Origin of the sequence: Streptomyces sp. NPDC001544 (assembly GCF_042894285.1) — a bacterium.
Lineage (GTDB): Bacteria > Actinomycetota > Actinomycetes > Streptomycetales > Streptomycetaceae > Streptomyces.
Genome location: NZ_JBIAVN010000031.1, coordinates 1 through 41,052, shown reverse-complemented (window position 1 = coordinate 41,052; position 41,052 = coordinate 1). Strand labels below are relative to the sequence as shown.

Here is a 41,052-nt window from a genome sequence, read left to right as displayed (position 1 = left end):
GCCGGTGGGGGCCCCTCCCGCTCGAGCGAAGTCGAGAGTGGGGGAGTGCGTGCCAGACCCCGCGACCCCGGCGTGATCCACAAGACACCCCCTAGTTCATCGGCGCGCCGATGGCGGTCGATCCCGTGGTGAGGAAGGTCGTCGCGGGCAGTGAGCCGTCCTGCTTCCGGGCGCCGTACGCCGTGGTCGCGTCGGTCGACTTGAAGGCGGGGGTGCTGACGCCGCTGTCCCAGTTGTTGGCGGCGGAGACCGTGGCAGGCCCCAGCTTGTCCGGGCCGCCCTTGTTGCTCACGGCGAGGTTGCGGGCGAGATGGGCCTTGCCGGTGGCGAAGTAGAAGCCGGCCTCGGTGTTGGCGTACGCGGTGTTGCGGTTCAGCACGATCGCACCGGTGTTGGAGTTCTCGGTGAAGCCGTTGAGGGTGTTGTCCCAGGCCGCGTTGTCGTTGACGACGTGTGCGACCGCGACTCCCCCGCCGCCCAGCTTGAAGCCGTTGCCGTTGCCCTCGAAGGCGGAGTCGTTCCAGCGGTTCTTGCCGTTGCCGAAGGCCCAGGAGTGGTCGACGGTGACCGGTGAGGAGAACTGCCAGAGGTCGAGGCCGTCGTCCGCATTGTTGTACAGGCGGGCGCCGGTGACCTTGTTGCCCGTGCCGGAGCCGAACTTGATGGCGATGCCGTCGGCGTTCTGGCCGTGCCCGGCGGCGTCGTAGTTCCCGTAGCTGTCCAGGTTCTGCACGAGGTTGTTCACGGTGTTGTCGCCGCGCAGGGTGAAGCCCGAGTCGCCGTTGTCCGCGGTGACCAGGTTCTTGAAGACACCGCCGGTGGAGGAGGTGACGACGAAGCCCTGCGCCGGGGAGTTCCGGAAGGTGAGGTTCTGGACGGTCCAGTAGCTGCCGTAGATTCCGGCCAGCCAGGAGCCGGCGGGCAGCTTGGAGCCGTCGATCTTCACCTTCTCGCTGCCGTAGGCCTGGAGGGTGATCCGGTTGGAACCGGTGCCGCTCGCCGTGGACTTCAGGGTGGCCGTCGGGTAGTACGTGCCCCCGCGCACCTGGATGACGGTACCGGCCGCCGCGTTCTTCACGGCCGACTCCAGCTGCGCGGTGCTGGACACGGTGACCGTGGTGGTGGCGGCCTGGGCGCCGCCGTTCGACAGACCGAGGCAGACGCCGCCGGCCCCCGCGGCGACGGCCACCGTCGCCGCGATCGAGAGGGTGCGCGTCCTGCGGTGGCGTCCGGTGCTCTGGCGCACTGGGATGTTCCTTTCCTAGGGGGAAGCTACGGACACCAGTCGCCGCGGGGGCCGGAGGAGGTTGCCGGGGGCGAGCGAAAGCGAGCGAAAGTTTCGGCGGTTCTCATCTCCCTCTCATAGATTGACGCGCCGATCCCCACTGGCAACACTCCGAGGGCGCAACAACCAACAGAAACCCCCACGCTCAGACAGGATTGCCCATGCGTCTCAGAGCCGCACTCCTCACCTGTCTCGCCCTCCTCCTCACCCTGTTCGCCGCCCCACCCGGCACCGCGCACTCAGGAGCCCCGCCCGTGAAACACCCCAAGTACGCCGGCTATCTCTTCGCCTACTTCACCGGCGAGGGCACCGCCGACGGCGAGCAGATCCGCTACGCCCTCAGCCGGGGCAACGACCCGCTGCACTGGCGGGAGCTGAACGCGGGCAAGCCGGTCCTGACCTCCACCATCGGCGAGAAGGGCCTGCGCGACCCGTTCGTCATCCGCTCCCCGAAGGGCGACAAGTTCTACCTGATCGCGACCGACCTCAGGATGTACAACAACAGCAGTGGCAGCTGGGACTACGTCCAGCGGCACGGCAGCAAGTCGATCATGATCTGGGAGTCCACCGACCTGGTGCACTGGACCGACCAGCGCCTGGTGAAGGTCGCGCCCGACACCGCGGGCAACACCTGGGCGCCGGAGGCCTACTGGGACGACTCGCTCGGTGAGTACGTCGTCTTCTGGGCGTCGAAGCTGTACGCCGACGACGACCCCGACCACACCGGATCGACGTACAACAAGATGATGTACGCGACCACGAAGGACTTCCGGACCTTCAGCGCGCCGAAGGTCTGGGACGACCCCGGCTACTCCGTCATCGACTCCACTGTGGTCAAGTACAAGGACTCCTACTACCGCTACACCAAGGACGAGCGGGACCCCTCCTCCAGCTCGCCCTGCTCGAAGTTCATCACCGGGGAGAAGTCGACCAGTCTGACGAGCACCAAGTACGACTTCGTCTCCGACTGCATCGGCAGCGGGTCCATCGAGCGCGGTGAGGGCCCCACGGTGTTCAAGTCGAACACCGAGAAGAAGTGGTACCTGTTCATCGACGAGTACGGACTGCGCGGCTACGTGCCCTTCGAGACCACCGACCTCGACTCGGGCAAGTGGACGATGTCCAAGGACTACCAGCTCCCGGCGAGTCCCCGGCACGGCACGGTGATGCCGGTGACGCAGGCGGAGTACGACCGGCTGCTGGCCGCCTACCCGAGCACGTCCACCTCCGTGGTGGACGCCACGGCGAAGGACCAGAAGGGGTACGCGATCGTCACCGAGGCGGCGTCGAAGGTCGTGCTCCCGATGGAGCCGGACGCCGATCTGTCCCGGCTGGCACCTGAGTTGTGGGTGGGTGAGGGCGCCACCATCAGCCCGAAGTCCGGCAAGCACCGCGACTTTCGCACACCGCAGAAGTACACGGTGACGGCGGCGGACGGCACGACCCGCACCTGGACGGTGGAGGCGGTCCGCACCCGCAGCCCGATCCTGCCCGGCCTGAACGCCGACCCGGACGTCCACTACCTCGACGGCCAGTACTGGATCTACCCGACGACCGACGGCTTCCAGGGCTGGAGCGGCACCAGCTTCACGGCGTACTCCTCGAAGGACCTGGTCCACTGGACGGACCACGGCGTGATCCTGGACCTCGGCCCCGACGTCTCCTGGGCCGACAAGAACGCCTGGGCGCCCGCGATCGCCGAGCGGAACGGCAAGTACTACTTCTACTTCTGCGCGGAGCAGCAGATAGGCGTGGCGGTCGCCGACTCCCCCGCCGGCCCGTTCAAGGACGCGCTCGGCAAACCGCTGGTGGCCAAGGGGAAGCTGGCGGGCCAGATGATCGACCCGGCGGTCTTCACGGACGACGACGGGCAGTCGTACCTCTACTGGGGCAACGGGCACGGGTATGTGGTGCCGCTGAACGACGACATGACGTCGTACGACCCCGCGAAGGTGAAGGACATCACCACGGACAACTTCCGTGAGGGATCCTTCGTGATCAAGCGGAACGGCACCTACTACTTCATGTGGTCCGAGGACGACACCCGCAGCGAGAACTACCACGTGGCCTACGCGACGGGACCGTCCCCGCTCGGCCCGTGGACCAAGCGGGGGACGATCCTGTCGAAGCGTCCCGAGTACGGCATCCTCGCCACCGGCCACCACTCCGTGGTGAACGTGCCCGGCACCGACGACTGGTACATCGTCTACCACCGGTTCGCACTGAACGGCCCCGGCAAGGCGGGCGGTGACGGTATGCACCGTGAGACGACGGTCGACCGTATGCGGTTCGCCGCCGACGGCACGATCGAACCGGTCGTCCCGACCCTGGAGTCGATCAGACCGGTCAAGACCGGTGCGGACCGCTAGCTGACGAAGTACGTCGGGTTCGGGATCTTGTACGTGCGGTCGGCGTGGCCTCCGTCGAGGTCCGAGTACTGGTCGCCGAAGTTGGCGATGATCTCGTACCCGAGGTCGTCCTCGATGTGCTTGCGTGTACCGGACTTGTACTGGACCGTGGTGCAGTTCCAGGTGCCCGGGGTCGCGCAGGCGCTCAGGTAGGCCGGCGGGTTCGCCTTGTCCTTGAGGAACATGTGGTCGGCGTCGAGGTTCACATCGGCGCCGACCTTCTTCAGGTTCTCCACGGCGGCGGAGCGCTGCGCCTCGCTCAGACCCGAGTTGTAGAAGACCTCGACGCCCTGGGACTCGGCGTACCGGACCAGCTCGGGGCTGCCGAAGACGGCCGGGCGGTCGGCCTTGTTCACGTAGTCGGCCCATGTGGTGCCGTTGTACGTGTAGTTGTAGCGCTTCTCGTAGTCGAGGCTGAGCAGCAGCGTGTCGTCGATGTCGAAGACGACCGCGGGCTTCTCGTGCCGGTGGTGCGCCTTGCGCGCCGCCTTGTCGATGTACTTCCTCGCCGCCGCGTCGAGGTGCGCCAGGTCCTTGGCGTACGGGCTGTCCGGCGACGCCTGGTACACGCCGCCCGCATCCGCCGTGGTGCCGTAGTAGGTGTCGATGTCCTTCACCAGGAGCCCGATGTTGTAGGGCTCGTGGGTGGAGTTCGCCGTGGACTGACCGGCGGTGGCCACGCCGGCGCCGTAGAGGGCACCACCGGCGAGGGCGCAGGCGGCGGTGACCGCCGCGATCCGCAGTGATTTATGCATGACAGGTTTCTACGCGCGTCACCCCTCCGGGCGCGACACCCGTTGCCCGATCGATACCTTCTCGGTCGGTTCAACGGGTCCGCGCACTCTCACAGGTGGAAGCCGGGGCCGCGATCCGGCACGGGGCTCAGGGACGCCAGTCGCCGAGGTAGGTCCCCCGGGTCGCCGACCGGGCCTGCTCGGCGGTGAGTTGGGGGCGGTTGTCCGGGAGGATGATCTCCGCGCCCGGGCCGGTGTCGCGGTACTCGGCGAAGCGCTGGCTCTGCCAGGGATGCGCGGCCGACATGTCGGTGTACGGTGCCACCGCGTCGATGCCGGGACCGAGCCAGGTCTCGCGCACGGTCAGCATCGGGCGGGCGGTGGGGTCGGAACCCGGGACCCAGGGACGGGCCAGCTTGTAGCAGGCGTCCGGGGCCTCGCTGCTGACGCGGCTGCGGGTGACCAGGTAGCCGCGGGGGTTGGCCACCGCCGTGGAGGGCGCGAAGACGAAACCGTAGGGGGCGGCGGTGAGGTCGGCGCGGTTCAGGGTGCGGAAGTGGCAGCGGTCGAAGACGGCGGTCGCCCGGCCGAAGACGAAGTCGACGTCGCCCTCGATGTAGCAGTGGGCGTAGTACTGCCGGGCGCAGGCGGTGAGCGCCATGGAGTCGGCGTACAGGGTGTCCTGATGGCCGAGGAACCGGCAGTGGGTGAACGCGCTGCGGTCGCCCTGCACCTTGATGGCGACCGCCTGGGTGCCGGTGATGTCGGGGTGGTCGGCGCGCAGCCAGTCGTTGGCGAAGGTGATCCAGCGGGCGGTGAAGCCGTCGGCCTGGACGGTGGTGGTGGCCGAGCCGGTGGTGCCGTACGTGCCGGAGCCGTCCGGCTTCGGCGTCCCGTTGGCGTGGTCGTAGACGATCACGACGTCGCGGGGGTCCTCCGAGGCGCCGATCCAGGTCGCCTCGGTGCGGGTGGTGTCGAGGGCGACGGTCTCCCGGTAGGTGCCCGGGGCGAGGACCAGGGACCGGCCGGTGCCGGTCGCGGCGGTCACGGCGGCCTGGACGCCTGTGAAGTCGCCGCGGCCGTACGGGTCGACGTACAGGGTGTTCGGCGTCAGACGGCGGGCCGGTGACCCGTACCGGCCGAAGGGGCGCCTGCCGCCGGTGGCGTGAGCGTGTGCGGGGGCGGCGGTCGCGAGGCCGAGCGCGGCGGCGGTACCAGCGCTCGCGGTGAGGAAGCCCCTTCTGGACAGGGGCGGTCGGTGATGGGGCGAGGGCATGCGGATGCTCCTTCGCGGTGCGGCTCAGGGGGACGGGCCGGGGCGAGGGCCCCGGCCCGTGGTGTGCGGGTGCGTCAGCGCAGTCGGCCGGCGCCGGCGCAGTGGTCGACGATGCCGGGCACCCGGTTCGCCGGGTCGACCTTCGTCCGCAGGGTCGGTGTCCAGCCCGCGCCGGGCTGCAGGACCTCGCCCGGGACCTCGGCGTTGTGCACGGCGATCAGGTCGGTCAGGGTGCCGTTGACATAGTTGTCGTCGGCGGTGACCGGTGCCTCCTTCCACTTCTTCAGCACGTGTCCCGCGTCGGCCCCGGCGGGCAGCGTGAACGCGTTGTGCTCGGCGACCAGTTGGGACTCCATGCCGATGCCGTAGCTGTATCCGTAGCCGTCACCGGCGACGAAGTGGTTGTCGTACGAGTCCACCTGGCCGAAGCGGACGCGGGGTGCGCGCTCCACCAGGTTCGAGAACAGGTTGTGGTGGAAGGTGACCTTGAGGTGGCCGCGGTCGACGGCGGCCGTAGCGGCGCCGTCGCTGTTGCCGATCAGGATCGTCTTGTCGTGGTCGGCGAAGACGTTCCAGGAGGCGGTGACGTAGTCGGCGCCCTTGACGATGTCGAGTTCACCGTCGTGCTGCTCGTAGATCCGACCGTAGTAGTGCGGCAGGGTGCTGTCCGGGTGGTCGCCGTCGGTGAAGGTGTCGTGGTCCATCCACACATGGGTGGACCCGTAGATCACGGCGCTGTCGTACTCCGAGTTCCAGTTGCCGTCGGCCGTGTCGGTCGGGTCCCACTGCGGGAAGCAGTCGAGGGGGCTCTCGAAGAGCAGGTTGCGGACGATGACGTTGTCCACGCCCTTCATCTGCAGGCTCGCGCCCTTGAAGCCGGCGTTCCCGCCGACGCCGATGATGGTGGTGTTGGCCGGGATCTCCGCCTTGACGTAGGCGTCCTGGCGGGCGGCGGAGGCGCGGCGCAGGCCCTCGGGGCTGTCGTCGGGCTCGGCGTCCAGGTTCCTGTCGCGGCCCCACACGGCCGGGTCGTACGTCTTCAGGTAGGCGTCGAAGTCGTATCCCGGCACCGCGAACGACGCACAGCTCGGGCCGTCGGCGTCGATCCTGCCCTGCACCTTGATGATCTTGGGTGCGGTGCCGCCGTCGGCGAGGGCGGCCTTGAAGGCGTCCCAGGTGGTGACGGTGTAGACGTGCGCGCGGTCGGCGGCGGCGCCGCCCGTGGTGCCGGTGCCGGAGGCGGCCCAGCCGTCGTTCGGCGCGAGGGTCTGGTGGGCGGGGTCCAGGTGCCGGGGCTGGGCGGCGGCGGAGGCGGTGCCGGCGCCGGTGACGGCGAGCGCGAGGGCCGTGCAGCCGACAAGGGTCGTTATGACAGGTCCATGACATTTCGGTGTGCGCACTGTGCGGGTCTCCTCAGCTTGCGGGTGGCCAGGTGATCCAGGATGTCGGGATGTCCTCGTGCAGCCGGACGACGTCGCGCGGGGCCAGCACCCGGGTGCGCAGCAGTTCCTGCGCCACGAGCCGGGCCACGGCGATGGCCCCCGGCGGGTTGAAGTGCGTGTTGTCCTGCTCGGTGTCCGTCCAGTTGAAGTACGTCTTGGTCGCCTCGACTCCGAGCGACTGCCACAGCGCGAGCGACAGCGCCTCGATGTCGAGCAGCGCCACGCGCTCCTCCTGGGCGAGCGCGCGCATCGCCGCCGGATAGTCGCCGTGGGTCGGCACCGCGTTGCCGTCGGCGTCGAACTTCCTCCGCTCGACGGGGGTGGCGAGGACGGGCCGGGCGCCCTTGGCTCGCGCCCCGTCGACGTAGCGCCGCAGACAGTCCTGGTACGTGCTCCAGGGCTCGGTGTAGCGGGTGGGATCGGCGGACTTCTCGTCGTTGTGCGCGAACTGGATGATCAGCAGATCGCGCGGCCGGATCTCGGCGAGGATCGCGTCGAGCCGGCCCTCTTCCACGAAGCTCTTCGAACTCCGCCCGTTCACGGCGTGGTTGGCGACCCGTATCTCCTTCCGGAGGAAGAAGGGGATCGCCGTCCCCCACCCCGTCTCGGGGGCGGCGTCGGCGTACTTCTGGGCGGCGGTGGAGTCACCGGCGATGTAGAGGGTGCGATGCCCCTTCGGGGGGCGAACCGCAAGGGGTATCGCTGCGATGGCAGCGGAAGTGACCTGTCTGCGCGTGAGTGACACGAGGCTGTGCCTTTCCACACCGGGTTGGACAGATAGGGGCGCGGGGCCGTATCGATATACGGCTCCGCCGCGTGGGCGCGACCGGCCAAGACGAACCGGCAGTCCCCCACAACCGAAACCACCCCGACTCAGTGGTGGCTCTTCCAGTCGGCCTGCGCCTTGTTCAGCTGGTCGGCCAACGTGTCCAGGAACTCCTTCGCGCTCATCTTCCCGAGCAGCAACTTCTGGAAGTTCGGCTCGTTGTCCGCCTTGGAGATCGTGTTCCAGTCGGGCAGGTAGTAAGGCAACTGCACGATCTTCGTGTCGCCCCCGTTCAGCGCCTCGGCCGCCAGCTTCGTCGGCTCGGCCTGCTGGATCCACGCGTCCTTGGCCGCGTCGGTGTTCGCCGGGACCTGTCCGGCCGACTCGTTGAACTTGGAGTTCTCCGCGGCGGAGACGGCGAACTCGATGAACTTCCAGGCGGCCGCCTTGTTCTTGCTCGACTTGAACAGGCTCAGCCCGTCCACCGGGTTGGACACCTGCACCCGGGTGCCGTCGTCCAGCGTGGGGTTGGGAATGCCGCGGAACTTGTCCTTGCCCAGTGCCTTGAGATGGTCCTGGTAGGAGCCCAGGTTGTGGCTCAGCATGCCGATCGTGCCGCTGTCCCACTGGGCGACCATCTTCGTGAAGTCGTTGTTCACGTCGGCGGACGGGGTGTCCTTCTTGTAGAGCGCGACGTACTTCTCGAGGGCGGCCACGTTCTTGGGGTCGTTGACGGTGGTCTTGTCACCGTTCCAGAACGACGTGATCCCGGTCTGGCCGTAGACCGCGTCGAGGGCCGGTGCGATGGCGCCCTCACCGCCGCGAATGGTGAAGCCGAACTGGTTCTTGCCCTTGTTCGTGAGCTTGTCGGCGGCCGCGTAGAACTTCGACCAGGTGGTCGGCGCGTCCAGGCCGGCCTTCTTGAACATGTCGGTCCGGTACCACAGCGTGCCGTTGTTGGCGGAGGTCGGCACCTGGTACAGCGTGTCCCCGCCGCCCGCCGATTTACTGACGTCGATCAGGTTCTGGCTGAGCTTTCCGTTCAGCGAGCTCTTCTGCAACCTGCTGTCCAGCGGCTCCAACGCACCCTGCGCGCCGACCTCGGCGAGCATCGCGGTGCCCACGCCGCCGACGTCCGGCAGGCCGCCGCCCTGGATGGCGGTGTCGTACTTGGACTGGGCGCCGGCCGCCGGGATGCCGACGTACTTGACCTTGATGTCCGGGTACTTCTGCTCGAAGTCGGCGATGACCTGCTTCCAGATGTCGGTACGGACACCGCCGTTGTTGTCCCAGAAGGTGATCGTGCCCTTGCCGGAACCCTCGTCGCCCTTGCCGCCCGTGCCGCCGCTGCCGTCGCCGCAGGCGGTGGCGGTCAGCGCGAGCACGGAGCCCAGGGCGACGGCCGTGGCGGCGCGCCTGCTTCTGTGGATGCTGCTCTTCATCGGTCGGCTCTTCTCTGCTTCCGGATTCGACGGTGAGGTGAGATCACGAACGGTTGGCAAGCGCTTGCTACGGAGGTGCGTCATTGCGGCTCCCGACAGGCGTACGGATGGGTTACAAGGGGTCGACCCGGAACCGGGTGAAGGCCGCCGCCCCCGCGTGCCCCGGCCCCTCGGGTGCGACGGCGAACAGGCCGAGCAGAGCACCGACCCAGCGCCAGGGCGTGGCGGTGAAGACGGGACCGGAGGGGCGGAAGCCGTCCCCGGTGTCGGCGGCGAAGCGGCAGCGTGCGCCCGGACCGATCTCCACTCGCAGCCGGGCCTGTCCCTCGGGCGCGGACCGCGGGTGCTCGGCGTCCCGCTCCGACACCGCCGCGGCCTCGGCGAACCGGTGCACGAGCCGGACCGTCCCGTCCGCCGCCCGCTCCAGCCCGATCCACGCGAAGGCATCGCCGAGCACCGCCAGTCCGGCCCGTGCCCCCGGCACGGAGCCGTCCAACCGCAGCCCGACCTCGACCGCGCACGGTGTGCCGGGCAGCCGCTGGGTGAGTACGTTCGGCAGTTCGCGCAGGTCGCGGTGGCCGGCCGAGCGTACGCAGGTCAGCCGGAGCCCGTCGGCGGAGTGCTGGGTGGCCCAGCCGCCCTGGGGGTTGGCGGTCCACTGCCACTGGCGGCCGTACCGTCCGCCGGGGAAGTCGTCGCCGGTGGCGGGCGCGGCGGGCGGCTGCGGCGGCAGGTCGGGCCTGCGGTGTACGGCGACGGGTGCGCCCTCGTCCCCGATCACCGGCCAGCCGGCCTCGGTCCAGCGCATCGGCTGCAGATGGACGACCCTGCCGCACGCGCCCCGCTGCTGGAAGTGCAGGAACCAGTCCTCGCCGGCCGGAGTGCGCACCCAGCCGCCCTGGTGCGGCCCGTTGACGTCGGTGTCCTTCTGCTCCAGGACGATCCGCTCCTCGTACGGTCCGAAGAAGCCGCGCGAGCGGAAGGCGCCCTGCCAGCCGGTCTCCACCCCGCCGGCCGGCGCGAGGATCCAGAACCAGCCGTCGTGCCGGTAGAGCTTGGGGCCCTCCAGGGTGAACCAGCCGGGGATGCGGTCACCGTCGACGATCACCTTGCCCTCGTCGAGCAGGGTGGTGCCGTCGGGGTGCATACGGTGGCCGGTGAGGCGGTTGTTGACGCCGGCGCGGGACCTGGCCCAGGCGTGCACGAGGTAGGCCTCGCCGCTCTCGTCGTCCCACAGGGGGCACGGGTCGATCAGCCCCTTGCCCTCCTTCACGAGGTGCGGGGCCGTCCAGGGGCCCCGGATCTCAGGCGCGTTGACCTGGAAGACGCCCTGGTCGGGGTCGCCCCAGAAGATCCAGAAACGGCCGTCGTGATGTCTGATCGACGGTGCCCAGACCCCGCGGTCGTGCCGCGGCGCCGCGAACTCGTCCTCCGGCTCCAGGCGTTCGAGGGCGTGGCCGACGAGGGTCCAGTGGACCAGGTCGCGCGAGTGCAGCAGTGGCAGACCGGGGGCGCGGCCGAAGCTGGAGGCGGTGAGGTAGAAGTCGTCGCCGACGCGGACGACGTCCGGGTCCGACCAGTCGGCGTTCAGGACCGGGTTGCGGTACGTCCCGTGGGTCACTGGCTCACCGCCCTGCGCACCAGCGCCGCCGCGTCCTGCCGGTCGAGGCGGCCGTCGGCGACGACCGTGACGATCCGCCGTACGACGGTCTCGCCGGGCGGGAGGGGCAGCCGCTCCTCCGACGCCAGCGAGGAGCCCACCCCCGGGTACTCGGTGCTGCGGACGAACCAGGGGTCGCGCCGGGTGTCCTCGGTGGCCCCGGCGAAGACCAGCGTCCAGCCTCCCCCACTCTCGACTTCGCTCGAGCGGGGGGACCCCCATCCCGCGAGGGCGAGCCAGCCGGCGCGGCCGCCGTGCACCGCCGACTCGCCCTCCCGGTCGGCGGTGAAGACCTCCGGGGCGGCGGCCTCCTTGCGGGCCCGCCAGAAGAAACCGCCGTAGGCGGCGCCGGGGCGCCCGTTGGTGGCCGGGCTGCCGATGGACAGCGGGCCGGAGGTGACGTTGGTGAGGGAGAAGGTGAAGTCGAGCGCCCAGGCGGAGTCGGTGAGTTCGGTGGCCGCGACGATACGGCGTTCACGCAATAACTCGGTTCCCGCGGCGATCCAGCGCAGTTCCTCGACGAAGCCGTCGGGGTCGCGGAGCTGGAAGGACACGTGGCGCTGGCTGCCGTGGTCGTCCAGCTCCGTCGGGCCCCGGCCGCGGACGAAGGTGCGCCCGCCCCAGAAGTTGTGCCCCTCGACGTCGGGAACGGCGACACCGACGCCGAGGTGGTGGGTGTGGTCGGCGGGGCGGAATTCGGTGACCGCCGTGCCGGCCAGCGTGGTGACGGGGTGCAGACAGGGGCGCGGGGAGAGCCGGGCCGGCAGCTCGGGACGGGTGAGGTAGCGGCCGACCGGGCGGCCCGCGACCCGCAGGACCGGGTTGTCGTTGGTCGTCATCAGGTGCTCACCTCTTTCGGTGGGGCCCAGGGGGCACCCAGCTCGGAGTAGAGGGCGAGGGTGTCGGCGGCGGCCGCGACCAGGGAGTCGATGCCGGGTACGATCCGGCGGTTCTCGTCCGGGAGCAGCCGCCAGGCGCCGGCGGGCAGGGCGGCCGGGTCGTCGGCCAGCCGGATCGCCTCGACGACCTTCATGAAGGCGCCGGTCGACTCGGGCTCGACCAGCAGGTCCGCGCCGGTGGTGAGGTGGTCGACGAGGTTCTCCAGCAGGTCGGTGCGCTCGTACTCGGTCTCCTCGGGCCCGTGGCCCGCGCGCTGGAGCAGCACGCGGTCCTGCTTGTACCAGTAGGTGATCCGGCCGGCGGAGCCGTGCACGAGGACGTACGGGTCCCCCGGCCGCTCGGCGCACAGGGTCGCGGCGACGGTGACCGGGCCGAGCGCGGTGGTCACCCGGACGCAGGAGGTGTCGTCGGACTCGATGTCGTTGGCGCGCAGCAGTTCGGTCTCGATGCCGGTGACGTCCTCGGCGCGGGTCGTGCCGAGGACGGCGAGGCTGGTGGCGACGGCGTGGGCGAGCGGGTTGGTGAGGACCCCGTCGATCACGTCGTGGCCGTTCAGCCGGCGCTTGCCGGCCCAGGGCGCCCGCCGGTAGTAGGCCTCGTCGCGTGCCCAGGCCCCGGCGCCGCCGACCCCCCTGACCTCGCCGATCGCGCCCTCGGCGATCATCCGGCGGATCGCGGGCACGGCGTGCGAGCCCAGCGACTGGAACCCGATCTGACAGCCGACCGAGGCCTTCGCGACCCCGTCGGCCATGCGCCGGAACTCGGCGTAGGACGGCGCGGGCGGCTTCTCCAGCAGGACGTGCACACCCCGGTCGGCGGCGGTCAGCGCCAGGTCGGTGTGGGTCGGGATAGGGGTGCATATCACGGCGATCCGGGCTCCGGTGGCGTCGAGGAGCGCCCCGAGGTCGGCGGACTGCTCCGGTGTGCCGAGGCCCTCCGGGATCTCCTCGTCCGCCAGCGGGGTCAGTTCGCAGATCCCCGCCAGCCGGACGGCTCCCATCGCCTGGAGCCGGTGGATGTTGCCGAGGTGCCAGCGGCCGTGGCCGCGCGCGCCGGCCAGAACGATCGGTACGGTTGTGCTCATGGACGCATCCTCCCTGTGTCCGTACCGAGAGTGACCTGCCGGGGGCTCATCCCTTCACCGCTCCCGCGCTGAAGCCGGTGATCAGCCACTTCTGGATGAAGGCGAACACGATCACCACCGGTACGGCCGCGACGATGCCGCCCGCCGCCAGTGCGCCCAGGTCGACGCTGTCCGCGCTCATCAGGGTGTTGAGCCCGACCGGGATGGTCTGCTTGCTCTGGTCGGACAGGAACATCAGGGCGAACAGGAAGTGGTTCCAGGCGTGCACGAACGCGAAGGAGCCGACGGCGATCAGCCCTGGACGCAGCAGCGGCAGGACGACGATGCGGAACGCGGTGAAGCGGTTGCAGCCGTCCACCCAGGCGGCCTCCTCCAGGGAGTACGGCACGTTCCGGATGAAGCCGCTGATGAGGATCATCGACAGGGGCAGCTGGAAGACGGTCTCGGCGAGGATGACACTGCCGAGCGAGTTGATCATCTGGAGCTTGGCGAAGATCTGGAACAGCGGCACCAGCAGCAGCGCCCCGGGGACGAACTGGGAGCACAGCAGCGCCAGCATGAACGCGCGTTTGATCCTGAAGTCGAAGCGGGCGAGGGCGTAGCCGCCGGCCAGCGCGACGACCGTGGTCAGGAACAGGGTGGCGACGCCGACCAGCACGCTGTTCTGGAAGTAGGTGCCGAAGCTCCGCTCCGTCCACACCTTCTGGAAGTGGTCGAAGGTGACCGGCCAGGGCACCAGCGAGGTCGAGCCGGCCGGGCGCAGGGCGAAGAGCAGGATCCAGTAGAAGGGGATCAGGGTGAAGAGCAGGTAGACCGACAGCGGGACGTAGATCTGCCAGCGGGGGACCTCGTCCCATGCGCGGCGCTTCCCGCTCGACCGGGCCGGCCGGGGTGCCGCACGCTCGGGTGCGGGCGCGATCTCGGTGATCACTTCTGGTCACCTCCGAACTTGCTCAGCCGCAGATAGACGATCGAGCAGAAGAGCAGGATCACGAACGCGACCGTGGTCAGGGCGGACGCGTAGCCGAAGTTGTGGGCGTCGACGCTGGTGTTGGCGATGTAGAGCGGGAGTGTCGTGGTCTCGCCCGCGGGGCCGCCACCGGTCAGGGTGTAGAGCAGGTCGACGTTGTTGAACTCCCACACCGCGCGCAGCAGTGTGGACAGGACGATGGCGTCCTTCAGATGGGGCAGCGTGATGTGCCGGAACTGCTGCGGGCGGCTCGCGCCGTCGACCTCGGCGGCCTCGTACAGGTCCTTGGAGACGGACTGGAGGTCGGCGAGGATGAGGATGGCGAAGAACGGGACGCCGCGCCACAGGTCGGCGACGACCGCCGCCGGGAAGACGGTCGAGGTGTCCGACAGCCAGCTGGTGCCGTAGGAGCCGATCCCCACGTCGGCGAGGTAACGGGTGATGCCGGTCTGGGAGTTGTAGAGCAGTACCCAGATCGCGGAGGTCAGCACGCCGGAGACGGCCCACGGGGAGAAGACCAGGGCGCGGCCCAGCGCCCGTCCGGCGAAGGTCTGGTTGACGATCAGGGCGAGGGCGAGACCGCAGAGCAGCTGGAGTCCGACCTCGACGACGACCCACTTCGCACTGAAGGTGAGCGTGTCCCAGAACTGGGGGTCGTGCGCGAAGGCCTGGGTGAAGTTGTCGAAGCCCGCGAATCCGTTCCGCCACGGCTTGGTGGGGTTGTAGTTCTGCAGGCTGTAGTAGAAGACGCTGATGACCGGGTAGGCGATGAAGCCCAGCATGAGCAGGGCCGCCGGGGCGATCAGCAGGTACGGGAGCCTGCGCGGCGTCGCGGAGGCACGGCGCCGCCGGGGTGGCGCGGGCGGTTTCGCCACGGCTGCGGCTTGGGCCATGACTGTTCTCCGTTCTGGTGCGTCGTGCGGTCTCGTGCGGGCCTCTTGCGGGGGAAGCGCTTTCTCAGTGGGCAGGGGCCGGGGCGTCGGCCTCGACGGGTGGGTCAGCCCGCGTACGGGTCCGCGACCTTGCCCGGGCGGGCGAGGAACTCGAAGTCGCAGCCGGTGTCGGCCTGGGTGATCTGGTCGTTGTAGAGCGCGCCGTAACCGCGCTCGTAGCGGGTGGGCGGCGGCGTCCACCGCGCCCTGCGGCGCCGGAGTTCCTCGTCGTCCACGTCGAGCCGCAGGGTGCGCGCCTCGACGTCCAGGGTGATCAGGTCCCCGGTGCGGACCAGCGCGAGCGGTCCGCCGATGTAGGACTCGGGCGCCACGTGCAGCACGCAGGCGCCGTAACTCGTCCCGCTCATCCGGGCGTCGGAGATCCGCACCATGTCGCGCACGCCCTGCTTGAGCAGGTGGTCGGGGATGGGCAGCATCCCGTACTCGGGCATGCCCGGGCCGCCCTTGGGGCCGGCGTTGCGCAGCACGAGCACGCTGTCGGCGGTGATGCCGAGTGCGGGGTCGTTGATGGTGCGCTGCATGGTCCGGTAGTCGTCGAAGACGACCGCGGGACCGGTGTGCTTGAGCAGGTGCGGCTCGGCGGCGATGTGCTTGATGACCGCACCGTCCGGGCAGAGGTTGCCGCGCAGCACCGCGACACCGCCCTCGTCGGCGACCGGGTTGTCCCGGGGGCGGATGACGTCGTCGTCGTGCACCCGGGCGCCGGCGAGCTGCTCGCGCAGCGTGTCGTGGGAGACGGTCGGCCGGTCGAGGTGGAGCAGGTCGGTGATGCGGGAGAGGAAACCGGGCAGGCCGCCGGCGAAGTGGAAGTCCTCCATGAGGTACGTCCGTCCGCCGGGGCGGACGTTGGCCAGGACCGGGACGGTGCGGGCGATGCGGTCGAAGTCGTCGAGGGTGAGGCGGATCCCGGCGCGTCCGGCCATGGCGATCAGGTGGATCACGGCGTTGGTCGAGCCGCCGAGGCCGAGGACGGTGGTCACCGCGTCCTCGAAGGCCTCACGGGTCAGGATGTCGGACAGTTTGCGGTCCTTGTGGACCAGTTCGACGATCCTCAGGCCGGACGCGGCGGCCATCCGGTCGTGCCCGGAGTCCACGGCGGGGATGCTGGACGCGCCCGGCACGGTCACGCCGAGTGCTTCCGCGGCGGCGGTCAGCGTGGACGCGGTGCCCATGGTCATGCAGTGGCCGGGCGAGCGGGCGAGGCCGCTCTCCAGCTCGGCCATCTCGCAGTCGCCGATGAGGCCGGCGCGCTTGTCGTCCCAGTACTTCCACATGTCGGTGCCGGAGCCGAGGACCTCACTGCGCCAGTGCCCGGGGAGCATGGGCCCGGCGGGCACGAAGACGGTGGGCAGGTCGACGCTCGCGGCGCCCATGAGGAGGGCGGGCGTGGACTTGTCGCAGCCGCCCATCAGGACGGCGCCGTCGACCGGGTAGGACCGCAGCAGCTCCTCGGTCTCCATCGAGAGCATGTTGCGGTAGAGCATGGGGGTCGGCTTCTGGAAGGTCTCGCTGAGGGTGGAGACCGGGAACTCGAGGGGGAAGCCGCCCGCCTGCCACACGCCCCGTTTGACGGCCTGCGCGCGATCCCTTAAATGCACATGACAAGGATTGATGTCGGACCAGGTGTTGAGGATCGCGATGACGGGCTTGCCCAGGTGCTCCTCGGGGAGGTAGCCGAGCTGCCGGGTGCGGGCCCGGTGGCTGAAGGAGCGCAGCCCGTCGGTGCCGTACCACTGGTGGCTGCGGAGCTCTTCCGGTTGCTTCATGTCCGGCTTCTTCATGTCCGGCTGCTTCATATGGCCCACCCCGCGGCGATGGCGGCGACCTCGGCGCGTTCGTCCTCGGGCAGCGGCCTGCTCGGCGGGCGGACGTCCCGGCGGCACAGTCCGAGGGAGGCCAGGGCCTCCTTGACGACGGTGACGTTGTCGGCGGAGCCGTTCGCGGCGCGCAGTTCCTCGAAGCGGCGGATCTGCTCCCAGACCTTCATGGCGGCCGGGTAGTCACCGGATCGAAGCGCTTCGATCATGTTCAGCGAAACGGCCGGGGCGACGTTCACCAGCCCCGAGGTGAAGCCGGTGGCGCCCGCGGAGAAGTACGACGGGGCGTACGGCTCGGCCAGTCCCGCCACCCACACGAAGCGGTCCAGCCCCGCGTCCCGGGCGAAGGCGGCGAACCGCGCCGCGTCCGGCACCGCGTACTTCACGCCGATCACGTTCGGGCAGGCGTCGGCGAGCTCGGCCAGGCGGGCACCGGTGAGCTGGGCGTTGCGGATGTAGGGGACCACGCCCAGTTCGGGGACGGCCTCGGCGATGGCGCGGTGGTAGTCGACCCAGCCGGACTGGGAGACGTAGGGGTGCACGGGCTGGTGCACCATCACCATCCGCGCGCCGTGCTCACCCGCGTGCCGGGCGGAGGCGACGGCGGTCGGCAGGTCGTGGCCGACACCCACCAGGACGACGGCGCGTTCTGCGGCCTCCTCCAGGGTCAGCTCCGTGACGAGACGGCGCTCCTCGGGGCTGAGGGCGTAGAACTCGCCGGTGTTGCCATTGGGCGTGAGCGTGGTGATGCCGCCGTCGAGCAGGCGACGCAGCAGGGCCCGGTGGGTGTCCCGGTCGACGCCGCCGTCCGCGGCGAACGGGGTCACCGGGATCGCCACCACGTCGGCCAGAGCGGCCCGCTGGGTCTCGAACGTCGCGCTCATTCCTGACCTTCCTCTGCGTGGGCGTGGGGGAACGCGCGCCGCACGAACGACGCGATGTGCGCGTGCAGGGCGGCCGCCGCGCCGTCCGCGTCGCCGGCCAGGGCGAGCCGCAGGATCTCCCGGTGCTCGTCGGCCTCCCGCTCCCAGGAGGGGTCGGCGGCCCAGGCGACGGCCGAGACCAGGGCGGCCTGGTCGCGGACCTCGTCGAGCATCCGGCCGAGCAGCGGATTGCCGCACGGCAGGTACAGCGCGCGGTGGAACTCCCGGTTGGCCAGGGAGCGTTCGGCGGTGTCGGTGGCCGCGTCGGCCCGGTGCAGGGCGTCGCGGGCGTCGTCGAGGGACGCACCCCGGCGCACGGCACGCCTGAGGGCCTCGGGTTCGAGCAGCAACCGTACGTCGTAGACCTCGCTCGCCATGTCCGCGTCCACCATGCGTACCGTGACGCCCTTGTACTGGCTCATCACCACCAGCCCGGTCCCGGCCAGCGTCTTGAGCGCCTCGCGCACCGGGGTCTTGGACACCCCGAACTGCGCGGCGAGCTCGGTCTCGACCAGGGCCTGACCAGGCGTCAACCGCCCGGTGAGGATGCGGTGTTTGATCCCTTCCAGCACGTACTGCGTGCGGGACGGGATCGGCGTGGGCACAGAGGTCATGCGCGCCTCTCGGTGTCGCGTATCCGGTGTCGTGTATCGCGTCTCATATATGACGTACGAAGTACGACGCGACGAAGGTAGGAGCGCGCGTGTCTTTCGTCAATGCTTCCGGCAGCGGAGGTTGAGGTTGTCGAGGCTGGAGGGTCAGACGGTTCGCGTCTCGCCCTCGCGGGCGGTGTCGGTGGGCCGCCCGGCGGCCACGGCGGCGCGGGCGGTCGCCGTCTCGCGGGAGAGCGTCGGCCCGACATGAGTGACCAGCAACTCCTGCACACCCGCCGCCCGGGCGACGCGTCCCGCGTCCTCCGGGGTCAGATGGACCTGTTCGCCATCGCGATGCTCGTCGATGTCCGCCTCGCACAGGAACAGGTCTGCGCGGACGGCGAGTTCGGTGAGCGCGTCCCAGGGGCCGCTGTCACCCGAGTACGCCAGGACGCTTCCCTGGCTCTCGGCGCGCAGCCCGTACGCCTCGGTGTCGTGGACGACGGCGCGGGCGGTGAGGCGGAGGTTCCAGTGCCGGACGGTGTGCTCGTCGTACAGGGGGCGGAAGTCCAGGACGTGGCTGAGCCACTTCACGTCCGACCGGCCGAGGAAGCCCGCGAGACGGCGGGCGCAGTCCTGCGGCGCGTACACCGGGATCGGCGCGGGCGGGGTCAGTCCGCCGAAGGCGAAGGCGTAGGCTGCGGCCAGCAGGTCGGCGCTGTGGTCGGCGTGCAGGTGGGAGATCCAGATCGCCGTGAGCCGTGCCGGATCCGTGTGCCGCTGCAACTCCGCGAAGGTCCCGGTGCCCGCGTCCACCCACACCTCGGCGCCCCCGCCGCGCAGCAGGTACCCGGAGCAGGGGCGGCCGGGGCCGGGGTGCGGGGAGGCGGTGCCGAGGACCGTGAGGCTGAGGGGCATGGTGGGGAGGGTACGGTCGCACGACCCCGGCCCGCCCGCCGTTTGCGCCGATCTACGGTCACCTCGTCCTGTTTGCGTCCAGCTACGGGCGCCATCCCGGGGCACGTCCGCTCAGCCCGACGGTCCGGTCCAGCAGCGGTGCGCCGTCCGGGGCGGGCACGACCGGGCCGAAGATGGCGGGACGGTCCGGGGCCTCGGCGGCGGCGCGCAGGAAGCCGTACGACGCCTCCAGCGCGGCCGGGTCGGGGACGTACTCCTGGCCGGTGGCGCGGGCCAGGTCCCAGCCGTGGACGACCAGCTCGTCGACGGCGACGGCTCCCGCGACCGCGCCGGGCAGGTCCACGCCGCCCGCGCGGGTCATGCCGGTCCAGGCGTCCGGGTCGCGCCAGGCCCCGGCGAGTTCGTCGAACACCTTGGGCAGCTCCTCGCGCCACCCGGGGCCGATGTCCGGTAGGGCCGTGTTCGGGCTGGTGTCGGTGGTGGCACCGAGGTCCTTGCGGGCGGCGTCCCGGAAGGCGGCGGCGAGGCCCACCAGGTGCCCCAGCAGATGACGCACCGCGTAGTCCGGACAGGGCGTGGCGGCCGAGAGCTGCTCGTCGGTCACCCTTTCGGCGAGCCGCGCCACGACCAGGGTCTGCGGGCCGAGGTCGAGGATCGTGTCGGTCATGGCTTGCTCCTTCGGGGCTGCGGTACCGGTACGGAGGGTGGACCGGGCGGGGCGGCGAAACTCATCGGTGGCCCGGGGAGTTCCTGTGGCCCGGGGAGTTCTTAGGGCACCTGCCCGATGCTCGCGGGCAGGCCTTAGACCCACGATGACCAGGTATGACCACCTCCTGGACAGTGACCCGCCTGCTCCGCGACCGCAACGCGGCCCTCTATCTCACCGGCGTCGTGGTGTCCGGTTTCGGCACCTCGGCGCTCTGGCTCGTGTCCGGCGTCTGGGTCAAGGACCTCACCGGATCCAACGGCCTCGCCGCCCTGTGCACCGCCGCCCTCTGGGCCCCCACCCTCGCCGGACCCGCCCTCGGCACCCTCGCCGACCGGTTCCGTCGCAAGCCCCTTCTGATCCGGGTCGACCTCGCTCTCGCCGGGCTCCTGCTCCCCCTCTGGACGGTCGACTCGCCCTCCTCCGTCCCTCTGCTGCTCACCGTCCTCGTCTGCTACGGCGCGGCGGGAGTCGTCGAGGACGCGGCCAACTCGGCCCTCGTCGCCACCGCCGTCGACCCCGCCCTGCTCGGCGATTTCAACGGGCTGCGGATGACCGCCCGCGAGGGGACGAAACTGGTCGCCCCGCTGACCGGCGCCGCTCTGTACACGGCGTACGGCGGGCCGAGTGTCGCGATGCTGGACGCCGGCACGTTCGTGCTGGCGGCGGGACTGTGCGCGCTGCTCCGGGTGCGCGAGGAGCGCCCGGGGCCGGCCGGCGACGGCTGGTGGCGGCAGACCGTCGAAGGCGCCCGGCTTCTGTGGGCCCGCACCACGCTCCGGCCGCTCGTCCTGGCCGGCGGGACGACCATGTTCCTCACCGCGCTCGGCAGCAGCCTGAACTACGCCGTCGTGGACGCCCTCGGCCACTCCCCCGCCTACACGGGCGTGATGTACGCCGTCCAGGGCGTCGGGTCGGTCGCGGTCGGGCTGGTCTCCGGGCCGGCGCTGCGCCGATTGGGTGAGCGCCGGTTCGCGGCGTGCGGCATCGCGCTGACGGCGGTCGCGGTGGCCGCGCGGGCGCTGCCGTACGACGCGGTGGTGCTGGCGTGCAGCGCGGCGGGCGGGCTGGGGCTGCCCTGTGTGCTGATCGCCGCCTACACCGCCGTGCAGCGGGAGATCCCGGCCGACGCCCTGGGGCGGGCGACCGCGACCGCCGACACCCTGATGTTCACGCCCAATGCGGTCGGCCTGGCCGTGGGTGCCGCCCTCGTCCAACTCGTCGACCACCGGCTGCTGCTGGTGCTTCTCGGCGGCGCGCTGGTCGCCACCGCCGTTTCACTGGCTCAGCGCAGTGCCTCCCGCACCGCCGCGAGGTCCCCGTCCGACGCCAGTCCGGCGTGATACAGCCGCAGTTCCGTCGCCCCCAGCTCCCGTGCCCGCGCCGCGTCCGCCGCGAGGGTGCCGGGGCTGCCGCCCATGCCGGAGACGACGGTGAAGTTGGCGGCGATCACCGCGCCCTCGCGGCGCTGCTCGGCGAACGGTACGAGCGGCTCCGGGCCGCCCGTGCAGGGAACGACCACGCCGTCCGCGACGGACAGGATGTGCGCGGGGTCCACGCCCGGGTTGGCGCCGCAGTGGTAGGGCACCGGGTCGGCGTGCAGCAGGACCTGGAAGCCGTCGGGGGCGGCGGCGCGGACGGCGGCGACCGCGTCCTCCTGGAGGCTGCGGGCGGTCCGGTCGCGCCACGCGCGCGTGGCGGCCGCCGTCTCCTCGCCGAGGAGCTTCTCCACCCCCGTCCAGGCCCCGTCGTCCGTGGCGCCCTGCCACAGGGGCTCCAGCGCGGCCCGTACGGAGGCCGCCAGCTCGTCGGCGTCCAGGCCTTGTGCGGCGTAGCCCTCGCGGCAGACCGGGCAGAAGCACAGCGCCATGAGGTACTGGCCGGCGTCCCCGAGGCCTACGCCGGCGGTCTTGTCGTGGGCGTGCAGGTGCTGCAGCCCGTACCAGCCGAGGGACTCCAGCTCCGTGCCCCGCGCTCCGGGCCGTACGGCGGCCTCGGCGGCCAGGTCGACCAGGTACGCGCGCGTGGCGGGCTGGGCGATGCAGGGCGCCCAGGGGTACCGGTCGCCGTAGGCGTTGACGACCGAGGTGCCGGGGTGTTCGGCGCCGAGGCGGGAGTTGTGGGCGAGGACCACCCAGGTGTGCACCTCGAGGCCGGCCGCCGCGAGGGCGTCGGCGGCCTCCCCGTAGGCGTCGCCGGGGGCCCAGTCGCCGGCCGGGTACGGGCTCGGGGTGCGGCCCGCCCAGTGGTCGCCCGGCGGGTAGAGCACGGCGGCGTGTTCGGCGGTGACGATGCGGTGGCGCGGGTGGCGGGGGGTCAGCGCGCGCGTGGAGTGGTAGGCGGCGGCGAGGGTCACCTGCCGGACGCCGAGCGCGGCGATCCGCGCGGGTGCCTCCGGGTCCCCGTTGACGTCCCAGGGGTAGACGAACGTCGACGTCTTCACACGTCCTCCTCGAGCAGTGCGTACCCGCGCTCGATCAGCCGAGCGAGCTGCTTGACATGATCCTCGGTCGGCTCGTGCAGCGGGGACCGCACCTCCCCCACGTCCAGCCCGCGCAGCCGTACGGCCGCCTTGACCAGGGCGACGGCGTAACCGCGGCCCTGGGCGCGCAGTTCGACGAACGGGCGGTAGAAGCCGTCCAGGAGGCGGTGGGCGGCGGCGTCGTCGCCCGCCTCCAGGGCACGGTGGAAGGCGAGGGCGATCTCGGGCGCGAAGCAGAACACGGCCGAGGAGTACAGGCCGATGCCGATGCCTCGGTAGGCGAGCTGGGTCTGCTCGGCGGTGGGCAGGCCGTTGAAGTACAGGAAGTCTCCGGGGGTCTCGGTGCGGACGGCGCTGACGATCCGCTGCATCAGGTCCAGGTCGCCGAGGCCGTCCTTGAAGCCGATGATCCCCTCGGTCCGCGCCAGCTCCGCCACGGTCGCGGGGGTGAACACCGCGTTGTCGCGCTGGTAGACGATCACGGGCAGTTCGGTGGCCGCGGCGATCTCCCGGTAGTGGCGCAGCAGCCCCTCCTGGCCGGGGACGACGAGATAGGGCGGCATGGCGAGCAGGCCGTCGGCCCCGGCCGCCCGGGCCAGTGCCGCGTACCGCACGGCGAGCGCGGTGCCGTATCCGGCGCCCGCGATGACCGGTACGCGCCCCTCGGCCGCCTCGACGGCCGCCCGTACGCAGGCCTCGAACTCCTCCGGCAGCAGGGCGTGGAACTCGCCGGTGCCGCAGCAGGCGAACACGGCGGCGGCGCCCGCCTCGACGCCCCGGCGCACGTGCGTGCGGTAGACGTCGAGGTCGACGGAGCCGTCCGGGCCGTACGCGGTGACGGGGAAGAACAGCGGCCCCCGGGGGTCACGGAGACGAGCGGCGAGAGGGGCTGGCGTCACGGGCTCTCCCTGTCGGTGCATACTTCTGATCGACGTCTATATTTCTGAACGCACCCACGCTAAGGGCCCCACTCGAGGCGGGTCAAGCACGCAAACGCGCAACAAAGGAGCGGATTTCCGCAGTCCACGGCACACTTGACCCGGCGCGCCGCCGCTCCCTAACGTGTCCATGCATGTGAATGCCGGACAGGAATCCGGACAGCGGATGCTCCGCCCGAGCCTAGGAGACCCAGGATGCCCGCACCCCGCACCGTTCTGCTCACCGGCGCCGCAGGCGGGCTCGGCACCCTGATGCGCGGCCTGCTCCCGCAGTACGGCTACGAGCTGCGCCTGTTCGACGTGCGCCCCATCGAGGACGCGCCCGAGTCCGTCGTCGCCGACCTCGCCGACAAGGAGGCGCTGCGCGAGGCGGTCCGGGGCGTCGACGCGGTCCTCCACCTCGCGGGCATCTCCCTGGAGGCACCGTTCGAGAAGATCCTCCGGGCGAACATCGAGGGCACCTACAACCTCTACGAGGCGGCCCGCCAGGAAGGTGTACGGCGCGTCGTCTTCGCCTCCTCCAACCACGCGGTGGGCTTCACCCCGGCACCCCGGGACGGCGCCCCGCTGATCCCGATCGACACACCGCGCCGCCCGGACACCTTCTACGGCCTGTCGAAGTCCTTCGGCGAGGACCTCGCGCAGTTCTACTGGGACAAGCACGGCCTGGAGACCGTCTCCGTGCGCATCGGCTCCTGCTTCGCGGAGCCGACCAACGTGCGCATGCTCTCGGTGTGGATGAGCCCGGCCGACGGCGCCCGCCTCTTCCACGCCGCGCTGACCGCCGAGGACGTCGGCCACACCGTCGTCTACGGCTCCTCCGCCAACACCCGCCTGTGGTGGGACCTGAGCACGGCGCGGGCGCTCGGCTACGAGCCGCAGGACGACTCCGAGCCGTTCGCCGAGAAGCTCATCGCCGAGCAGGGCGAACTCGACCCGGAGAATCCGGCCCACACCCACCTCGGCGGACCGTTCGTGAGCGACCCGCCGATCTGGCCGTACTGACCGGGAATCCACCCCGTGCGGCCGCGGGCGGGCACCGAACGGGCCCGCCCACCGCCCCATGCGGGCATCCGCGCCGCCCGATCCCACCCCTCCCCCGGCGCTCACGCAGGTCCGAGACGGTCATGCCGCGCCGGGAACGGGCACATTCGGGCAGCATCGGGCCCGCAACAGACCTGGTCACCGCCTCCTCTCCGCTGTACAAATTCCCCCAAGGCCCCACCGGGCCCGAACGGGCAGCCCAGCAGGGAGGCGGGTGACGACATGGGAACCAGGACGGCGGAGGAACGCCAGCGCGAGATCGTACGGGCCGCTCGGGCCACCGGCTCCGTCGACGTCACCGCGCTCGCCGCCGAACTGGGCGTGGCCAAGGAGACCGTCCGGCGCGATCTGCGCGCCCTGGAGGACCACGGTCTGGTGCGCCGCACGCACGGCGGGGCCTATCCGGTCGAGAGCGCCGGGTTCGAGACGACGCTCGCCTTCCGTGCCACCAGCCACGTACCCGAGAAGCGCCGGATCGCGGCCGCCGCGGCCGAGCTGCTCGGGGACGCGGAGACCGTCTTCGTCGACGAGGGCTTCACCCCGCAGCTCATCGCCGAGAACCTGCCCGGGGACCGGCCGCTGACCGTGGTCACCGCGTCCCTTCCGGTCGCCGGCGCACTCGCCGGGGCCGACAACGTCTCCGTCCTGCTGCTCGGCGGCCGGGTCCGTCCCGGCACACTGGCGACCGTCGACCACTGGACGACGAAGATGCTCGCCGGCTTCGTCCTCGACCTCGCCTACGTCGGCGCCAACGGCATCTCCCGCGAACACGGCCTGACCACGCCCGACCCCGCGGTCGGCGAGGTCAAGGCCCAGGCGATCCGCGCCGCCCGGCGCACCGTCTTCGCGGGCGTGCACACCAAGTTCGGCGCGGTCGGCTTCTGCCGGTTCGCCGAGATCGGCGCACTGGAGACGATCGTGACGAGCACGCTGCTGTCGACCGCCGAGGCCCACCGCTACTCCCTGCTCGGCCCGCAGGTGATCCGGGTCTGACCTTCCCACCAGACGCACTCCCCAGGGGATCCCGCGCACCTCGGTACCCCTTATGTCCCCATATCTCCAGGAGCGATCCATGCGAACCCAGAGCCGACGACGGCCACCGCGAGCCACGCTCGCCCTGGCCGCCGCAGGGACGCTGCTCGCCCCGCTGCTCTCCGGCTGCTGGGTCGGTGCGGGCGGGTCCGGTTCCGGCGGCGACTCCATCAACGTCCTGATGGTCAACAACCCGCAGATGACCGAGCTGCAGAAGCTCACCGCCGCCCACTTCACCAAAGAGACCGGCATCAAGGTCAACTTCACCGTCCTGCCCGAGAACGACGTCCGCGACAAGATCAGTCAGGACTTCGCCAACCAGGCCGGCCAGTACGACGTGGCCACCCTCTCCAACTACGAGATCCCGATCTACGCCCGCAACGGCTGGCTGCGCGAGATGGACTCCTACGTGGCCAAGGACCGGGCGTACGACCAGCAGGACGTCCTCGGGACCATGCGCCAGTCCCTCACCGCCGACGACGGCAAGCTCTACGGCCAGCCCTTCTACGGCGAGTCGTCCTTCCTGATGTACCGCAAGGACGTGTTCAGGGCGAAGGGCCTGACGATGCCCGCGCACCCGACCTGGACCCAGGTCGCGGACCTGGCCGCCAAGGTGGACGGGGCCAGGCCCGGTATGAAGGGCATCTGTCTGCGCGGCCTGCCCGGCTGGGGCGAACTGATGGCACCCCTCACCACGGTCGTGAACACCTTCGGCGGCACCTGGTTCGACAAGGACTGGAAGGCCCGCCTCGACTCCCCCGGGTTCGAGAAGGCGACGAAGTTCTACGTCGACCTGGTCCGCGCGCACGGCGAGTCCGGGGCCGCCCAGTCCGGGTTCGCCGAGTGCCTCAACAACATGACCCAGGGCAAGGTCGCCATGTGGTACGACGCCACCTCCGCGGCCGGTTCCCTGGAGGCGAAGGGCTCCCCGGTCAAGGGCAAGCTGGGTTACGCCCCCGCTCCCGTCGAGAGGACGAAGTCCTCCGGCTGGCTCTACACCTGGGCGTGGGGCATCCAGAAGGCCTCCCACAACCCGGACAAGGCCTGGAAGTTCGTCTCCTGGGCCTCCAGCAAGCAGTACGAACAACTGGTCGGCGACGAGATCGGCTGGTCGAACGTCCCGGCGGGCAAGCGCGCGTCGACGTACACCAACGCCGCCTACCGCAAGGAGGCAGCCGCCTTCCAGGACATGACGAAGGACGCCATCGAGAACGCCCGCCCGAACGACCCCGGAGTGCAGCCGCGCCCCGCGCCCGGCATCCAGTTCGTCGACATCCCCGAGTTCACCGACCTCGGCACCAAGGTCTCCCAGGAGATCAGCGCGGCCATCGCCGGACGCCAGTCCGTCGACTCGGCCCTGAGGAAGTCCCAGCAGCTCGCCGAGCGCATCTCCAAGGAGTACGAGGGACGATGACCGCCACCACCACGGCCCCCGTGGCCGCCGCACCCGCACGCGCCGCCCGGCAGCCCTCCGCCCGGCTGCGCGCCTGGGCCACCCGCGCCCCGCTGCTCCCCGCCCTCGTCTTCATGATCGCCGTGACCCAGTTGCCGTTCGTGGCCACGCTGGTGATCTCCTTCTTCGACTGGAACGCCCTCTACCCCAAGGCCCGCCACTTCACCGGCCTCGACAACTACCGCCAGGTGCTGACCGACGCCGACCTGCGCCACTCGGTCTGGACGACCGTCCTGCTCACGGTGGCGGTGGTGCTGGCCAGCCTGGTCCTGGGACTGGCCCTCGCACTGCTGCTGGACCGCAGGTTCCCCGGCCGGGGCGTGGTCCGCACCCTGCTGATCGCCCCGTTCCTGGTGGTCCCGGTGGCGGCGGCGCTGCTGTGGAAGCACGTGCTCTACAACCCCGAATACGGCCTGCTGAACGGGCTGTTGCACTACGTCGGCGGCCCACAGCCCGACTGGATCTCGAAGACCCCGCTGCTCGCGGTCGAAGCTTCCCTGGTGTGGCAGTGGACGCCGTTCATGATGCTGATCCTGCTCGCCGGACTGCAGAGCCGCGACCAGCAGCAGATCGAGGCCGCCCGGGTCGACGGCGCGAGCGACTGGCAGATCTTCCGCCACCTCACGCTGCCACACCTGCGCCGCTACCTGGAGCTGGGCGCCCTGCTCGGCTCGATCTACATCGTCCAGAACTTCGACGCGGTCTTCACCCTCACGTCCGGCGGCCTGGGCACCGCCAACCTGCCCTACACCGTCTACCAGAGCTTCTACCAGGCCCACGAGAACGGCCTCGCCTCGGCGGCCGGCGTGCTGGTGGTCATCGGCTCGATCGTCATCGCCACCTTCGCCCTGCGCGTGGTGTCGTCCCTGTTCCGTGAGGAGGTGTCCCGCGCATGAGCGTCGTACGACGAAACGGCCTGGGCCTGCTGGCCTGGCTGACCGGGATCGTGTTCTTCCTGCCGATCGCCTGGATGGCGCTGACGTCGTTCCACTCGGAGGCCGACGCGGCGACCAACCCGCCGTCCTTCGCGGCGTCGCTGACGCTCGACGGCTACCGCGAGTTCTTCGGCACGGGCGGCGGGGCCAGCCCCTGGCCCGCCCTGATCAACTCCACGGTGGCGTCGGTGGCGTCGACGGTCCTGGTCCTGCTGCTCGCGCTGCCGGCCGCGTACGCGCTCTCCATCCGGCGGGTGCGCAAGTGGACGGACGTGCTGTTCTTCTTCCTGTCGACGAAGATGCTCCCGGCGGTGGCGGGCCTGCTGCCGATCTACCTGTTCGCCAGGAACACGGGCATGCTCGACAACATCTGGCTGCTGGTCGTCCTCTACACCTCCATGAACCTGCCGATCGCGGTGTGGATGATGCAGTCCTTCCTCGCCGAGGTGCCGGTCGCGGTCATCGAGGCGGCACGCGTGGACGGCGCGAGACTGCCGACGGTCCTGGCCCGGGTGGTGGCCCCCATCGCGCTGCCGGGAATCGCGGCGACGGCGCTGATCTGCTTCATCTTCAGCTGGAACGAGCTGCTGTTCGCCCGGGTCCTCACGGGCGTGGTCGCCGAGACCGCCCCCGTCTTCCTGACCGGCTTCATCACCAGCCAGGGCCTGTTCCTGGCCAAGGTGTGCGCCGCGTCGCTCGTCGTCTCCCTGCCGGTGCTCGCCGCGGGGTTCGCCGCCCAGGACAAGCTGGTCCAGGGCCTGTCGTTGGGAGCCGTGAAATGAAGGCCGCCGTCATCGAGTCCGTGGGCCGCGCCGTCGTCACCGAGGTCCCCGACCCCACCCCCGGCCCCCGCGAGGTCGTCGTCGAGGTCGCGGCGTGCGGGCTGTGCGGCACCGACCTGCACATCCTCCAGGGCGAGTTCGCACCCAAGCTGCCGATCGTGCCCGGGCACGAGTTCGCGGGCGAGGTGGTCGGGGCCGGCGCCCAGGTCACGGAGGTCGCGGTCGGTGACCGGGTGGCGGTGGACCCGTCCCTCTACTGCCACGAGTGCCGGTACTGCCGCACCGGCCACAACAACCTCTGCGAGCGGTGGGCCGCGATCGGCGTGACCACGGCGGGCGGCGCGGCGCGGTACGCGGTGGCCCCGGTGGCCAACTGCGTGAAGCTCCCCGAGCACGTCCGCACCGAGGACGCGGCGCTGGTGGAGCCCCTGTCGTGCGCCGTCCGGGGCTACGACGTACTGCGTTCCCGCCTCGGCGCCCATGTGCTGATCTACGGCTCCGGAACCATGGGCCTGATGATGCTGGAACTCGCCAAGCGCACCGGCGCCGCGAGCGTGGACGTCGTGGACGTCAACCCGGCGCGGCTGGAGACGGCGCGGCGGCTGGGAGTGTCGGCGACCGCGGAGGGCGCCGACGAACTGGACCGGCCGCAGGGCTGGGACCTGGTCGTCGACGCGACCGGCAACGCGGCGGCGATCCAGGACGGCCTGGGACGGGTGGCGAAGGCGGGCACCTTCCTGCAGTTCGGGGTGGCCGACTACGCGACGCGGGTGACGATCGATCCGTACCGCATCTACAACCAGGAGATCACCATCACCGGCTCCATGGCGGTGCTGCACAGCTTCGAACGGGCGGCGGAGCTGTTCGCGAACGGGGTCCTGGACCCGGAGGTCTTCATCAGCGACCGGCTGCCTCTCGACCAGTACCCGCAGGCACTGGAGCAGTTCGCGTCGGGGGTCGGACGGAAGATCGTGGTCCTGCCGTAGGTCCTCGTCCTCAGGCGCCGGACGGGCTGAAGACAGCCCCTCCGGCCCTGGAGGACGGGAGGGGTGGGGGCGGCGGGTGCGAAAGCCCTCGACGCGTCGCCCACGGTAAGGGAACGGTAAAGCGCCTCCGCTCGTTCACCCGGCATGACAGCTATGACCCCTGGCTCGAACATCCCTCTGTCCGTCTCCCGCGTCGCGGTGGACGTCGCCGCTCCGGTGCGGCTCGACGTGTCGGGCCTGCTGCTGACCGCCGACGGCAAGGTGCGCTCCGACGACGACTTCATCTTCTACAACCAGCCCGCCGGGCCGGGCGTGACGTACCGCTCGGGCGGGGGCACGGCGCCGGACGCGATCACCGTCGACACCGCCGCCGTACCGCCCGGCATCGAGAAGATCGTCGTCACGGCGAGCCCGGACGCCACGGGGCAGACCTTCCAGGGCATCGAGCCCACGGCGACCATCCGCGATGCGGACGACGGCAGCGTGCTGGCCACGTTCACCCCGCCGCAGCTGGGCACCGAGACGGCGCTGGTGGTCGTGGAGATCTATCTGCGGGGCGGACAGTGGAAGGCCCGCGCGGTCGGCCAGGGGTACGCCGACGGGCTGGCGGGCATCGCGACGGACTTCGGTGTGACGGTCGAGGAACCGGCCTCGGCGCCCGCCCCGCAGCCGGCCCCCGCTCCGGCGGCCCCGGTCACCGCTCCCCCGGCCCCCGCCGCTGCCCCGGCCCCGCCCGCCCCGCCCGCCTCCGGCGCCGGGAAGATCAACCTCGACAAGGGCCGGGTCAGCCTGCAGAAGAACCAGACCGTCTCCCTCATCAAGGGCGGCCGCCCGCTGCTGTCGCAGGTGCAGATGGGTCTGGGCTGGGAGCCGGCGTTCCGCGGCAAGGACATCGACCTGGACGCGTCGGTCATCGCCTACGGTCCGCAGCGCAACCACATCGACAGCTGCTACTTCGGCAAGCTCACGATCCTCGGCGGCGCGGTGCGGCACTCCGGCGACAACCTCACCGGCGAGGGCGGCGGCGACGACGAGGTGATCACCGTCGACCTCGGACGCCTGTCGCAGGAGGTCACCGGTCTGGTCTTCACCGTGAACTCCTTCTCCGGACAGAAGTTCACCGAGGTCGCCAAGGCCTACTGCCGTCTCCTGGACGCCGCGACCGGCGAGGAGCTGGTCCGCTTCGACCTCACCAACGCCGAGCCCCAGACGGGCGTGATGATGGCCAAGCTCGTCCGGCAGTTCTCCGGCGAGTGGGACATGACGGCGATGGGCGACTTCGTGAAGGCCCGTACGGTACGGAACATGGTGAAGCCGGCCGCGCAGGCCCTCTGAGCGGCCGCGCAAGCAGTCGCGGGACACCGACGGGCGCCCCGGCCTGGGGCGCCCGCCGTCGGTCTAGGGCCGCAGCCCCTCCGTCAGCAGCAACAAATACCGGCGGATCTGCCTGCCCTCGCCGTCCGCCAGTTCGGACGCCGTGGCCACCCCGTGCGCCAGCCGCAGGATGTCGATCGACTCGACGTCCCCGCGCAGCGTTCCCTCCTGCTGCGCCGCCTCGACCAGCCGCCGGGCCGCCGCCTTCAGCGAGTTGCCGCAGGCCGTGACCGCGAGCGAGCTGCCGTCCGTGACGACGGAACCCAGCAGCGCCTTCAGGCCCCGGACCTGGATCATCCCCACGCCGAGCTCGTTCAGCCACTCGGCCAGCGCCTCGCCCGGCGGCAGCTCCCGCGCGATCTCGTCGGCCCGTGCCGCCATCGCTTCGACGGCGTCGACGTACACCGCCTCCAGCAGCGCCTGCCGGGTCGGGAAATGCCGGTAGAGCGTCCCCGAACCGACCCCCGCCCGCTTGGCGATGTCGTCGAGCGACGCGTTCTCCCCATGCTCGGCGAAGGCCTCCGCCGCCACCTTCAGCAACCGCTCGTAGTTGCGCCGAGCGTCCGCGCGCATGGGCTTGACCTGCGTCATCCAGATACTCCTTGCGAACCGGGGACCTTCTCCGTATCTTATCGAAGGTCAAACGGAGACAGTCCCCGCTTACCGCCGTGTACTCCGCGGGCAGTCCGACCTGCCCTTTCGCGCCTCACCGGGGACGCCACAACGGGAGAACCCATGTCCACCCCGTCCGCACCGCCCACGACGACCGGCGCCCGCTCCGCACCACCGCATCCCGCCAGACTCGGCACCGTCCTTCTCGTGATCGTGACCGCCTACCTGATGGTCGGCGTCGACTCGACTGTCGTCAATGTCGCGCTCCCCGACATCCAGCAGGGCCTTCGCTTCAGCGGCACCGGCCTGTCCTGGGTCCTCAACGCCTACACGCTCGCGTTCGGCGGTCTGCTGCTGCTCGGCGGACGTGTCGGCGACATCCTCGGGCGCCGGCGCACCCTCACCGCCGGCGTCCTGCTCTTCGCGTTGTCCTCGCTGCTCGGCGGGCTCGCCACCGAGGGCGGCTGGCTGCTCGCGGCCCGCGCGCTGCAGGGCGTCGGCGCCGCCCTCATCGCGCCGAGCACCCTCGCCCTGATCACCACCAACTTCCCGGAGGGGCCGCGCCGCCACCACGCCCTGAGCGTCTACGCCTCCATGGGCGGCATCGGCGGCTCCCTCGGCCTGGTCCTCGGCGGCATGCTGACCTCGTGGGTCTCCTGGCGCTGGGCCCTGCTCATCAACGTCCCCATCGGCCTCGGCCTCGCCCTCACCCTGCCCCGCTTCGTCACCGAGACCCCGCGCCACCCCGGCCGGTTCGACGTGGCCGGCGCGCTGACCGGCACGGCGGGGACGACCTCGCTGGTGTACGCGTTCATCCGGGTCTCGGAAGGGGGCTGGAGCGACGGCCAGGCACTCCTCGGCTTCGGCGCGGCGGCCACGCTGCTCGCCGGCTTCCTCCTGGTCGAGGCCCGCGCCGGACAGCCGATCATGCCGCTGCGTCTGTTCGCCGACCGGGACAGGGCCGGCGGCTACCTCAGCATCATGCTGCTGCCGGCGGGGATGTTCGGCGCGTTCTACTTCCTCACCCTGGTCGGCCAGCAGGCCCTGGGATTCAGCCCGTTGCGCGCGGGGTTCGCGTTCCTGCCGCTGACACTGGTGATGTTCACGACCGTGCGTCTGGTACCGCGGCTGCTGGCCCGGTTCGGCACCAGGCCCGTACTGCTCACCGGCACGACGCTGATCACCGTGGCGAGCGTGTGGCTGTGGCGGCTGCGGCCGGGCGACGGCTACGCGGCCGGTCTGCTCGGCCCGCTGCTGCTGATGGGCCTGGGCGTCGGCCTCAGTTTCATGCCGTTGAACGCGACGATCCTCGCCCGGATCGAGCCCCGGGAAGCCGGCGCCGCCTCCGGTCTGCTGCAGACCCTCCAGTGGCTCGGCGGCACCGTCGGACTCTCCGTCCTGGTCACGGTGTACGGCACGGCGACCCGCCACGCCACCGGATCCCCGGCCGACATCCTCGTCCACGGCGCGTCCCGCGCCTTCGGCGCCGGTGCCCTGATCACACTGACCGCGGTGCTGGTGGCGGGGTTCGTGATACAGGGAAGGCGTCGGCGATAGGCAACTGGAGTGGCCCGCACCCCCCGTAGCAGTGCGGGCCACGCTTCGGCGGCTCAGGCGGCCCAGGGCCAGTCGGCGTTCCGGGCCGCTTCGAGCAGGGGAACCATCCGGAAGGCCGCGTCCGAAAGGCCCCCGAAGGTGTGCCGGTTCGCCTTGCCCGACGGGCCGTGGCCCGCCCGGTAGCCGGCGAGGTTCCAGGTGTAGACCGGCACGTGCGCCGGGACCTGCTCGGTCGGGTCGCCGCGGTGGTTGAAGGTGTGCTGCTCGTCGGTGACGATCAGCACCCGGTCCTGCCCCCGGTAGTGGGCGCGGACCGCGCTGGTGGTGTCGGTGCCGCCCAGGTCACCGAAGCGGCCCAGGACCCCCAGGACCGACTCGCCCTTGCCGAACGCCAGCCGCCTGCTCGTGGTACCGAACTCGACGAGATCCGCGTCCGCCGCCCGCAGCGCGAGCGCGGTGCCGAAGATCGCCGCCGCGTCGGCCCGGTTGAGCTCCGAGCGGTCCGACAGCGGCGCCCACATGGAGCCGGACCGGTCGACGAGGACCAGCGTGCGGCCGGGCAGCGCCGGCACGTTGGCCAGCGAGTGGCCGAGCGCCTGCTCCAGCGGGTACGACCAGCGCAGCGACGGCGCGTGCTGGTACGCGGCGAGGTACCGGAAGGGGAACTGCCGCGAGCGCGCGACCTCCGCCGGATCGCTGATCTTCGCCGCCACCCGGGCCGCGACCTCGTCGCAGACTCCGGCCTGGTCGAAGTTGCGCAGGTTGCGGACCAAGGCCATCGCGCCCATGGACGGGATCACGGCCTCCCAGGCCGCCTTGTCCATCGGACCCTGCAGCCAGCCGGCCAGGGCCTCCCAGGTCATCCCGGCCGCCGCGAGCCGCTCGGCACCGCCCCTCGACGTCACGACCGCGCGCCGCCGCTGCACCGGCAGGGCCATCAGCTCGCGGTGCGCGGTCAGGACGCGGTTCGACGCGGGCGGCACCGCGGTGTCGGGGTTGTGCCGGCGGTCGAGGGCGTACTGGAACAGCTCGCCCTGCCACGGCTTGTCCGGGTCCGGCGCCGCGTGCACCAGGTTGAGGATGTCGCCGAAGCGGTAGCCCTTGGACGCGGTGTCGTACTTCAGCAGCGACTTGCCGCTGTAGAGACGGCGTACGGCGTCGGCGACGCCGCGCTTGACGGGCTTGGGGACGGCGCGGCCGTAGGTCGCGGTCCAGTAGGCGAGCAGCTCGCCGGGCTCGTCGGGCCGCTGCAGTACGCAGGCCACGACCTGGCGGTTCGACGGGCCGTCGGTGGCGCCCGCCGTCAGGCGCGCGTGTACGTACTCCGCGGCCCCCACGATCGAGGCGGTCCGCATGTTGCCCTCACCGCGCAGCCAGCCGAGCAGCCCCGCGGTCCACGCGGGATCCTCGACGGCGAGCTGCCGTACGAGCTTCGCGAAGCGGTCGTCGCGGTCGTCGCCGCTCTCGTAAAAGGTCCGCTGGGAAACGAAGTTGGCGACGGCGAGCAGGAAGAGCTCCGAGCGCGCATCACGCTCCCGGCCGCGGCCGCCCTCGTAGGTACGGAGCATCCGCCCCGTCGAGGTGACCCGCGAAACAGGCTGCGCACGGGCGGACTTGCGGTTGAATCGCGCCATGGTGAATTCCCCCGAATTCGTTGGAGTTCCGGAGGGAGGCGCCGCAGAAGGAGGATGCCCGAGATCAGGATTCGGCGACGGGACTTATCACCTGGCGCGTCTTGCCTTTTCCGCCACACCGGCCCTGAGCCGATGACGGGATTCGAACCCGCACCCCTGTTTCCAGGGACCAAGCCCCTGAAGTATCCGCTGCCTGCGCACCGGGCACCCACCTTGAGCTGCGCCTCCCGAGATCAGGTCGGCGGCGGCGTGGGAATCTCTTTGCAGAAGAAGTAGCCGCTGCCCGCGCACCGGGAGGTGCATGAAGTTGTGGTGTCCAGAGATCGAGGTCGGCGGAACCGACGTAGGTGCTCTAACCCCTGAGCTACACCGGCGCGTTGTACCGGTGGCGGGACTCGAACCCGCGGCCGCCCCATTATGAGTGGAAGTAGGTCCTGCCTTCGCACCTGGACGTGCATCACTCTAGGAGGGGGCCGCGGGACGGGCGAGCGAATTGATTCCCGCGAGGACTGTTACCGCTTCTGCCGCTTCCAGGGGCCGGTGATGGCCAGCATGATGCCGGGCTCCTGGATGTTGGCGAACAGCGTGCTGCCGTCGGGCGAGAAGGTGACGCCGGTGAACTCGCTGTATTCCGGCTCCTCGGCGGTGCCGATGTTCAGTTCGTTGCGGGCGATCGGGTAGGTGCGGCCGCTGTCGGTGGCGCCGAACAGGTGCTGGACGCCCTCGCCGTCCTCGGCGATGACGAGGCCGCCGTAGGGGGAGACGGTGATGTTGTCCGGGCCGTCGAAGTCGCCGTCCTTCGACGGGTCGGGGTTCACGCCGAGCAGGACCTTCAGGGTCAGCGTGCGGCGCCCCGGGTCGTAGAACCAGACCTGGCCGTCGTGCTGGACGGGGCTCTCCGCACGGGCGTAGGAGGAGACGATGTAGGCGCCACCGTCGCCCCACCACATGCCCTCGAGCTTGCGGGCGCGGGTGACCTGGCCGTCGGTGAACTGCTTGCGGACGGACGTGGTCTTCGCGTCACGGTCGGGGACGTCCACCCAGTCCACCCCGTACACCGTGCCGGTCTTCGTGGCCCGGGAGAGGTCGTCGACGAACTTGCCGCCGGAGTCGAAGCACTTGAAGGCCTGGAGCACGCCCGCGTCGTCGGCGAGGGTACGCAGCCTGCCGCGGCCGTGGTGGAAGCCCGCCGGCGGAGTCCAGCGGTACAGCAGGCCGTTGGGGCCGGACGCGTCCTCGGTCAGGTACAGGTGACCGCGCTTGGGGTCGACCACGACGGCCTCGTGGGCGTAGCGGCCGAGCGCCTTGATCGGCTTGGGGGCGCGGTTGGCGCGGCGGTCCTCGGGGTCGACCTCGAAGACGTACCCGTGGTCCTTGGTCATGCCGTTCTGGCCGGCCTTGTCCTCGGTCTCCTCGCAGGTCAGCCAGGTGCCCCAAGGGGTGTTGCCACCCGCGCAGTTGGTGGAGGTGCCGGCGATGCCGACCCACTCTGCGACATGGTCGCGGCGGACCTCGACGACCGTGCAGCCACCGGAGGCGGCCGGGTCGTAGACGAGGCCCTCGGTGAGCGGCACCGGGTACTTCCAGTTGGCGCGGGGGCCCTTCAGCTCGTGGTTGTTGACCAGGAGCGTGGCGCCGCGCGGGCCGCAGAAGGTGGAGGTGCCGTCGTGGTTGGACGGGGTGAACTCACCCGACTCCAGCTTGGTCCTGCCGCTGTAGGTGATGATCCGGTACTTGAACCCGGCGGGCAGCGCCAGGATGCCGTCGGGGTCGGGGACCAGCGGCCCGTAGCCGACTCCGCCGTGTCCGCCGTGCGCTTCCGCGTCCGCGCCGTCGGCCTCCGTGGACGCGAGGGCGTTCGGCGCGGTGGCGAGGGCGCCGACACTGCCCGCCAGCGCGACTCCGGCACCGGTGATCGCGGATTTTCTGGCGAAGTCCCTGCGGGTGAGCGACATGGTGTCTCCTGTGACGGTGTGCGAGCCGTGGAGGGTGGCGGACCTCGGGTCGGCGAAACAGTCCCGCCCGCCGCTGAACGGGGGTTGAACACGGGGCGACTTCACCGGGCCCGCTTCCATGAATCCGTAATGACTCACCCACGGACACCAAAAATCCCGCCGACTTCCGACCGGTGCCGGAAAGTTCCCCCGACCACCGACGCCGACGGCCCGAGTCCGCCCCGGCGACTTCGACGACCAAGCCCCGCAGGGGTCCAGAGGACGCAACCCTTGACAGGGTCCAGAGGACACGGCCCCCGGCGGGACCCAGACGCGCCCCAGGGCCGAGGGGGCGCAGCCCCCGGCGGGATTGAGGGGCGGGAGCCCCCGGGCAGGGTCCAGCGGGCAGAGCCCCCGGCGGGCCCCAAGGGACGCAGCCCCGGCGGGGTTGGAAGCGCAGCCCCCGGCGAGATTGCAGGGGCGGCAGCCCCGGGCAGGGTCCAGGGAGGCAGCTCCCCTGCTGAACGCAAGAGCCATGCAGGGGTCCAGGGGGCGCAGCCCCCGGGCCGGGTTGAAGGGGCGGAGCCCCTGGGGATGGGAAGGGTAGGGGCGGCGGGGGCGAGAACCCCCCACCCCAACCCCGTTCGGCCCGCAGCCGGGTACAGGGGCGAGGCCTGTCCCGCGCCCCCCGGCGCGCGGCCCCAGAGCACGGCCCCCGGCCAACGGGCCCCGCTCAACCCCCCTGCTGCGACCGCGCCTTGAACGCCGCCTTCCTGGCTTCCTTCGCGACCTTCTTGTCGGGGTGCAGGCGGCCCATGGCCTCCAGGACGTCCGCGGTCGCCGGGTGTTCCACGCGCCAGGCCGCCGCGAAGAAGCCGCCGTGCCGGCGGGCGAGGCCCTCGACGAGCGACTCGAGTTCCTCGGAGTTGCCTTCGGCCTGGAGCTGGGCGGCGACCGTGTCGATGGTCAGCCAGAAGACCATCTCCTCGGACGGCGGCGGCACGTCGGCGGCGCCCTGCTCGCTCAGCCACACCCGGGCCAGCCCGCCGAGTTCCGCGTCGTCGAGCACCTCACGCAGCGCGGGTTCGGCCTGCTCGCCGACCAGGGAGAGCGCCTGCTGGCAGCGCAGCCGGCGCAGCGGTGCGCCCGGGTCGCCGCCCCGCGCGGCGGCCAGCAACTCCCGTGCGGCGGCCAGTGGTTCACGGCGATCCAGCCACTGCTCGGTCTCCGCCCGGGCCGAGGCCGAGGGGTAGCCGGACGTCCCGTCGAGCAGCACGTCCGCGCCCTTGTCCGCGAGGTCACCGACGGCAGGGGCCGTCACTCCGGCCTCCTGAAGCCGCGACCGCAGTCCGTAGAGGCCGAGCGGGGTCAGCCGGACCATGCCGTAGCGGGTGACATCGGTGTCGTCGACCGGTCCGGGTGTCTCCTCGGCGGCGCCGCCGGTGCCGTCCGTACCGTCGGCGCCTTCGGCGTCGGTCATCAGCGTCTCGTCGACGGGCTGGTACTCCACGAGCCCGACCGGCTCCAGCACCCGGAACTGGTCGTCCAGTCGCATCATCGCGTCGGAGACCTGTTCCAGTATGTCGTTGGTGGGCTCCCCCATGTCGCTGGGCACGATCATGGACGCGGCCAGCGCGGGCAGCGGGACGGCCGCTCCGGCGGGACCGGCCTCGTTGACGGTGAGCAGGTAGAGGTTGCCCAGGACCCCCTCGAGGAACGCGGCGTCCGCCTCCGGGTCCCAGTCGAGCGACGAGAAATCGACCTCGCCGCCGGTGTCCATCGCCTCGACCAGGCCGTCCAGGTCGGGGACGCTCGCGTCGGCGACCACGGTCTCCAGGGCGGCGAGCCACACCGTGAGCACGTCGTGCGGGGAGCCGCCGGTCAGCAGGGCCAGGTCCGGCCCCGCGGCCACGGTCCCTGCCTCCTCGTCGACGATCTCCACCAGACCGGTGTCCACGGCGATCCGCCAGGCCTCACTGGCGAGCGAGGCGGCGTCGTCCCCGCTCAGCGAGAGCACCTCGGCGGCGGCCGGGAGCTGCTCGTCGACCAGGCCGCCGCCGGCGTCCACGCGGGTCTCGGGGCCGGCCCAGCGGGCGAGCCGGGCGGCCCGGGAGAGCAACGGCGTGGACAGCGCGTCACGCGCCAGCTCCGCTTCGGGGTGCAGCCGCACCGGCGGCAGGGGGGAGCTGTCTGGCATCGGCGGGTTCTCCTCGACCTGGATAGGGCTCAGCCGCTCAGCCTAGACGGGTTTCGTCCCATGCGGCCCGGTTCATCTCCCCGCCGCCGGCCGTATATGGCCGAAACCTTGACAACTGGCCTGAGCAGGCAGGAGATTGACGCGCGTAGAAGCGGGGGGACAAGTGTTCACTCACTTTCTGCGCGTGCCGACCACGCTCCACCCACGCACGCTGTCCCACCCACGTCCCGGCGCTCACGCATGTCCCCGGAGGGATCCCTTGCCGAGCAGGTCTTCCGCGCGCCTCGCCGCGCTCACCGTCGCCGCCGTCTGCAGCGCGGCCTCCACCGTCGCGCTCACCTCGCCCGCGCACGCGGACTCCGTGCGCATCCACGACATCCAGGGCACCACCCGGATATCGCCGTACGCCGGCCAGAAGGTGACCGACGTACCCGGCATCGTCACGGCCATCCGCACCTACGGCTCCTCCAGGGGCTTCTGGATCCAGGACCCGACCCCGGACCACGACCCGGCGACCAGTGAGGGCGTGTTCGTCTTCACCAGCTCCACCCCGAAGGTCGCCGTGGGCGACTCGGTCACCGTCACGGGCACGGTCTCGGAGTACGTGCCCGGCGGTGCCTCGACCGGCAACCAGTCGCTGACCGAGATCACCAAGCCGGTGGTCACCACCCTCTCCAGCGGCAACACCGTCCCGGCCGCCACGGTGATCAGCCGAAAGTCGGTGCCGGCGAAGTACGCCCCGGCCGGCGACACCGCCGCGAGCGGTTCGGTCAACGGCCTGGCCCTGCAGCCGGCGAAGTACGCCCTGGACTACTACGAGTCCCTGGAGGGCATGAACGTCCAGGTCGCCGACGCCCGCGTGGTCACCGCCACCGACCCCTACAGCGAGCTGTGGGTCACGGTGAAGCCGCACGAGCACCGCAGTCTCCGGGGCGGGACGATCTACGGCTCCTACACCTCGCAGAACACCGGCCGCATCCAGATCCAGTCGCTGGGCTCGACCGCCGACTTCCCGAAGGCGAATGTCGGTGACACCCTCACCGGCACCACCACCGGCCCGCTGGACTACAACCAGTTCGGCGGCTACACCCTCGTCGCCGGGCAGCTCGGCACCCTCAAGAGCGGCGGCCTGCAGCGGGAGACGACCCGCAAGCAGTCCCACGGCGAGCTTGCGGTGGCCACGTACAACGTCGAGAACCTCGACCCGTCCGACGCCACCTTCGACAAGCACGCCTCCGCGATCGTGCACAACCTCCAGTCGCCGGACATCGTGTCGCTGGAGGAGATCCAGGACGACAACGGCGCGAAGGACGACGGCACGGTCGACGCGAGCGTGACCGTGCACAAGCTGATCGACGCGATCGTGGCGGCGGGCGGCCCGAAGTACGAGTGGCGCTCGATCGACCCGGTCAACGACCAGGACGGCGGCGAGCCCGGCGGCAACATCCGCCAGGTGTTCCTGTTCAACCCGGAGCGGGTGTCCTTCACCGACCGCGCGGGCGGCGACTCCACCACCGCGGTCGGTGTCACCAAGGTGCACGGCAAGGCGCAGCTGACGGCCTCGCCGGGCCGGATCGACCCCGCGAACGCGGCCTGGAAGTCCAGCCGCAAGCCGCTGGCCGGCGAGTTCGTCTTCCGCGGCAGGACCGTGTTCGTGATCGCCAACCACCTGAACTCCAAGGGCGGCGACCAGGGCCTGACCGCGCAGTACCAGCCGCCGGTGCGCAGCTCGGAGGTCCAGCGGCACGCTCAGGCGACGCTGGTCAACGCGTTCGTCAAGAACATCCTCGACGTCCAGAAGGACGCGGAGGTCATCGCGCTCGGCGACATGAACGACTTCGAGTTCTCCGGCACCGCCAAGATCCTCGAGGGTGACGGCGCGCTGTGGTCGGCGATCAAGTCGCTGCCGACGAAGGAGCGCTACACGTACGACTACCAGGGCAACGAGCAGGTGCTGGACCAGATCCTGGTGAGCCCCTCGATCCGCCGCGACGGCGACTTCGACTACGACAGCGTGCACATCAACTCGGAGTTCAACGACCAGATCAGCGACCACGACCCGCAGGTGCTGCGGTTCCGGCCGTAGCGTTCACGCGCCGGACGACGCGGCGGGGGGGGGGGGGGGGGGGGGGGGGGGGGGCGGCGGGGGGGGCGGGGGGGGGGGGGGGGGGGGGGGGGGGGGGGGGGGGGGGGGGGGGGGGGGGGGGGGGGGGGG

General features: G+C 71.1%; 33 protein-coding genes. 11 read left to right on the top strand and 22 right to left on the bottom strand.

Features of this window, described 5'->3' with window-relative positions; translation table 11 throughout:
- Positions 1-91 precede the first annotated feature (91 nt).
- Complete coding sequence (locus tag ACFY0F_RS38655; protein ID WP_388805763.1) at positions 92-1,246, bottom strand: right-handed parallel beta-helix repeat-containing protein; 1,155 nt, start codon at positions 1,244-1,246, stop codon at positions 92-94.
- Between the two features lie 200 nt (positions 1,247-1,446).
- Between ACFY0F_RS38655 and ACFY0F_RS38650 the strand changes: the two genes are divergently transcribed.
- On the top strand, positions 1,447-3,654 hold the full coding sequence (locus tag ACFY0F_RS38650; RefSeq protein WP_388805760.1) for a family 43 glycosylhydrolase: 2,208 nt from the start codon (positions 1,447-1,449) through the stop codon (positions 3,652-3,654).
- Here ACFY0F_RS38650 and ACFY0F_RS38645 read toward each other — a convergent pair.
- From ACFY0F_RS38645 to ACFY0F_RS38575, 15 genes are all read right to left on the bottom strand, one after another.
- Entirely contained in the window at positions 3,651-4,448 is a 798-nt protein-coding gene (locus tag ACFY0F_RS38645) for an HAD family acid phosphatase (protein WP_388805757.1), read from the bottom strand. The two genes, ACFY0F_RS38650 and ACFY0F_RS38645, sit on opposite strands and share 4 nt — an antisense overlap.
- A gap of 127 nt (positions 4,449-4,575) precedes the next feature.
- On the bottom strand, positions 4,576-5,703 hold the full coding sequence (locus ACFY0F_RS38640; protein WP_388805754.1) for a pectinesterase family protein: 1,128 nt from the start codon (positions 5,701-5,703) through the stop codon (positions 4,576-4,578).
- A 74-nt stretch (positions 5,704-5,777) separates the two neighbouring features.
- Entirely contained in the window at positions 5,778-7,103 is a 1,326-nt protein-coding gene (locus tag ACFY0F_RS38635) for a polysaccharide lyase family 1 protein (RefSeq protein ID WP_388805751.1), read from the bottom strand.
- A 13-nt stretch (positions 7,104-7,116) separates the two neighbouring features.
- Complete coding sequence (locus ACFY0F_RS38630) at positions 7,117-7,890, bottom strand: rhamnogalacturonan acetylesterase (RefSeq protein ID WP_388805748.1); 774 nt, start codon at positions 7,888-7,890, stop codon at positions 7,117-7,119.
- A 128-nt stretch (positions 7,891-8,018) separates the two neighbouring features.
- Positions 8,019-9,353 carry an ABC transporter substrate-binding protein gene (locus ACFY0F_RS38625; RefSeq protein WP_388805745.1) on the bottom strand — a complete coding sequence of 445 codons (1,335 nt, stop codon included), beginning with the start codon at positions 9,351-9,353 and terminating at the stop codon, positions 8,019-8,021.
- A 112-nt stretch (positions 9,354-9,465) separates the two neighbouring features.
- On the bottom strand, positions 9,466-10,974 hold the full coding sequence (locus ACFY0F_RS38620) for a family 43 glycosylhydrolase (protein ID WP_388805742.1): 1,509 nt from the start codon (positions 10,972-10,974) through the stop codon (positions 9,466-9,468).
- Positions 10,971-11,852, bottom strand: a complete 882-nt coding sequence (locus ACFY0F_RS38615) for a PmoA family protein (protein WP_388805739.1) — start codon at positions 11,850-11,852, stop codon at positions 10,971-10,973. The genes ACFY0F_RS38620 and ACFY0F_RS38615 overlap by 4 nt, the downstream gene beginning before the upstream one ends.
- Complete coding sequence (locus ACFY0F_RS38610; protein ID WP_388805736.1) at positions 11,852-12,997, bottom strand: Gfo/Idh/MocA family protein; 1,146 nt, start codon at positions 12,995-12,997, stop codon at positions 11,852-11,854. Before ACFY0F_RS38610 ends, ACFY0F_RS38615 begins: the two co-directional genes overlap by 1 nt.
- 46 nt (positions 12,998-13,043) lie before the next feature.
- Complete coding sequence (locus ACFY0F_RS38605; RefSeq protein WP_388805733.1) at positions 13,044-13,928, bottom strand: carbohydrate ABC transporter permease; 885 nt, start codon at positions 13,926-13,928, stop codon at positions 13,044-13,046.
- Positions 13,925-14,860 (bottom strand): carbohydrate ABC transporter permease, encoded by a 936-nt coding sequence (locus ACFY0F_RS38600; protein ID WP_388805730.1) that lies wholly within the window; start codon positions 14,858-14,860, stop codon positions 13,925-13,927. The genes ACFY0F_RS38605 and ACFY0F_RS38600 overlap by 4 nt, the downstream gene beginning before the upstream one ends.
- Positions 14,861-14,964: 104 nt before the next feature.
- A complete protein-coding gene (gene araD / locus ACFY0F_RS38595; RefSeq protein ID WP_388805727.1) occupies positions 14,965-16,686 on the bottom strand; it encodes an L-arabinonate dehydratase in 1,722 nt (573 codons plus the stop codon).
- A 26-nt stretch (positions 16,687-16,712) separates the two neighbouring features.
- Positions 16,713-17,621 (bottom strand): dihydrodipicolinate synthase family protein, encoded by a 909-nt coding sequence (locus ACFY0F_RS38590; RefSeq protein ID WP_388805724.1) that lies wholly within the window; start codon positions 17,619-17,621, stop codon positions 16,713-16,715.
- Complete coding sequence (locus tag ACFY0F_RS38585; RefSeq protein WP_388805721.1) at positions 17,618-18,274, bottom strand: GntR family transcriptional regulator; 657 nt, start codon at positions 18,272-18,274, stop codon at positions 17,618-17,620. Before ACFY0F_RS38585 ends, ACFY0F_RS38590 begins: the two co-directional genes overlap by 4 nt.
- 144 nt (positions 18,275-18,418) lie before the next feature.
- Positions 18,419-19,171, bottom strand: a complete 753-nt coding sequence (locus ACFY0F_RS38580) for an MBL fold metallo-hydrolase (RefSeq protein ID WP_388805718.1) — start codon at positions 19,169-19,171, stop codon at positions 18,419-18,421.
- Positions 19,172-19,253: 82 nt separating this feature from the next.
- On the bottom strand, positions 19,254-19,838 hold the full coding sequence (locus ACFY0F_RS38575; RefSeq protein WP_388805715.1) for a TIGR03086 family metal-binding protein: 585 nt from the start codon (positions 19,836-19,838) through the stop codon (positions 19,254-19,256).
- 155 nt (positions 19,839-19,993) lie between these two features.
- Between ACFY0F_RS38575 and ACFY0F_RS38570 the strand changes: the two genes are divergently transcribed.
- On the top strand, positions 19,994-21,220 hold the full coding sequence (locus ACFY0F_RS38570) for an MFS transporter (RefSeq protein ID WP_388805712.1): 1,227 nt from the start codon (positions 19,994-19,996) through the stop codon (positions 21,218-21,220).
- Here ACFY0F_RS38570 and ACFY0F_RS38565 read toward each other — a convergent pair.
- Entirely contained in the window at positions 21,163-22,320 is a 1,158-nt protein-coding gene (locus ACFY0F_RS38565; protein WP_388805709.1) for a hypothetical protein, read from the bottom strand. The genes ACFY0F_RS38570 and ACFY0F_RS38565 overlap by 58 nt on opposite strands.
- Entirely contained in the window at positions 22,317-23,258 is a 942-nt protein-coding gene (locus ACFY0F_RS38560; RefSeq protein ID WP_388805705.1) for a 5-dehydro-4-deoxyglucarate dehydratase, read from the bottom strand. Before ACFY0F_RS38560 ends, ACFY0F_RS38565 begins: the two co-directional genes overlap by 4 nt.
- Positions 23,259-23,492: 234 nt before the next feature.
- Here ACFY0F_RS38560 and ACFY0F_RS38555 point away from each other — a divergent pair, with 234 nt between their 5' ends.
- From ACFY0F_RS38555 to ACFY0F_RS38525, 7 genes are all read left to right on the top strand, one after another.
- Complete coding sequence (locus ACFY0F_RS38555) at positions 23,493-24,302, top strand: NAD-dependent epimerase/dehydratase family protein (protein ID WP_388805702.1); 810 nt, start codon at positions 23,493-23,495, stop codon at positions 24,300-24,302.
- A gap of 261 nt (positions 24,303-24,563) precedes the next feature.
- A complete protein-coding gene (locus ACFY0F_RS38550; protein ID WP_388805699.1) occupies positions 24,564-25,334 on the top strand; it encodes a DeoR/GlpR family DNA-binding transcription regulator in 771 nt (256 codons plus the stop codon).
- Positions 25,335-25,413: 79 nt separating this feature from the next.
- The gene (locus ACFY0F_RS38545) at positions 25,414-26,787 is read left to right on the top strand and encodes an ABC transporter substrate-binding protein (protein ID WP_388805696.1); all 1,374 of its coding nucleotides are present in this window, start codon (positions 25,414-25,416) and stop codon (positions 26,785-26,787) included.
- Positions 26,784-27,722, top strand: a complete 939-nt coding sequence (locus ACFY0F_RS38540) for a carbohydrate ABC transporter permease (protein ID WP_388805693.1) — start codon at positions 26,784-26,786, stop codon at positions 27,720-27,722. Before ACFY0F_RS38545 ends, ACFY0F_RS38540 begins: the two co-directional genes overlap by 4 nt.
- Positions 27,719-28,543 (top strand): carbohydrate ABC transporter permease, encoded by an 825-nt coding sequence (locus ACFY0F_RS38535; RefSeq protein WP_388805690.1) that lies wholly within the window; start codon positions 27,719-27,721, stop codon positions 28,541-28,543. The genes ACFY0F_RS38540 and ACFY0F_RS38535 overlap by 4 nt, the downstream gene beginning before the upstream one ends.
- A complete protein-coding gene (locus tag ACFY0F_RS38530; RefSeq protein WP_388805686.1) occupies positions 28,540-29,529 on the top strand; it encodes a zinc-dependent alcohol dehydrogenase family protein in 990 nt (329 codons plus the stop codon). The genes ACFY0F_RS38535 and ACFY0F_RS38530 overlap by 4 nt, the downstream gene beginning before the upstream one ends.
- Before the next feature lie 153 nt (positions 29,530-29,682).
- A complete protein-coding gene (locus tag ACFY0F_RS38525) occupies positions 29,683-30,864 on the top strand; it encodes a TerD family protein (protein ID WP_388805683.1) in 1,182 nt (393 codons plus the stop codon).
- A gap of 63 nt (positions 30,865-30,927) precedes the next feature.
- Here the strand turns inward: ACFY0F_RS38525 and ACFY0F_RS38520 are convergent, their stop codons facing one another.
- Positions 30,928-31,494: a TetR/AcrR family transcriptional regulator gene (locus ACFY0F_RS38520; RefSeq protein ID WP_388805680.1), complete on the bottom strand. Its 567-nt coding sequence runs from the start codon at positions 31,492-31,494 to the stop codon at positions 30,928-30,930.
- Positions 31,495-31,638: 144 nt separating this feature from the next.
- Here ACFY0F_RS38520 and ACFY0F_RS38515 point away from each other — a divergent pair, with 144 nt between their 5' ends.
- The gene (locus ACFY0F_RS38515; RefSeq protein ID WP_388805677.1) at positions 31,639-33,072 is read left to right on the top strand and encodes an MFS transporter; all 1,434 of its coding nucleotides are present in this window, start codon (positions 31,639-31,641) and stop codon (positions 33,070-33,072) included.
- Positions 33,073-33,125: 53 nt separating this feature from the next.
- Here the strand turns inward: ACFY0F_RS38515 and ACFY0F_RS38510 are convergent, their stop codons facing one another.
- From ACFY0F_RS38510 to ACFY0F_RS38500, 3 genes are all read right to left on the bottom strand, one after another.
- Entirely contained in the window at positions 33,126-34,706 is a 1,581-nt protein-coding gene (locus tag ACFY0F_RS38510) for a TROVE domain-containing protein (RefSeq protein WP_388805674.1), read from the bottom strand.
- Positions 34,707-35,218: 512 nt separating this feature from the next.
- On the bottom strand, positions 35,219-36,661 hold the full coding sequence (locus ACFY0F_RS38505; RefSeq protein ID WP_388805671.1) for an alkaline phosphatase PhoX: 1,443 nt from the start codon (positions 36,659-36,661) through the stop codon (positions 35,219-35,221).
- A 712-nt stretch (positions 36,662-37,373) separates the two neighbouring features.
- Complete coding sequence (locus ACFY0F_RS38500) at positions 37,374-38,837, bottom strand: hypothetical protein (protein ID WP_388805668.1); 1,464 nt, start codon at positions 38,835-38,837, stop codon at positions 37,374-37,376.
- 259 nt (positions 38,838-39,096) lie between these two features.
- On the opposite strand from ACFY0F_RS38500, the gene ACFY0F_RS38495 reads away from it, so the two are divergent.
- Entirely contained in the window at positions 39,097-40,923 is a 1,827-nt protein-coding gene (locus tag ACFY0F_RS38495; RefSeq protein ID WP_388805666.1) for an endonuclease/exonuclease/phosphatase family protein, read from the top strand.
- Positions 40,924-41,052 lie beyond the last annotated feature (129 nt).

What these genes read in the sequence shown, in the direction of transcription:
- araD (WP_388805727.1), bottom strand. Translation starts at nt 16,686, where the DNA reads ATGAAGCAACCGGAAGAGCTCCGCAGCCACCAGTGGTACGGCACCGAC.
- ACFY0F_RS38525 (WP_388805683.1), top strand. Translation starts at nt 29,683, where the DNA reads ATGACCCCTGGCTCGAACATCCCTCTGTCCGTCTCCCGCGTCGCGGTG.
- ACFY0F_RS38520 (WP_388805680.1), bottom strand. Translation starts at nt 31,494, where the DNA reads ATGACGCAGGTCAAGCCCATGCGCGCGGACGCTCGGCGCAACTACGAG.
- ACFY0F_RS38510 (WP_388805674.1), bottom strand. Translation starts at nt 34,706, where the DNA reads ATGGCGCGATTCAACCGCAAGTCCGCCCGTGCGCAGCCTGTTTCGCGG.
- ACFY0F_RS38575 (WP_388805715.1), bottom strand. Translation starts at nt 19,838, where the DNA reads ATGACCGACACGATCCTCGACCTCGGCCCGCAGACCCTGGTCGTGGCG.
- ACFY0F_RS38570 (WP_388805712.1), top strand. Translation starts at nt 19,994, where the DNA reads ATGACCACCTCCTGGACAGTGACCCGCCTGCTCCGCGACCGCAACGCG.
- ACFY0F_RS38580 (WP_388805718.1), bottom strand. Translation starts at nt 19,171, where the DNA reads ATGCCCCTCAGCCTCACGGTCCTCGGCACCGCCTCCCCGCACCCCGGC.
- ACFY0F_RS38615 (WP_388805739.1), bottom strand. Translation starts at nt 11,852, where the DNA reads ATGACGACCAACGACAACCCGGTCCTGCGGGTCGCGGGCCGCCCGGTC.
- ACFY0F_RS38610 (WP_388805736.1), bottom strand. Translation starts at nt 12,997, where the DNA reads ATGAGCACAACCGTACCGATCGTTCTGGCCGGCGCGCGCGGCCACGGC.
- ACFY0F_RS38540 (WP_388805693.1), top strand. Translation starts at nt 26,784, where the DNA reads ATGACCGCCACCACCACGGCCCCCGTGGCCGCCGCACCCGCACGCGCC.
- ACFY0F_RS38555 (WP_388805702.1), top strand. Translation starts at nt 23,493, where the DNA reads ATGCCCGCACCCCGCACCGTTCTGCTCACCGGCGCCGCAGGCGGGCTC.
- ACFY0F_RS38515 (WP_388805677.1), top strand. Translation starts at nt 31,639, where the DNA reads ATGTCCACCCCGTCCGCACCGCCCACGACGACCGGCGCCCGCTCCGCA.
- ACFY0F_RS38545 (WP_388805696.1), top strand. Translation starts at nt 25,414, where the DNA reads ATGCGAACCCAGAGCCGACGACGGCCACCGCGAGCCACGCTCGCCCTG.
- ACFY0F_RS38585 (WP_388805721.1), bottom strand. Translation starts at nt 18,274, where the DNA reads ATGACCTCTGTGCCCACGCCGATCCCGTCCCGCACGCAGTACGTGCTG.
- ACFY0F_RS38505 (WP_388805671.1), bottom strand. Translation starts at nt 36,661, where the DNA reads ATGTCGCTCACCCGCAGGGACTTCGCCAGAAAATCCGCGATCACCGGT.
- ACFY0F_RS38645 (WP_388805757.1), bottom strand. Translation starts at nt 4,448, where the DNA reads ATGCATAAATCACTGCGGATCGCGGCGGTCACCGCCGCCTGCGCCCTC.
- ACFY0F_RS38640 (WP_388805754.1), bottom strand. Translation starts at nt 5,703, where the DNA reads ATGCCCTCGCCCCATCACCGACCGCCCCTGTCCAGAAGGGGCTTCCTC.
- ACFY0F_RS38625 (WP_388805745.1), bottom strand. Translation starts at nt 9,353, where the DNA reads ATGAAGAGCAGCATCCACAGAAGCAGGCGCGCCGCCACGGCCGTCGCC.
- ACFY0F_RS38500 (WP_388805668.1), bottom strand. Translation starts at nt 38,837, where the DNA reads ATGCCAGACAGCTCCCCCCTGCCGCCGGTGCGGCTGCACCCCGAAGCG.
- ACFY0F_RS38550 (WP_388805699.1), top strand. Translation starts at nt 24,564, where the DNA reads ATGGGAACCAGGACGGCGGAGGAACGCCAGCGCGAGATCGTACGGGCC.
- ACFY0F_RS38590 (WP_388805724.1), bottom strand. Translation starts at nt 17,621, where the DNA reads ATGAGCGCGACGTTCGAGACCCAGCGGGCCGCTCTGGCCGACGTGGTG.
- ACFY0F_RS38600 (WP_388805730.1), bottom strand. Translation starts at nt 14,860, where the DNA reads ATGGCCCAAGCCGCAGCCGTGGCGAAACCGCCCGCGCCACCCCGGCGG.
- ACFY0F_RS38535 (WP_388805690.1), top strand. Translation starts at nt 27,719, where the DNA reads ATGAGCGTCGTACGACGAAACGGCCTGGGCCTGCTGGCCTGGCTGACC.
- ACFY0F_RS38650 (WP_388805760.1), top strand. Translation starts at nt 1,447, where the DNA reads ATGCGTCTCAGAGCCGCACTCCTCACCTGTCTCGCCCTCCTCCTCACC.
- ACFY0F_RS38530 (WP_388805686.1), top strand. Translation starts at nt 28,540, where the DNA reads ATGAAGGCCGCCGTCATCGAGTCCGTGGGCCGCGCCGTCGTCACCGAG.